Annotated in this window: 52 protein-coding genes, 1 tRNA gene and 2 pseudogenes (1 of these 55 running past the window's edge); 28 read left to right on the top strand and 27 right to left on the bottom strand. The window is 51.5% G+C overall.

Annotated features, from left to right (window positions below):
- The 4 genes from G5179_RS08360 to norV form a co-directional block, all read right to left on the bottom strand.
- On the bottom strand, positions 1-803 hold the 5' portion of the coding sequence (locus G5179_RS08360; protein ID WP_150389428.1) for a 4Fe-4S binding protein. The gene continues 415 nt to the left of window position 1, outside the view; the window shows 803 of its 1,218 coding nt (coding positions 1-803); the start codon lies at positions 801-803; the stop codon falls past the left edge of the window.
- A gap of 108 nt (positions 804-911) precedes the next feature.
- On the bottom strand, positions 912-1,253 hold the full coding sequence (locus tag G5179_RS08355; RefSeq protein ID WP_150389429.1) for a DUF1971 domain-containing protein: 342 nt from the start codon (positions 1,251-1,253) through the stop codon (positions 912-914).
- Positions 1,254-1,315: 62 nt separating this feature from the next.
- Positions 1,316-2,485 (bottom strand): NADH:flavorubredoxin reductase NorW, encoded by a 1,170-nt coding sequence (norW, locus tag G5179_RS08350; RefSeq protein WP_150389430.1) that lies wholly within the window; start codon positions 2,483-2,485, stop codon positions 1,316-1,318.
- On the bottom strand, positions 2,482-3,963 hold the full coding sequence (gene norV, locus G5179_RS08345) for an anaerobic nitric oxide reductase flavorubredoxin (protein WP_017408675.1): 1,482 nt from the start codon (positions 3,961-3,963) through the stop codon (positions 2,482-2,484). Before norV ends, norW begins: the two co-directional genes overlap by 4 nt.
- Positions 3,964-4,133: 170 nt before the next feature.
- Between norV and norR the strand changes: the two genes are divergently transcribed.
- Both norR and G5179_RS08335 read left to right on the top strand, forming a co-directional pair.
- A complete protein-coding gene (norR, locus tag G5179_RS08340) occupies positions 4,134-5,660 on the top strand; it encodes a nitric oxide reductase transcriptional regulator NorR (RefSeq protein ID WP_058053329.1) in 1,527 nt (508 codons plus the stop codon).
- A 126-nt stretch (positions 5,661-5,786) separates the two neighbouring features.
- Positions 5,787-6,449: a response regulator gene (locus G5179_RS08335; protein ID WP_150389431.1), complete on the top strand. Its 663-nt coding sequence runs from the start codon at positions 5,787-5,789 to the stop codon at positions 6,447-6,449.
- Between the two features lie 113 nt (positions 6,450-6,562).
- Here G5179_RS08335 and G5179_RS08330 read toward each other — a convergent pair whose 3' ends face one another.
- The 3 genes from G5179_RS08330 to G5179_RS08320 all read right to left on the bottom strand — a co-directional run bounded on the left by G5179_RS08330 (position 6,563) and on the right by G5179_RS08320 (position 9,680).
- Positions 6,563-7,522, bottom strand: coding sequence for a sensor domain-containing diguanylate cyclase (locus tag G5179_RS08330; protein WP_081043421.1), 960 nt, complete (start codon positions 7,520-7,522; stop codon positions 6,563-6,565).
- A gap of 257 nt (positions 7,523-7,779) precedes the next feature.
- Positions 7,780-8,532: a hypothetical protein gene (locus G5179_RS08325; RefSeq protein ID WP_107683372.1), complete on the bottom strand. Its 753-nt coding sequence runs from the start codon at positions 8,530-8,532 to the stop codon at positions 7,780-7,782.
- A gap of 188 nt (positions 8,533-8,720) precedes the next feature.
- Complete coding sequence (locus G5179_RS08320) at positions 8,721-9,680, bottom strand: sensor domain-containing diguanylate cyclase (RefSeq protein ID WP_150389432.1); 960 nt, start codon at positions 9,678-9,680, stop codon at positions 8,721-8,723.
- An 837-nt stretch (positions 9,681-10,517) separates the two neighbouring features.
- Here G5179_RS08320 and G5179_RS08315 point away from each other — a divergent pair.
- Positions 10,518-12,083, top strand: coding sequence for a sensor domain-containing diguanylate cyclase (locus G5179_RS08315; RefSeq protein ID WP_150389433.1), 1,566 nt, complete (start codon positions 10,518-10,520; stop codon positions 12,081-12,083).
- 372 nt (positions 12,084-12,455) lie between these two features.
- Here G5179_RS08315 and G5179_RS08310 read toward each other — a convergent pair whose 3' ends face one another.
- A complete protein-coding gene (locus tag G5179_RS08310) occupies positions 12,456-12,908 on the bottom strand; it encodes an antitoxin Xre/MbcA/ParS toxin-binding domain-containing protein (RefSeq protein WP_223849330.1) in 453 nt (150 codons plus the stop codon).
- Positions 12,909-13,019: 111 nt separating this feature from the next.
- On the opposite strand from G5179_RS08310, the gene G5179_RS08305 reads away from it, so the two are divergent.
- Positions 13,020-13,211 carry a hypothetical protein gene (locus tag G5179_RS08305; protein ID WP_058059819.1) on the top strand — a complete coding sequence of 64 codons (192 nt, stop codon included), beginning with the start codon at positions 13,020-13,022 and terminating at the stop codon, positions 13,209-13,211.
- Positions 13,212-13,806: 595 nt separating this feature from the next.
- Positions 13,807-14,214, top strand: coding sequence for an H-NS family nucleoid-associated regulatory protein (locus tag G5179_RS08300; RefSeq protein ID WP_150389434.1), 408 nt, complete (start codon positions 13,807-13,809; stop codon positions 14,212-14,214).
- 84 nt (positions 14,215-14,298) lie between these two features.
- Here the strand turns inward: G5179_RS08300 and G5179_RS08295 are convergent, their stop codons facing one another.
- Genes G5179_RS08295 through G5179_RS08285 form a run of 3 tightly spaced genes read right to left on the bottom strand, consistent with a single transcriptional unit; the run spans position 14,299 to position 18,013 of the window.
- Positions 14,299-16,281, bottom strand: coding sequence for an exonuclease SbcC (locus G5179_RS08295; RefSeq protein WP_150389435.1), 1,983 nt, complete (start codon positions 16,279-16,281; stop codon positions 14,299-14,301).
- Positions 16,281-16,790 (bottom strand): ABC-three component system middle component 4, encoded by a 510-nt coding sequence (locus G5179_RS08290; RefSeq protein ID WP_150389436.1) that lies wholly within the window; start codon positions 16,788-16,790, stop codon positions 16,281-16,283. The genes G5179_RS08295 and G5179_RS08290 overlap by 1 nt, the downstream gene beginning before the upstream one ends.
- Positions 16,790-18,013 (bottom strand): ABC-three component system protein, encoded by a 1,224-nt coding sequence (locus G5179_RS08285; RefSeq protein ID WP_190973262.1) that lies wholly within the window; start codon positions 18,011-18,013, stop codon positions 16,790-16,792. The genes G5179_RS08290 and G5179_RS08285 overlap by 1 nt, the downstream gene beginning before the upstream one ends.
- A 336-nt stretch (positions 18,014-18,349) precedes the next feature.
- On the opposite strand from G5179_RS08285, the gene G5179_RS08280 reads away from it, so the two are divergent.
- Positions 18,350-18,610 carry a hypothetical protein gene (locus G5179_RS08280; protein WP_150389438.1) on the top strand — a complete coding sequence of 87 codons (261 nt, stop codon included), beginning with the start codon at positions 18,350-18,352 and terminating at the stop codon, positions 18,608-18,610.
- A gap of 98 nt (positions 18,611-18,708) precedes the next feature.
- On the opposite strand, the gene G5179_RS08275 is transcribed toward G5179_RS08280, so the two are convergent.
- The 4 genes and pseudogenes from G5179_RS08275 to G5179_RS08260 form a co-directional block, all read right to left on the bottom strand.
- Entirely contained in the window at positions 18,709-19,548 is an 840-nt protein-coding gene (locus G5179_RS08275; protein WP_421258212.1) for a Fic family protein, read from the bottom strand.
- A 66-nt stretch (positions 19,549-19,614) separates the two neighbouring features.
- Positions 19,615-19,848 (bottom strand): annotated as a pseudogene (locus G5179_RS08270) (DUF4172 domain-containing protein); the annotation flags it as partial.
- A gap of 610 nt (positions 19,849-20,458) precedes the next feature.
- Positions 20,459-21,562 (bottom strand): DUF3289 family protein, encoded by a 1,104-nt coding sequence (locus tag G5179_RS08265; RefSeq protein WP_236319819.1) that lies wholly within the window; start codon positions 21,560-21,562, stop codon positions 20,459-20,461.
- A 240-nt stretch (positions 21,563-21,802) separates the two neighbouring features.
- Entirely contained in the window at positions 21,803-22,009 is a 207-nt protein-coding gene (locus G5179_RS08260; RefSeq protein WP_080631368.1) for a helix-turn-helix domain-containing protein, read from the bottom strand.
- A 118-nt stretch (positions 22,010-22,127) separates the two neighbouring features.
- On the opposite strand from G5179_RS08260, the gene G5179_RS08255 reads away from it, so the two are divergent.
- Positions 22,128-22,694 carry a hypothetical protein gene (locus tag G5179_RS08255; protein ID WP_017787130.1) on the top strand — a complete coding sequence of 189 codons (567 nt, stop codon included), beginning with the start codon at positions 22,128-22,130 and terminating at the stop codon, positions 22,692-22,694.
- 104 nt (positions 22,695-22,798) lie between these two features.
- Here G5179_RS08255 and G5179_RS08250 read toward each other — a convergent pair whose 3' ends face one another.
- Together G5179_RS08250 and G5179_RS08245 are read right to left on the bottom strand one after the other, a co-directional pair.
- Entirely contained in the window at positions 22,799-23,008 is a 210-nt protein-coding gene (locus G5179_RS08250; protein WP_164091211.1) for a hypothetical protein, read from the bottom strand.
- 744 nt (positions 23,009-23,752) lie between these two features.
- Positions 23,753-23,829: transfer RNA gene (locus tag G5179_RS08245), tRNA-Pro, on the bottom strand.
- Positions 23,830-24,042: 213 nt separating this feature from the next.
- Here G5179_RS08245 and folD point away from each other — a divergent pair.
- A complete protein-coding gene (gene folD / locus G5179_RS08240) occupies positions 24,043-24,897 on the top strand; it encodes a bifunctional methylenetetrahydrofolate dehydrogenase/methenyltetrahydrofolate cyclohydrolase FolD (protein WP_005346435.1) in 855 nt (284 codons plus the stop codon).
- Positions 24,898-25,014: 117 nt separating this feature from the next.
- Here the strand turns inward: folD and cspD are convergent, their stop codons facing one another.
- The gene (cspD, locus tag G5179_RS08235) at positions 25,015-25,233 is read right to left on the bottom strand and encodes a cold shock-like protein CspD (protein ID WP_005300025.1); all 219 of its coding nucleotides are present in this window, start codon (positions 25,231-25,233) and stop codon (positions 25,015-25,017) included.
- A 229-nt stretch (positions 25,234-25,462) separates the two neighbouring features.
- On the opposite strand from cspD, the gene clpS reads away from it, so the two are divergent.
- Together clpS and clpA are read left to right on the top strand one after the other, a co-directional pair.
- Entirely contained in the window at positions 25,463-25,780 is a 318-nt protein-coding gene (clpS, locus tag G5179_RS08230; protein ID WP_005337111.1) for an ATP-dependent Clp protease adapter ClpS, read from the top strand.
- A gap of 59 nt (positions 25,781-25,839) precedes the next feature.
- Positions 25,840-28,095, top strand: a complete 2,256-nt coding sequence (gene clpA / locus G5179_RS08225; RefSeq protein WP_100653551.1) for an ATP-dependent Clp protease ATP-binding subunit ClpA — start codon at positions 25,840-25,842, stop codon at positions 28,093-28,095.
- A 68-nt stretch (positions 28,096-28,163) separates the two neighbouring features.
- Here the strand turns inward: clpA and infA are convergent, their stop codons facing one another.
- From infA to aat, 3 genes are all read right to left on the bottom strand, one after another.
- On the bottom strand, positions 28,164-28,382 hold the full coding sequence (gene infA / locus G5179_RS08220) for a translation initiation factor IF-1 (RefSeq protein WP_005300033.1): 219 nt from the start codon (positions 28,380-28,382) through the stop codon (positions 28,164-28,166).
- Positions 28,383-28,450: 68 nt separating this feature from the next.
- Positions 28,451-29,167, bottom strand: a complete 717-nt coding sequence (locus tag G5179_RS08215) for an arginyltransferase (protein WP_216950965.1) — start codon at positions 29,165-29,167, stop codon at positions 28,451-28,453.
- Entirely contained in the window at positions 29,164-29,871 is a 708-nt protein-coding gene (aat, locus tag G5179_RS08210) for a leucyl/phenylalanyl-tRNA--protein transferase (RefSeq protein WP_257697061.1), read from the bottom strand. Before aat ends, G5179_RS08215 begins: the two co-directional genes overlap by 4 nt.
- Positions 29,872-29,890: 19 nt before the next feature.
- Here aat and G5179_RS08205 point away from each other — a divergent pair, with 19 nt between their 5' ends.
- Positions 29,891-30,361: a glycine zipper 2TM domain-containing protein gene (locus tag G5179_RS08205; protein WP_058059142.1), complete on the top strand. Its 471-nt coding sequence runs from the start codon at positions 29,891-29,893 to the stop codon at positions 30,359-30,361.
- Positions 30,362-30,469: 108 nt separating this feature from the next.
- Here the strand turns inward: G5179_RS08205 and G5179_RS08200 are convergent, their stop codons facing one another.
- From G5179_RS08200 to ald, 3 genes are all read right to left on the bottom strand, one after another.
- The gene (locus G5179_RS08200) at positions 30,470-31,717 is read right to left on the bottom strand and encodes a diguanylate cyclase (RefSeq protein WP_005351207.1); all 1,248 of its coding nucleotides are present in this window, start codon (positions 31,715-31,717) and stop codon (positions 30,470-30,472) included.
- A gap of 62 nt (positions 31,718-31,779) precedes the next feature.
- A complete protein-coding gene (gene trxB / locus G5179_RS08195) occupies positions 31,780-32,730 on the bottom strand; it encodes a thioredoxin-disulfide reductase (protein ID WP_040066398.1) in 951 nt (316 codons plus the stop codon).
- A 185-nt stretch (positions 32,731-32,915) separates the two neighbouring features.
- Positions 32,916-34,031, bottom strand: a complete 1,116-nt coding sequence (gene ald, locus G5179_RS08190) for an alanine dehydrogenase (protein ID WP_058059143.1) — start codon at positions 34,029-34,031, stop codon at positions 32,916-32,918.
- Positions 34,032-34,181: 150 nt separating this feature from the next.
- On the opposite strand from ald, the gene lrp reads away from it, so the two are divergent.
- From lrp to G5179_RS08120, 14 genes are all read left to right on the top strand, one after another.
- Positions 34,182-34,673 (top strand): leucine-responsive transcriptional regulator Lrp, encoded by a 492-nt coding sequence (gene lrp / locus G5179_RS08185; RefSeq protein WP_005300047.1) that lies wholly within the window; start codon positions 34,182-34,184, stop codon positions 34,671-34,673.
- Between the two features lie 202 nt (positions 34,674-34,875).
- A complete protein-coding gene (locus G5179_RS08180; protein WP_421258180.1) occupies positions 34,876-37,392 on the top strand; it encodes a DNA translocase FtsK 4TM domain-containing protein in 2,517 nt (838 codons plus the stop codon).
- Between the two features lie 80 nt (positions 37,393-37,472).
- On the top strand, positions 37,473-38,081 hold the full coding sequence (lolA, locus tag G5179_RS08175) for an outer membrane lipoprotein chaperone LolA (protein WP_421258211.1): 609 nt from the start codon (positions 37,473-37,475) through the stop codon (positions 38,079-38,081).
- The gene (locus G5179_RS08170) at positions 38,081-39,418 is read left to right on the top strand and encodes a replication-associated recombination protein A (protein WP_421258179.1); all 1,338 of its coding nucleotides are present in this window, start codon (positions 38,081-38,083) and stop codon (positions 39,416-39,418) included. Before lolA ends, G5179_RS08170 begins: the two co-directional genes overlap by 1 nt.
- Positions 39,419-39,705: 287 nt before the next feature.
- On the top strand, positions 39,706-41,001 hold the full coding sequence (gene serS / locus G5179_RS08165) for a serine--tRNA ligase (RefSeq protein WP_421209171.1): 1,296 nt from the start codon (positions 39,706-39,708) through the stop codon (positions 40,999-41,001).
- A 188-nt stretch (positions 41,002-41,189) separates the two neighbouring features.
- The gene (locus tag G5179_RS08160; protein WP_005337086.1) at positions 41,190-41,678 is read left to right on the top strand and encodes a CvpA family protein; all 489 of its coding nucleotides are present in this window, start codon (positions 41,190-41,192) and stop codon (positions 41,676-41,678) included.
- A 21-nt stretch (positions 41,679-41,699) separates the two neighbouring features.
- Positions 41,700-43,220, top strand: coding sequence for an amidophosphoribosyltransferase (purF, locus tag G5179_RS08155; RefSeq protein ID WP_158113146.1), 1,521 nt, complete (start codon positions 41,700-41,702; stop codon positions 43,218-43,220).
- Positions 43,221-43,425: 205 nt separating this feature from the next.
- Positions 43,426-44,184, top strand: a complete 759-nt coding sequence (miaE, locus tag G5179_RS08150) for a tRNA isopentenyl-2-thiomethyl-A-37 hydroxylase MiaE (RefSeq protein ID WP_005346385.1) — start codon at positions 43,426-43,428, stop codon at positions 44,182-44,184.
- A 303-nt stretch (positions 44,185-44,487) separates the two neighbouring features.
- Positions 44,488-45,132 carry an adenylate kinase gene (gene adk / locus G5179_RS08145; RefSeq protein ID WP_005337083.1) on the top strand — a complete coding sequence of 215 codons (645 nt, stop codon included), beginning with the start codon at positions 44,488-44,490 and terminating at the stop codon, positions 45,130-45,132.
- Between the two features lie 98 nt (positions 45,133-45,230).
- Positions 45,231-46,205, top strand: a complete 975-nt coding sequence (gene hemH, locus G5179_RS08140; protein WP_247822655.1) for a ferrochelatase — start codon at positions 45,231-45,233, stop codon at positions 46,203-46,205.
- A gap of 34 nt (positions 46,206-46,239) precedes the next feature.
- Positions 46,240-46,632: an MAPEG family protein gene (locus G5179_RS08135; protein WP_139463897.1), complete on the top strand. Its 393-nt coding sequence runs from the start codon at positions 46,240-46,242 to the stop codon at positions 46,630-46,632.
- 186 nt (positions 46,633-46,818) lie between these two features.
- On the top strand, positions 46,819-48,123 hold the full coding sequence (locus G5179_RS08130; protein ID WP_019445536.1) for an inosine/guanosine kinase: 1,305 nt from the start codon (positions 46,819-46,821) through the stop codon (positions 48,121-48,123).
- A 180-nt stretch (positions 48,124-48,303) separates the two neighbouring features.
- Positions 48,304-48,666 (top strand): DUF2750 domain-containing protein, encoded by a 363-nt coding sequence (locus G5179_RS08125; protein ID WP_005337077.1) that lies wholly within the window; start codon positions 48,304-48,306, stop codon positions 48,664-48,666.
- Between the two features lie 175 nt (positions 48,667-48,841).
- The gene (locus G5179_RS08120; RefSeq protein ID WP_042055706.1) at positions 48,842-49,336 is read left to right on the top strand and encodes a hypothetical protein; all 495 of its coding nucleotides are present in this window, start codon (positions 48,842-48,844) and stop codon (positions 49,334-49,336) included.
- Here the strand turns inward: G5179_RS08120 and G5179_RS08115 are convergent.
- Positions 49,299-50,939, bottom strand: a complete 1,641-nt coding sequence (locus G5179_RS08115) for an EAL domain-containing protein (RefSeq protein WP_421258178.1) — start codon at positions 50,937-50,939, stop codon at positions 49,299-49,301. The genes G5179_RS08120 and G5179_RS08115 overlap by 38 nt on opposite strands.
- Positions 50,940-51,128: 189 nt before the next feature.
- Between G5179_RS08115 and glgC the strand changes: the two genes are divergently transcribed.
- Positions 51,129-52,403 carry a glucose-1-phosphate adenylyltransferase gene (gene glgC, locus G5179_RS08110; RefSeq protein WP_227342601.1) on the top strand — a complete coding sequence of 425 codons (1,275 nt, stop codon included), beginning with the start codon at positions 51,129-51,131 and terminating at the stop codon, positions 52,401-52,403.
- Positions 52,404-52,487: 84 nt separating this feature from the next.
- Here glgC and G5179_RS08105 read toward each other — a convergent pair whose 3' ends face one another.
- Together G5179_RS08105 and G5179_RS08100 are read right to left on the bottom strand one after the other, a co-directional pair.
- Complete coding sequence (locus G5179_RS08105; RefSeq protein WP_421258177.1) at positions 52,488-54,485, bottom strand: hypothetical protein; 1,998 nt, start codon at positions 54,483-54,485, stop codon at positions 52,488-52,490.
- A gap of 199 nt (positions 54,486-54,684) precedes the next feature.
- Positions 54,685-55,236, bottom strand: a complete 552-nt coding sequence (locus G5179_RS08100; RefSeq protein ID WP_216953405.1) for a lipoprotein — start codon at positions 55,234-55,236, stop codon at positions 54,685-54,687.
- 314 nt (positions 55,237-55,550) lie between these two features.
- On the opposite strand from G5179_RS08100, the gene G5179_RS08095 reads away from it, so the two are divergent.
- On the top strand, positions 55,551-56,270 hold the full coding sequence (locus G5179_RS08095; RefSeq protein ID WP_421258210.1) for a hypothetical protein: 720 nt from the start codon (positions 55,551-55,553) through the stop codon (positions 56,268-56,270).
- A 72-nt stretch (positions 56,271-56,342) separates the two neighbouring features.
- Positions 56,343-57,394 (top strand): annotated as a pseudogene (locus G5179_RS08090) (IS3 family transposase).
- The last annotated feature ends 277 nt before the right edge of the window (positions 57,395-57,671 follow it).

The raw sequence follows: 57,671 nt of genomic DNA, 5'->3' as shown, positions 1-57,671 counted from the left end.
TGCTTGAAAATCATCGTGACACTTAATACCCAGACAACAAAAATACCTGATATGGAGTTCAAGTTGAAAAAGAAGGCTCCCATTTTCATGTCAGCAGCTTGGTGATACTGACTCATCAAGTACCCTGGCAGTGCAATATTTGGAACAGCAAGAATAACTATGAACATCAGAAATGATAGAACTAGAAATTTCTGAGACTTGAGCAGTAGGTCTAACCATTTTGGCGGAGTCCACTCACCAGGTAGCAGCAAATTTCGAAAATGATGCAGCCATTCACCGACAACCCCAAGAGGGCAAAACCATGAGCAGAAGGCACGACCTAAAATGAGTCCAGATAAGGAAATAACCAAGACTGTGATTGTTGCCGCTGGGTGGTGGTAATCAGTAATGCCCAAACTCAACAACGCTCGCAAGCCAAGACCGCCCGCTATAGGTAGAAAGCCATCTACGATATCAGGTCTAGACAGCCAAGGTAGCTCACCCTGGTGGAGTTGAAAAATATAAACGCCATACTGTATTGTTACAAATCCCCACGATATAACTAAGAAATATCTAACTAAACTACGAAGTTGTTGATCACTTGAATCATAAAATGCGGATATTAATTTATATCTATAAAGCATACCAATAGCGACAGCAAACACGATTAAACTACTTAGTGGTGGCTTGGCTGCTACCGTCAACCATACAGCAGCGGTTAGCATCATGAACAGCTGCCAAGACCAGCCTGAACGCTCATGCCACTGGAACAACAACAGATACACCAAGCCACTCAGCATGGTTATGGTTTCAATCCCACTCATCTAGCCAACCCCCATCGCAAAAACAGCCAATCATAAACAACATTACAGTTGTTCATTTTGATCTGGATGGGCAGTTGGCCTGGTTTGTGGCGATGACAAGATTGTAATTTATTCTCTTGTCTTAATGAGTGGGGTGTCTGAGCTTACGTTTTCAGCCCAAAAATGGATATTGAATCTAGCATCTTCAGACAGTTCAACCCTGTGCCAATACTGAGGTGGGCTGGTTGCAAACTCTCCGGCTCGGATTACAAGCGTAATTTCAGGTATCTCTGCTGTTTCATCAGCAAAACCGTAATATGTTACAGTCCCCTCCATTACACATAACTGACCGAATACTCCAGCAGCTGTATTGTGATGGGTTAGTAGAGCATGTGGTACGTTTTCATTTGTAAAAAATGGGGTAGAGCGGCGAACAACCCAATGAGTGGGTATAATATGCAGTAGCGACATGCTTTATCCTCAATAGCCTATAAAATTAAGTAAGGCTGAGCATATGCTCAGCCAGCAATTACTTATCTAGAAAGAAGGCGTAGAAGTGGGAATGCAGCTCCCATCTGGTCTCCACCTACGACAAAGCCGCACATTTCACCATCCTCGCTGCGAGCTTCTGCGACCATTCCATTTTTATTCCACTTAAACTGCCATGAAAGGTCTGCACCTTTGGTTCTACCAGCTAACTGCAAAGGATATTGAAGTGTTTTTACCTTCACTAGCATTGGAGGAAGCGTTAATGGTGTTGGCTTACCAATCAGAGTTTTAGATAATGCATTGGCACCGAGAACAATTGGCTGCAAAAAGGGTCGCAATTCACCTTTCCACTCAACGCAATCACCAAGAGCATAAATGTGCTCACTCGATGTTCTCAGGTAATCATCTACTACAATTCCGCGTTTAACAGCCAGTCCTGCATTCATCGCTAAGGATAGATTCGGTTGTAGACCTATAGCTGAAATGACAAGATCCTGTTCATTGAAACTGCTGTCAGTGAGCTCTATCGTAAAGGATTCGTTGGCATCTCTTCTTTGTATCGACTTGATACCTCGACCAAGTTTAAGGTCAACCCCCTGCTCCCGTAAGGCTTGCAGTAACGGTTGACTCAATGAGGCTGGCATTAATGTACTTAGTGGGCTGTCCGCCAGATCTACAAGCGTCACAATTCGGTCTTGACCCACCATATCCATAGCCAACTCACAGCCGATCAAACCTGCTCCGAGTACCATAATGCGTTTTGCATTCTTAATTAATTGTTCGGCATTGGCATAATCATTTTGGCTATTGAGGGTAACCATTTGATCTGAGTTTGGTATGGAAGGCCGTATAGAACTGGCCCCAGTTGCCAGCACTAGCTGGCCATAATAAAAATCGCCATGATCTGTGTGTACCATTTTGTTATTCGGACTAATGCTATGCACAATCGTATTAGGTGACAGAATGATACGTTGCTGTTCAGCAAATTGAGCCCCCGTCAACTTTGTCATTGCGCTGGCGGTGTAACCACGACTGACCACATGACTCAAGTCCGGTTTGTTATATTCATTGCCATTATCAGCGGTAATAAGACGGATCGGTCTTTCACCATCTAATTTACGCAAGCTTTTTACCAACTGCTGAGCGGCAAAGCCGCTACCGATGATGACTATATCCTGGCTGGAACCAGCATAATGCTCATTTAATGCGCTCATACACATGCCTCCACTGCGCATGGTTCGAATACCTCCTTGCCGATGCCGCAGCCAGGGCAAAGGAAACTCTCCGGTACAAGGCTCCAGGGAGTGCCAACCGCAACCAATTGATCCGGTTCACCTAAGGCGGGGTCATAAACCCACTGGCAGACTGTGCAAAGCATTGCTTGCTCATCGTCTACTCCGGCTACAACTGACTGGGTGGTCTCCTCTACAGGGGAGATATCAACAGTGAATGGCACTTGATGGGCTGCTTTTTCTGGGCGAGGCACCTCAATAGGATGTAACGCCCATTGACGAGCGAGCTGGCGTCCATGCTCTCGGCACTCTGCCAGTGCAGAACCATCTGGTCGCCATTTGGCTTTCAGAGAAATGCTGATATCAAAGCCTGCATCCATCAATCGGGTCTGGATACGATCTACTGCACCACCAGTCCAGCCGTAACTGCCGAATGCAGAAGCACGCTTGTTTCTAAAGCGCAGGCCAGTTATCTCCTCCAGCATGCCTGCCACCTTAGGCATCATGACGTTGTTCATTGTGGATGAGCCCACGAGTATTCCCTTGGAGCGGAACACTTGTGTCAGGATCTCGTTCTTATCGTGGCGGGCTACGTTGTAGATCTTGACTGCGACCCCAGGGTCAACTTCGTGAATACCCTGTGCGATGGCATCGGCCATCATACGGGTGTTGTTTGACATCGAGTCATAGAACAGGGTGATACGATCTTCTTGGTAGTGGTCTGCCCACTCCAGATACTTGAGAATAATTTGGGTCGGATCCTCACGCCAGACAATACCGTGGGAGGTTGCCACCATGCTTACTGGCAGGTTGAATCCAAGCACCTCTTTGATTTTAGCTGTCACAAGTGGGCTGAATGGGGTGAGGATATTTGCGTAGTACCGTTGGCACTGCTCCATCAATTCGGTTTGATCTACTTCGTCATTGAACAGATGCTCATCACAATAGTGTTGACCGAAGGCATCGTTAGAAAACAACACTGCGTCCTCAGTCATGTAGGTCATCATGCTATCGGGCCAGTGCAGCATAGGTGTTTCAATGAACACCAGCTGCTTGCCATTACCGATGTCGAGACTGTCGCCTGTTTTGACTGGGTGGAAGTTCCATTCAGGATGATGATGGTGTCCCGTGATTGAGTCGATAGCGTTGTGAGTGCAGTAAATCGGAGTGCCTGGGATACGAGCCATCAATTCGGTCAGTGCCCCTGCGTGATCTTCCTCAGCATGGTTGATCACCACATAATCGATAAGGTTAAGGTCGATCTCTGCTGCAAGGTTTTGAACGAACTCTCGGCTGAACTTATGATCGACTGTATCAATCAGCACGTTCTTCCCTTCACGGATGAGATAGCTGTTGTAGCTCGTCCCCTTGTTTGTCTTGTACTCAGTACCATGAAAATCTCGAACTTCCCAGTCCCGTTGGCCGACCCAGTGAATGTTGTTTTTGACATGAATGGTCATCTGGCAATTCCTCAGTATGTAATAGTTGGTATTTCTTGATATCAACTATTGCAGCTAACATGCCAACCCATAACTTATTGTTTTTATGAGATTTAATTTATTGATTTGTTAAAATGACATAGCATTGATATTGTTTAAATGACAGCATTAATGTCATTTGGACACTAACGATGATTTCGACAGACAGTTTGGCTCGTATTGCTATAGACATACAGCTGGGGATTTCACATCAAGACAGATTCCACCGCCTTATCCAGAGTATTCGCAGCCTACTGAACTCAGATGCGTCAGCCTTGCTACGGTACGAAGGAGGCCAGTTCATCCCGCTCGCCATCGATGGCTTAATGCAGGACGTATTAGGACGCCGTTTCGCCATCAAGGAGCACCCACGCATGGAGGCAATTGCTCGTGCTGGTGACGTAGTACGCTTTCCGGCAGATAGTAACTTGCCAGACCCCTATGATGGCTTGATCCCTGATCATGCAGAATTTAAGGTGCATGCTTGTGTTGGTTTACCTTTGTTCTCCGATCAAGTCTTGATTGGTGCATTGACCATAGATGGAATGAATCCTGCCCAGTTTGATGACATTAGCGATGAAGAGTTGCGTTTAGTTGGTGCACTAGCGGCAGCGGCGTTAAGTAACTCATTACTACTAGAGCGTTTAGCTCGCCAGAGCAGTGAGCCATTAATACCTTCAACACCAACAGGTGCAGATAGATTCGAGATAATCGGGCATTCTCGGGCGATGCAGCAGCTAAAGCATGAAGTAGATATAGTTGCTAATACTGATTTAAACGTCCTAATTTTGGGCGAAACGGGTGTAGGTAAGGAGTTAATAGCAAAAGCTGTACATCTTGGCTCGCCACGGGCAGATCGCAAATTGGTATATCTCAATTGCGCAGCTCTACCGGAATCCGTAGCAGAGAGTGAACTATTTGGACATGTGAAGGGAGCGTTTACAGGCGCTATTCATAACCGTGCGGGTAAATTTGAACTAGCGGATAAGGGCACATTGTTCCTGGATGAAATTGGTGAATTATCCTTATCATTGCAGGCAAAATTGCTACGTGTCATTCAATATGGAGACTTGCAGCGGATTGGTGATGACACTCCACTAAAAGTCAATGTACGTGTGCTTGCTGCAACGAATCGAGACTTGAAGAAAGCGGTCATCGATGGCGAGTTTCGAGCAGACCTCTATCATCGCCTGAGTGTTTTCCCTATACATGTACCAGCCTTGAGAGACAGAGAGGATGATATCTCCTTGCTGGCTGGTTACTTTTGCGAGTGCTGTCGAGTGAGTATGGGGTTAGAGCAACTGCGGATCCAACCTCAAGCACTGCATCTTTTGAAGGGCTATGACTGGCCTGGTAATGTGCGCGAACTGGAGCATGCCATTCATCGTGGTGCCGTATTGGCTAGAGCAGAGCAACGAAGTCCGGTTCTGACGCTTGCAACCCATCATTTCAGTATAGCTATACCACCAATGCCTCAATCTGGCATAAGTCCTACCGAAAATATGGATGACTTCGCTAGTAACCAAATGGGTTTGAGAGCATCAACTGATGCATTTCAGTCTGCGTTAATTAAAAAGGTACTAGCAGATCATAATGATAATTGGGCTGCAACAGCACGAGCCTTAGACATTGATTGTGGTAACTTACATCGTCTAGCCAAACGACTGGGGTTAAAATGATAAAGATACATAGCTATGGGCCATTATAGAGTTGCATCCTGAATATTGGTTAACGTGTTGATTTATAGTGTTTTTTTGTGCACGTATGGTGTAATGTGACGCTAGCATGGTATTGAGAATGTAGTTATGGATAACAAAGTTTCAATCGAAGAAATGCAAGCATTAAAAGTATTGCTTGTAGATGACCACGCTATATTGCGGGCAGGAGTCAAAGCTACACTCTCAACAGATCACCTTATGAAGGTGATTGCAGAGGCTGGCAATGGTAAAGAAGGATTAGATCTGGCAGTAGAATATGAACCAGATTTAATATTGCTTGACCTTCAAATGCCAGTGCTTAATGGATTAGAAACGCTGAAGAGAATCAGAGCAAAGAAAATAAAAAGCAAGGTCGTTATCTTCACCGAGTCAGATTTGGAAATTGATGTTGTAGAAGCGTTTAGGTTCGGAGCAAATGGATATCTTTTAAAAGATATTGAACCGCTTGATTTAATCGGCTGCATTAAGAGTATATGTGCAGATGCATCAGTTGAAAGCCCTCAGCCAAAAAATAAACTCATGTTAAGTTTATCATCAGAAATAAATGTTGGCATTATCGAATCATTAAGCCATAGGGAAATTGATGTAGTAAAGCTTCTTGCTGAGGGCCACTCGAATAAAGTTATATCCAAACTTTTATTCATATCACCAGGGACTGTAAAAATACATGTGAAAAATATTTTAAGAAAACTTAATCTAAAATCAAGAGTCGCCGTCACTATATGGGCGCACAACAGAACTATTAAGTAGATTTAATAATCTGAATGAGCACAGATAAAAAAGTTCATGTTGCTCTTATCATTGTAACTCATTAATCTCCTGCTGAGAACACATAATTAATTTACCCATGGCTAGCATCTAATTTATCCATCTTGCTTGCAACGATACATTTCGTCATCTGCTAATCGAAGTAACATGTTTAGATCTGGTGGAGTCGTGGGATTATAGCTCACTATACCTACTGAGCAAGATAGGGTGTAGGCTTTACCGCTGTGTAAGTTGAATTCATCAAATGAGATATTTATCCTACTACGCATATATTGTAAATACTCATAGTTTGTCTCAGGAACTAAAACTACATATTCATCACCACCTAATCTTGCACAAATATCAGAGTTTCTAAAAACCATATTTATTAGTCTGGCAGCTTGGCACAATGCATCATCTCCCACATCATGACCAAAGCGATCGTTTATCGATTTAAAATTATTCAAATCGATAAACAATAATGAAAGACTTCTCTTTGTTCTAAATGCATGCTGCAAATATTTCTCAGCTAAAAGAATAAACCCTCGTCTATTAGTGATCCCAGTAAGTTCATCTATTGTAGCCATTTGTACAGCACGTAACTCGCTCTCAACTGTAGATGCTAAGTCAGTAAATAAACGTCTCTCTTTGTCACCAAAAACCCTTGGCTTCCGATCTATAATGCACAAGGAACCAATGTGCAGTCCATTCGTTATGACTAATGAGTGTCCAGCATAGAAGCGAATATATGGCTCCCCAATAACCATCGGATTCTCAGCATATAGGGGATCTTGAGTTGTATCCTCTATAACAAGCATGCTCTTTGTGAGAAACCCTTTTTTACAAAAGGAGATATTCGGAAGTGGTTCATGCATGTTTAAACCATAACAAGGTTTAGCCCATCCATGCTCATTATCTTCAAAGGATATTAGGGCAATAGGCACGTCAAAAATATTACGAGCCATCCTTGTTATACGAATGAAACGTTCCTCTGTAGGGGAATCAAGTGCTTGAAGACGGCGTAACGCATCTAGGCGTAGAAAGTCGGGATCTGAGGTTTCATGAAGAGGTTGCATCCTTGCTTCCTTTTTTCATATCGGTTTTAAACGCAAATAGTATGGCATTCTTTGAGATGCAACAGAATGGAATGTAGCATTACATATGACGGATTTTAGTTGTAGTGTGATCGTTAACACATTAGCTTCTCGCATGGGATTCAACTCGACAGGAGACCAAGCCAGCATCACATCATGAGCGGCCTCAATGGAAGCCTTGCGGCTAAGGGGAGACCATGGAGGATGATATTACAATGCGCGGCAAAAAATATTTCTAGTTAATCATGGTAGCAATATTTATCTTTCAACTGTTCAATCTTATTTTCCACTTTCATCATGTTTAGCGTAGAGGCTAATCTTTGTGCTAGCGTAAAATGCCTATTATTAAGATAGGCATAGCCTTCTAATTTATCTACAACGCCAGCCGAATGTACTTTTTCGTATTCTGGTGAGCTTTCAAGTAGGTCTTTTTTGTTTTTATCAAATACAAGGGTTTGCTCAATAAATATATCTGTACGCCCTTTTATCAGTTTTTTCAATCCCTGTTCTGTCGTATTCACATCAGTAAGTAAAGATGGTTTAATCAACTTTGAGAGAACCTCTCCTGCGCGCTTAGAACCTCTTCTAAACTCAATCTTTAAACCATCTTTGTTTAAGTCATCCCAAGAATTAAATTCTAACTTTTTATCATATACATATGCCTCGATAGTCACATAAAAATGTGACTCGTTCACTCTAATCATATTTTTTGTTTGTTGCTGATATTCTAATGGTCGATGTATCTCTCCATCGACACTTCCATTCTCAGCCAGAATTGGGGCTCGTCCACCAGGAACGCCACGATAAATTAGTTTATATCCTAGTCTGGAGAATGCCTCGCTGTAAATATTATGAAGCCAACATCCATACCTTGATTTGAAGGTGTCATCTGAACTCACCAAAACTATAGTGTTTTCAACAGCACTTACACCTAGCGAGAATATAATGAAAAAAATATAAAATATGTTTTTTATAAGGTTTTGTGAAAACATATAGATCTCACATTGACATATCATACGCTCAATATAGCTCAAAATTAAACTTTCTTCATTTTTAAATGAAAAATATATGATGACTACTGGATTGCTTTGTAATATTTACATATTTAACTTTAAAGATTACTCGCACGCCCTGTATCTAGAGTTACAACGCCGAACGACATAGAATGAATCGATGCCTATTATGAACGCAGCCCTTTGCATACATACATCTCCTCATCTGCTTGCCGGAGTAGTTGATCTAAATCAGGTGGAATACTAGCATCGTAAATAACAATTCCTAAGGAGCATGACAACTGGTATGGCTTACCACTATGACTATTGAAGTCATCTATTGCATGATTCAGCCGCTCTTTAATTCTCTGACAATGTTCACTACCAGTGCCAGGTAAAAGGACAACGAATTCATCCCCACCAAGGCGAGCGAATATATCAGCATCGCGGAATACTCGGCATAACAACTCGGCCATATGTCGCAACGCGTCATCGCCAATGTCATGACCAAACTTATCGTTAATTAGTTTGAAGTGATTTAGATCTAAAAAAAGTAAGGCCGCTGGGTGTTTTACACGAAATGCATATTTCAAACTTTTTTCGGCGAGCAGCATGAATCCTCTACGGTTAGTTATCCCCGTCAATTCATCTATGGTTGCTCTCTGAACGGCTTGTAACTCACTCTCAACCATGGATGCCAAATCAGCTAACAGCGCTTGGTCTCGTGGGCTAAAACCCCTGGGTTTAGAGTCTATGATGCACAATGTACCCAGCTTCAAACCGTTCCCAACTTCTAGTGGATGGCCTGCATAGAAGCGAATGTGTGGTTCCCCCGTGACTAAGGGGTTGTCAGAAAATCGTGGATCTTGGGCCGCGTCTTCAACTACAAACAGTTCTTCACCGAGAATTGCATGACCACAAAAAGAAATGTCTCGCGGTGTCTCCAATACCGGCAACCCACAACATGACTTGAACCACTGTCTGTTTTCATCCACCAATGAAACCAATGCGATGGGCACATCAAACATGTTGCGAGCCATCCTGGTAATCCGGTCAAAACGCTCCTCTGCGGGGCTATCAAGTATCGCTAAACGGCGCAATGCGTCTAAGCGAAGCCGTTCGTTATCCGGTACTACAGGGCTTTGCATCAACATCTCCTTGTTGTGTGGGCACTGTACGCTGCCAACATATACTGTGCATCTGTAGATCTGATGTACTGACAGTATATTACAGTAGGTAGACCTATGATTTCGAGCCATCTCATCTTTGATGACAGGAGCAGTGTTTGCACTCTTGGTAGCGTGGTTGTCGCTCGCTCGACAAACAAGAGCTCGCCTAGAATCCCCCTAGTTTTATTCGACCATCCTAGCAAAAAGCCATTCCGCAGTTAACTTGTTTGTCATTAATGAACTAACCTCATATCATCAAGTCTCCCAGTTTTTGCATCTGGATGTTTCACGATGGTCAGAGTCATTTTTCAAGCCAAGGTACATACCTCCGTTGACTCAGGCGGGTGGGTCGAAGTCCCACATTTATGCTTGCAACACTGCGTTATAGAGGACTTTAAGGCTCACCCTCGCTGGAGAAGATCCATCTCATCTTTAGAGCTGGATGAGATTCTCGAACAGCACACCACTAGGTTGTTTGGGGAGGCCAGGCGATTAGATCTGAACACTGTGCCTGAAGGTGTCTCTGTAGATGTGTTCGGGGCTTTGGCTATTGTTACTATAAATTTGATGCAGTGTGACACATACCATTGAAAATATAATATATTCAGACACTTATGGCTTTAAAGCTCAGGCCATCGTCTTCATCGTAGACAAACCTTAACGTTCAGATTGTATGAACGGTAGTAAGTAGTTATCGAGCAAGTAGTCCTGAGGGGGCTCGTTCAGGTTCGAGGAGGGTGATCACAATGATGGGCTCATTTAAAGCTTTCTGGTATGGTTAGCCCAGCAGATTTTTTCAGACAGGATGTCTGTGTAATGAGTGATAAAACCCAGTGGAAAACATGGTCATTGATTTCCCGCATGCGTCTTGGGTTAGTTCTGCTTTTCGTCCCCATATTAATTCTCGGGGCCATTTATTACTATCATATGACCGTCACTCTGCAACGTGATTTACAGCAACAGTTAGTATCCAAGAATGATCAACTTCATAATGTTTTGATTAAGCCATATCTTGATATCCTCACAACACAGTTTGAGCTTATCTATCGCAAGGTTGATTATAAAGACTTTATAAATAATAAGATCACGCATCAATCTGAATACTTACACGACTGGCGGCGTTATCAGGAAACTGCTGGGCTACAATACATCTATGTTGGCACAGAGCATCGACAATTGCTTGTTCATCCTGAATGGCAACCAGACTCAAATTTTAACCCACGCATAAGGCCATGGTATCAACTTGCCGTTAAAAATAAAGGCAAGATGGTTTGGACTGAACCATATTACGACTACATTTACGGAACGCTATCCCTCTCATTAGCTAAAACAATTGAAGACCCGACAGGGAAGTTAGTTGGTGTCTTTTCAATTGATACATTACTTCAACCTATATCAAAGTGGCTTAATTATAAGCAAGATGCTGGGTATCAGATGTTGGTGAATGGGGCTGGTAAGATGCTAGTTCATCCTGATAAAGAACTAATGTTTACTCCCATGAAAGATATGACCTGGCTTTCAAAGTTCACAAAAGAAAAAGGCGTATTCCATGATAAAGAATCTGGGATGTTTGTGGCATATAACAAAGTCGATGGTCAAGACTGGATCTTGGTTAGTGTTGTTCCAGAATCTACATTACAAGGTGTCATTGAGAGTGTGTCGCTTAATGTTCAAGGTGTCATCGCGCTAACATGCATCCTTTATTTGTTACTCGCATTGTCATGGTCTCGTTATTTTCAACGCATGCTCAATGAGCTATACAATGTTATAAGGTCAAGTCGTAACAATTCATTAAAATCACCTAAGAATAGAATGGTTGAGTTATCACATGTGTATGACGAAGTGGCAAAATCGACACATGAATTATCAGAAGCTCGCTTACAGGCTAATGTTGACCAACTGACAGGTTTATACAACCGTAGATTTTTTGACATAAAGCTTTCTCAGCTATTAAAAAAGCAAGAGCCATTTTATTTAGCACTGTTAGATTTAGATGACTTTAAAAAAGTGAACGATACGTTCGGACACCAAACTGGTGACTCTGTATTAAAAAGAGTAGCGAAACTTGGAAATTCAATTTTTTATGAGCATGGCTGGTTCTGTCGATATGGTGGAGAAGAATTAGCTGTATTGTTTGAAGTGGGCTCTGGGAACTTGGCGATATCTTTACTGGAGGCATTAAGGCATGGTGTTGAGCATCTGGACTGGCGTGAAGATGCTCTTCGAGTAACACTCAGTGGTGGGGTTGCTGTTAGTAAAAAAGATATTAGTGCAAAAGAGCTTATAAATGCAGCTGACATTCAGGTTTACAACGCTAAACGCGATGGTAAGAATCGAATTTACGAGTGCATATCAATAACCACTGTTCATGACACCAAGTAGCGTGAATCCCGTATGATTGATATATGTGCAAGAATTAAATTGAAGTTTTACTATTCAGTGCCTTAGGCACTAATTTAACCAGTTATTGTAAGGGTATCTCCTTCGATAGAATTCGTTGTTAGATTGTTATGACATTCAATTATGAGTGTTTGTTGATGAAATAATAGCCGTGGGTGTACAAAACTGGTTTATCTTCGCTGCGTAGCAGCGGAATAATGGTGAGCTGCTTAAATTTCATTGAAGCTCTCATAATTAGTAAATGGACAGTTTTCCGAATTTTTCAAGTGGGGTAAATGAAATAAATTTCAAAAAATGATGGGGTTGATTGTTTTTTAAGCATTCCGTGGGGATTCGCCTATCAGAACCCTCGATTTAGTTGCACACCCCATGCTGAATCCGTCCCACCAAATTCACAACAGCCTGAACCCCCATCGGTGTATTCAGCAATGTGGCTGGAGCCACGCCACCGAGGCCCCAGGCTGGTCTGTTTAGCCATGATAACGCCTTGGCAGTATCGTTCTTGTTGAGGGATAGTGCCGCATTGAGGGCCTGTACAACGCCGTATACCCTGGCACCCTGAGAGATTGATAGGGGAGCCCCAATCCTCAGCTTGCGAGCAACAGTGTGGCGGCTAATGCCTGCTAAGCGGCATATCAAACCTATGTCTGCACTCATCAATTCAGCCAGTCGATGAATGATGCCAGGAGCAACGCCAGCCACGATCCATAGATGTGCTCCTAGTGGGTCACGAGGAATACCAAGACCTTCTAGGAGACGGTTCGGAGTAACTGCGTCACTACTAGGATGATAGGTTGCATAGGGCATCATGTAGCACTCCTCATTGTACAAACACGACCTCTCATGAGCTATCCTACCCCAAACTGTCGTTTTGAGTGGAAAATTAACAACCAAATGCCCCTGCATTGAGGAGGGCTGATGACCGAGTTGGTCTGTACTGAACCAGGTTTAGGCATTGAGCTGGGGACTACTTTTCAGGTTCTATCGGAGAACGGCTCTGAATGGGAAATCCTGTTGGGGAATGAATACCGCAGGATCAACAAACGCAGCGGGCGCGTTACAGGTTGGAAAACACCTCCAAAATTTGAGTGCAAAGGCATCCAAAAATAACATATCAAATAAGTGCTCAATGCTGGTTATGCCAGTAATAATGTTGACTAGCGGCTTCACCTTTCATAGAATCAAGGCACAGGGAGATTCGCTACCCTAAGTGCGAAGTTGAAACAAGGGAGAGTCGCTACCCTGAGTGCGAAGTTGAAAAAATGCTGAAACCCTGCCTCGTTGCGGGGTTTTTTGCTTTCTGGAGACATGGATGTGTAGTGGCCTAGTCATCCAAGACTTCCTCTTAAGTTAAGAGGGGCGAAGTGTCTGGATCCTCAAGGGGCAAATCTAAAATTTCTTATCATCGACTCATTCTGTGAGCCAATGATATTGTCCTATCGGCTCATTTCGTGAGCCGAACAAGATCCTTCATCGGCTCATCTGGTGAGGTGGTCTCAACGCTCACTACCACTTGGATTTAATTTTTAGCTACATATTTTCATAGCAGATTGGAGCTAGGCCAATAAGTAGATCCAAACGCAATTTAGCTCAGGATTTTTAAATGATGCTTTTTCGAATCATCTTGGTGCCAAAAACAGTGGAGCTGATGCTGGGATTGAGAGATAATTTTCCTGATATAAAAATGTGATACATGAGGATAAAAATGAACGATTTTTTGAAAATACTGATGAATATTCGTAGTCTGCGAGCTGCATTGCGCGAGCTCTCTTTCGAGCAGCTGGTCGAAATCAGAGAAAAATTCGAAGAGATTTTTGCTGAGCGTGAGCAGCAAGAGAGCAAATTGAGAGAAGAGTCCGCTGAACGCCTGCAAAAACTGGCTGAGTTTACCGAGCTGCTGAAACAAGCGGGCATAGATCCGAGTGAGCTTGTTGGCACTGCCGCTCCGGCGAAATCCGAGGGTTCAGTCAAAGCCAAACGCGCTCCCCGTCCTGCAAAATACAAGTACACCGAAGGCGGTCAGGAGAAGACATGGACTGGCCAGGGGCGCATGCCTAAGGCCATTGCGGAAGCTGTGGCGAGTGGTCGAGCATTGGAAGAGTTTTTGATCTAGTGCAGAGAGCCCATGCCTATGTGGCATGGGCTCAATGTAGAAGTGATTATGTTATCCTAATAGTGTGCTTTACAAGTAAGAAGGTTAATTCACTGCATCATCAATAAAGCCAACAGGCAGTCCATCTGCTCTTTCTGAGCTGAAATGTGCAACAACAAAATTCGATATTTTATCTAAGATATGATCAGGAACATCATTATCTACAAGTATGAATTGACATACTCGATCCTTCAGAAAATAATCATTCGATAGATTTATAATATACTCATAGATATTTTTATATTTTTCAGGATCTGATACAGCCTCTCTCACATCATCCTCTTCTGACGTGCCATCTATGTTTGATTTTCCTTTCTGAGTTTTTCCTAAATATTTACCAACGGTGTCGATCATTAAAAATGAAGGGTAACTCATATCTGAGTTAAGCGCTTCTTTCATCAGTGAACATAAATAACCAATACCAACTATAGTACGTAGGCCACCCGAGGTTATGTTCGAATACTCGATATTACGAACTTTCGGTAAATACTTTCCTTTGGTATAACCAATACCTGTCGGGTTTTTAATTTTCACATAGAGCAAATATTCTTTTAAGTGATCTGACAAGGTGGAAAAGACATCCTCCATTGATGGGGCTGAGGCCTTCAAAATATCTAGCTTATCATTTAGCTCCTTTAAACTTAACTCTAGTGATTCTATCGTGGTTGTCAGTAAATTATGTTGATTTCTAATTTTTAATCGGTTAACAAGCTCTTTCCTGTGCTGTTTGAGCTCTCCTAGCTTGGATACAAAAGTATCTCTCTCGGCTAGATATGGTGTTGATAGTTCTATTGTCTGCTTATCAAGTAGCACCCTAGCTTCGATTTCAGCCTCTGATAAATCTTTAAGCTTAGCTTGATCCATTTCCCATTGGCGTTTGGCTTCACCTATTATTAATTCAGAGTTTTTAACTCGGCGGTTAAGTGCATTTATTTCATAATTTATTTTATCTATAGAAACCATATCAAAGCGTTGTGCTGCAAAACCAACGTTAAGATTATTATCACATATCGGGCATAAGGTGATTCCTTCTGGTATATCACCAATCGATTTTCTTGCAGATACAGATGCCCTGAACTTTGCAATATCAATTAGATAGTCATTTTTAAGTCTAGTGAACCGCTCCACTTTAGTTTGGTTCTCTTGTTGCCTTTGTATGAGAGATCTTTTATCCAATGTGATCTGAGTTATAGTTGAATGAAGTGCTCGATAGAGATCATTGTCAGATGTTAATCTAGTATTGAGATTAAGGATCTGCCTCTCAATTTCTAGAATTTTTTGATCTACATTATCAACCAGAGAGTCCAGAGTTGACATGCTCCCAAAATCAGATTCTCGCAAGAACTCTGAGACCGATTTAAACTTCCTATCTAATTCATTTCTCCGTAGTGTTCGAGTCGAAATATTTTGCTGAACATCTGAAATCTGGCTATCCAGAGCATTAAATATATATTTGAACACCTCGGCATTTTTAGTTTGGAGTGCATAGTTTTCAGGTTGTAAAAATATTTTACTTCCTAAGTCATCTTGATCTACATAACAGAACTTGAATAAATCACGAAAGCTAAGGCGTGCTAACTTCGAATCATCTTTTGTTGGAGATTCCTTTATTTTTACATTGTTGTAGCCAAGAGCAGTGAAAAGAAACTCAGAATAGAATTCCATATCATTATACTGACTGCTTGAACTAAAACTTGGGTTATATTTTCTCGCAGCATATTGCTCAATCAGATCAACGGCGCATGGATAGACCTCTATTGGTATTAATGCATCAAAAAGATCTCTTTTTATAGTATATCTTTGCGAGTTTAAAGTTACATCGAGTAGGCAATAGCGACCTGATGATTCAATCTCAGGATATAAAGAGAAAGTCTTCGCTCCCAAAAGGTAGTCTATTAAGTTTAGTATGCTTGATTTACCCGTCGCTGAGTCACCATATATAATATTTACTCCTTCGTGAAAATTTACAGAGTAATTTTTTTGCACACCGATGACAACTAATTGATTTATGAGTATGCTGCTAGCCATTATAAATAGTCCCGTTTTAAAATGCTTTGTAGAGCAGAGTTGAATTCTGTATCACTGATGCTTATAACGCGAGTAAGTTTCTCACAGAATAGTTTAATTTCAATGAAATGCTCTTCTTTCAATTCATCGAAAACATTTATTCCTTTGGTCGTCAAAGTATAAAAAAATCCTTTGCTTTCTTTATATGTGACATCAATAAGTTTCTTGGAAATCAAGACGGCTAAAAGCGATTTTAGTAATGAGCGATCAAACAATGGTTCTAAGTTTGGTGATATAGATGAAATAGAAAAAGAGTCAATTTCTGACAATCTAATATTGCCTTTACCTGTTTTATTTAAAAATAAGTTCAATACAACGGGGTTTTTTACAAGAAAATAAAAAGCATGAAGCTTTTCATTATTAAGTTTGAGAGTGTTCCTGCTTGTCTTAGAGAGAGTACCAATGATTATTATCATAATGCCTATGTTAACATAGGCATCATCATCAGCGTTCATGAATAGAAGAGACATTATGCTGACTCCTTTTTATTTAGGTCTCGTTCTTGTGACCACCAAATATCAGAGTCTGGCCTATTTGCAAGTTGATGAAGCATACCTTTTTTATGATATGACTGTAGAGTTGGAATCATACTTTTAAGTAAAGCTGAATCTTGCTCTGTTATCTTTGTGTGAACTTGTGATAATAAAATACCTGGATTTATGGCAGGATCTGCTAGGTATCTATCATAACTATCTTTATATAACTGACGAATATTGTCATACAACTTTTCAAATTGTTTTCTATCGTGTGATGACTTAAACAATCTAGTGGCATACTCGGCATTGAAAAATAGTTCTATCGCATGATCTTTTGTTGCATTCGCGATATTGGCAATAATTAATTTAATGACAAACATTTCATCATTAAAGTCTTCAGTAAATAATGGTTTTTGATATCCAACTTCTTCTAGAGTCATATATCTATGTGCCTCTTCAATAAACTGCACAACAGCGAGATACACGATGGAAGAAGTTGTCTCGGGTTTTGAAATGGAGTTATGATCCTCAGTGACAGGTATTATGTCTTTTTCAATTTTATCTATTGCTACTGCACTGTATTTTGTCACGATAGAATCATAACTACCATAGAAGTACTTCGTCGCTGGCTTATATTCTAGATCAACCCATCTCTGATTGAGAGTGTTGATAAACGAATTCACTGGATTAAGATTGTCTATTTGTAAGTTACTACTAATTAAACCACCAAAAACAGACAGCTCTGCACCTTGATGTGGCACCGCTAAAGAAATAAATAACTTTATTTTAGTGTGACCTACTTCTCTTATCTCATTAGAAATAAGAGACTTTGTGATTAATCCTCCCATGCTATGAGCTATAACATATATGTTCTCATATTGAGATAACGTAATCCTTAAATGGCTGCTTAGCGTTTTAGCTAGTTCGTCTATATCTAAGTTTTTTTCTTTTCGGTGTGTTGTGTTGTTTAAAATTGATTTAAACCATCGAAATTTTTCAGTTGTTTTAGCAAATAAATCCAACAAAGTACTGAAATAGCTATATGAAGCCACATCAAAATGTTGCCCAACATACGGGTTTTCTAATAACATTTGTGGAAATAAAAAACCGTTTTTATTCTGCCATGTGTTATTTACATCGCCTGTAAAGCCATGGACAAATAGAATTAAATTTTTATTGTGAACATTGGTTTTATAAAAAATAAAATTGTTATCCATGTTAAATGCCTTTTCCATAAACTAAAGTTACTGCTGTTAAAATAAATTTGCTCCAGAGGTAATCACAGCGAGCTTATAGTCAGACTCTCATCATTAACATACATATGCAAGAGTTCACACAGACAACCATATGATTTGTATCAATAATGTGGTAAAACTTGTGTTGCATCGCATTTTTAGATGACCAATCCTACACTCTGTAGAGACCATACGGATGGTGTATAGAGATTTGTTGGATGCTGGAGCTTAGATGCCGTGGACGTTCATTTAGAAATGATACATTACTTTTTGAATGTTAAGCTTTATGCAGAGTAAATCGAAAGGGAACATTAAGAAATGAGTAGAACGTTAGAAGAAATTTTAAAGTCTGAGTCATCGACTGTTGTCCACAAAGCTCGAAAAATGGCAGATGAGCAATTAATTAAAATTCAGCTTTGTAGACTGCTTTCTCATCTGGACATGGATGCTGTTTTTGAAATAGACACCGATATAGTAAATGGTTTATTAGCTATTAAGCAGTTAGTTGAAAGCTGTGATGGTCGTTTGAATTTATTTGTCCATATGCCTGACGGCACTCATCATGGCGTAAAAATTTAATTTATGAACTTCATCAGTTCGTAAATCGAAGCTTTAATTCACCAGATGAAATCAACTCTTCCAGGGATAGTCCGAACAAGTTAACAGATAGAGTCTTTTCAGACTCCCACAGTGGAGCCAATATCGCCCCAACGGATCTGATAGCGTGTATTGCGTCCGCCACCAGGTAATTTCTCAATGCACCCCCTATCCACCAGTTGCGCAAGATGGCGTGTAGCGGTCGCTTTGCTGACTCTTGCCACTTTTTGATACTGGCTTGCATTGATGCCATTTTCAAAACCTTCTTTGCCGCCATCCAATAAACGGTTAACAACCTTAGTTTGCTCTGGACTCAGACCGTCATGACAGTGCCGAAACCAAAAATGAGCCTTGGCAAGAGAACGAGCAATAACCTGTAATGCCAGCTCTATGGAGTAATCCAGTGTGTCGAGGAACCAACAAATCCAGGAGGTAATATCCAGCGTGCCCTTCTGTGTTGACTCCAGTGCCCGATAGTAGTCAGCCCGCCATTCTAGAATAGCGACTGACATGGCATACAAACGGATGCCCTGGCTGTCAGCCTGTGACAGCGCGAGGTCGGTCAATGCCCGCGTGAGCCGCCCATTGCCATCATCAACGGGATGAAGGGTCACAAACCAAAAATGGCTAATTGCCGCACGAAGAAGCGGATCCATCGTTGGATCATGTCGAGTCTGGTTAAACCAGAGGGTGTACTCGGTCAGTTGATCGTCCAGAGTTGCTCTGGGCGGTGCCTCAAAATGCACGGTAGGGCGATCAACACTCCCAGAGACAACCAGCATCGGCTCATCTCCTCGCAACTGCCCTACGTTCACTGGCTGCACCGACCATTCGTTGGCGGGGAACAGCCAACGATGCCATTGGTAAAGTCGTTCAATTGTCAGTGGTTGTTCATGGTTGTCGATGGCATCCAGCATCATGGCCGCGAGCCCCTCTGAGCGATCTGACACGGGATAGGACGGAGTTTCTGATCCCCCTAACCGCCTAGCCAGGGCAGAACGCACGGATTGGGCATTGAGACGCTCACCCTCAATAGCGGATGAGGCGATGATGTTAGCAAGTAACATATCTAACGTTTGGTCGGGGTTCCCCAACCTGGAATGACTACCTAGTAAAATTCCCAGCCTGCGTTGAACACGCCGTAATCTGGGTAATATCTCACTATCCTGCCAACGAAAATGGGGCCAATCTGCTTGTTGCCAAATCCAAAATGGTTCCATTATTTCCTCATCCAACGTGCTAGGGTCTCAATAATGAGCCGACCCAGCCCATCATTCAGCTCAATGTTTGAGCCGAATATAACACATGCAGCAGACCAGCAGAGCTGGAAATGAGGATGGAGATCCAGGCTGAAAATCTCAGACCGGAGCTGACGAAAAACTGGATGTATTGCTGCTGGGTGGAGCTACAGCAACCAGTAGATAGACAAGGCGGGAAACTCATTTTCGTTTCGAATAGATCTTGTGAGCTTGCAGCTTGCGCTGCATGAAGCCACGCCCAAGAAAATGCCGTTCGGTCTACTCATTCATATGCCTGACGATACTCACTAATATTGGGATGCCAATCTAAGCCACCAAAAGAGAAGAATTGAACCACCGAGTAGATTACCTGCCAGGTATTTCCAAGAGCGATCTGACAAGAACAAAATCGCACCCAGTATTGTTATCAAACCCCAGAGATAGGGCATGAGCAGTACATATAGGCCAGTCAGTGAGTATTCATCGTTAAACCAGTCATAGACAGGCTGAATGAACAGGATCGATGCATTCAAGAGGTGATAGAGCATGAACAACACGAATACCCATGTTCTCTCTGTCTTCACGGCTGCGCTCACTTTAGTTCCCCTTGGAATGGATAGCTGAGTTCAATGACGGTCAAAAACGGCTTGTAGGCAAAGCGCTTGTAGTGTTGAAGAACAAACCAGCTTCTGAAACCGGACGCCAGGCCGTAGAACTTGACTCTTCCGGTCGTGGGGTCAGGGCCAATGTCAGGATAATCGAGACCGAAGTGGTCATATAGCGTTACTTTGATCGTCCCTTTGTAGAAGTCGCCAAATTTTTCATATGTCGCGATTTCCGCCTTGCCTGCCCAGACATCGTTCACCGCAATTGTGAGGCCCTGCACCTTATCCGCCGCAGAGTTGAAGATGGGTAACCGAAAGCCGGAGGTCTTGCTGTATTGCTGCATCAAGTCACTCAGAACAAGCTTGTTCACATCACCATCAAGTTCGGCCAGCTTTGCCTTTACTTCCTTGATAAGGGTATCTGAGAACTTGATCGTGGTCGGGTGAGCTCGCGCTGCTCTCGTCAATGCTTGGTTCCGGTATTCACCCCCATCAGATTTCTCGAACTTGGCGATCATGGCCAGAATGTTCATCTTCAAGTCACCAGTTGCAAACAATGTGGCCATGTTGCGGAAGCTACTAAAGAACACCTTGGGGTCAGTCTTTTCGAGATCACCAATAAAGCCGTCATCTCCCATCTTCCCTACGAACATGGGGATAGCCTTAATCTGCTCTGCCGTCATTTTGCCGTAGGTCATATCTTCGGCGGGGCTGCCATCAACGTTCTTACCTGGCTCACGCTTCGACTTGTAAATGAGCACAGGCACACGATAGGTTGTGGCTGACGTTGTATCGGTTTTTGGCTTGAGAGCAGGAGGTATGGTTTCTGTTTTCGGACGCTCTTTCTCTGCCGAACCAAACCACATTGTCGGCTTGGCTTGAGCATATGCCGACTTGATGGCCTGCTCAAACCTGGGCGTCCCCCTCACCGAGATTTGGTCTCCTTGGATACTACAGCAAGCAAACACATCAGATTGCATCCCCAATACCACCTTCGATCCGTCATCAAGGCTTCCAGCCACAGGGCCTAGAATGCGCTTGAACTCGTCCTTGGTGAGTTGGCTGATGTCTCTGAGGTCTGGTTTCTGCATGTATAGAGGGCTCGATGAAAAGTAGTGAGAGGATCACTTTATCATCAATGCGCCAATCGAGACCATGTAGGCATTTTCTGAAAACGGCAGTTTGTGACGCTTTCTATCGATGGACGCGGGGGATTAATAGCTAATAGACAAATGCTAAGGATGGCAATGATGCTAATTGCCATCACTGTGAATAATTATAGGGAAATTTGGTTTTATCTGGGTAAAGAGATAATTACTTGGCAAATATATCTATGGCAGCAACTCGCGAATGTCACACCCCATTACTCTGGCAAGACGATAAGCCTTTTCCAGGGTGATATTAACCTCACCACGCTCAATTCGTCCTACGTAGCTTCTATCAATTTCGGCCGCATATGCGAGTGCATCTTGCGATACGCCCAATTGAAGCCGTCTATCACGCACAGCATCACCAAATTTTTTTGCTAGATCTTGCATGTCTCGCCTCTCACTGGCGAGCACTATCTCTGGTTGTCTGGCTAACGACCACGGATTATAATCCGCAATCGAGTTTAGATTTCCACTAAATGTTTTCGTTCGAGGCTGAGTATTGCTTATGAGCTCCCAGACTGTGTGGTTACCAACCGCGCTCTACACCGCACTCATTCGATTGCAGATGGATGACTTCACTGCGATAGGATTTGTAAATGCCATTTTTGGTGACAAAGCAGAATCGCAGATACGTAAGCGGCGTTATACCTTCATTTATCGGCATCTGATTAAGCTCGTAAATCAGGGACTTCTAAAAAGGAAGAACGTTGATGATGGGAGGCGCTTTTCTCATTTCATCAGGACTCCCAAGTTCGATGAAGTGCATTTCAAAGAGGAATTTATTGGGCCGGATGCGCTTGTAACGGAATCGGGTAAGGAGCGAGAATCGGAAACGTATGAGTCTGTCTTGGAGGGGCTGAGTGCGAGAGCACAGCACTACCGTCAAGCGTTGCAGGAATGTGATTCAATGCTCACTGAGTACCAGGAGTTAAGATCCGACTTCTCCATATTGGATCTAGCGATTGAAAGGGCCATCAACCATACCGTTGCAGAAAGTCGCGATTTGCGGGGCAGGCTGGAGGCCGTGGAGAGGCTTTTGAGGGGGCTGATGGCGTTTAGAAGCGCCTCTTGATGTAACCGTTCAGCGTCAGGGGATTGATGCACACAGTTCGGAGTGAATGGGGTAATCCGTTTCTCGATGCGGGCTCGGATAATTGTATGCAGTCACTCTTGGGGTCAATGTCCCAAGTGTTTGGTCGTCTCAACCAACGAAAGTAAGCGTTGACGAAACAGCTCCCCACTCAGGGCGATAATAGCCACGTTGCGCAGTACATGGGCCCAGCAAAGCAGGCGCAGACTCGTGCAGAACTCCAGCAGGCGCTTGGCGACATCAATGCCACGCCCGTTGGCTGTCACAAAACAGACCGCTATCTTGCTCAGAGCCATACACACATAGATCCGATCGATAAGGTTGTCATGAGCCAACACTTTGCCGTGGAGGAGGTGATGAGGGCGTACTCATCCAAAGACCAATAAGGTCGTCATTGGTTGTCCAATGGGGGAGGGGGGGATTTAATTGAGAGGTTATAGAAGTAAAAAAGCCAGCTAATGCTGGCTTTTTTACTTCTGAAAATGGCGTCCCGTGCAGGATTCGAACCTGCGACCATCCGCTTAGCTTACCACTACAGCTTTCACTGCCACCCGAGGGTGTTTGTGGTCTGGACTATATCTTCACCCACAGCATTATCTGTTTGGGTGGAGGGCGCTAATGATGTATTCCGCAATGAGATCGCATTGCACCATCTAGTCTCTGCACCTTCTCTACACGCTTGTAGAGCTTGGCTCAAGATTACCACCGCCATTACGCGCTGAGGCTTCCTTGAATTCACCCTCTCCACTGTATAGGTTTCCCTGTACAGGCTCCTAATAACTTAAAGGCGGATGCTCTATCCGACTGAGCTAACGGGACAAATTTTACAAATCAACAACATCTTAAGAGCTATGCAAAATGGTAACTCTTTTTTGTAAGGAGTAACAGCAAGGCTTTACTAGGTAACCTTACCATCTCTCCAGCCCTTGCCTACTCTAGTCACCTCAAAAAGTGGTAACACTTTGGGGGTTAGTTTTGCTCTATCCAACTGAGCTAAGGGCGCTTTGTATCAACTCGTCTTGATGACGAGTTGATGAACATGGTCGGTGATAAAGGATTCGAACCTTTGACCCTCTGGTCCCAAACCAGATGCGCTACCGGGCTGCGCTAATCACCGAAAATCCCTGACCAGCATATCGACAAGAGTCGTGCTGGGCAACGGGCGGGCATCATAGCCAAGCGTAAGGGCCAGCGTCAACGACTTTTTCCCCCAGTAAATTCAAGTGCCTACTTATTGCCCGCTGCAGGTCTGGCGTGCGTCTGCCGCTAACATCCCGGCTAAAAAAATGCGACAATGCGCGGCAGTTGAACACATGGTGAGTGGAGAACGATGTCTGCCAAAATCATAGATGGAAAACAGGTTGCGCAAACGATTCGCAGCCAGGTCGCGGCGCAAGTCCAACAGCGGTTGGCGGCAGGGAAACGGGCTCCAGGGCTGGCAGTCATTCTGGTGGGGGCGGATCCCGCCTCTCAGGTCTATGTCGGCAGCAAACGTCGGGCGTGCGAGGAGGTGGGTTTTCTCTCCCGCTCCTATGATCTGAGTGCAACCGCCAGTCAGGAAGAGCTGCTGGCGCTGATTGACCAGCTGAATGCGGATAGCCACGTAGATGGCATTCTGGTTCAGCTGCCGTTGCCGGATCACTTTGATACCACTCAGGTGCTGGAGCGGATCCAGCCTGACAAGGATGTAGATGGATTTCACCCGTATAACGTCGGTCGTCTGGCCCAACGTATTCCGGCGCTGCGCCCCTGCACTCCGAAAGGGATCATGACGCTGATCGAGACCACCGGCGTGAAGACGCACGGTCTGCATGCTGTCGTGGTGGGAGCGTCCAACATAGTGGGGCGTCCCATGACTCTCGAATTGCTGCTGGCGGGCTGCACAACCACGACCTGTCACCGCTTTACCCGGGATCTGGAAGATCAGGTACGCCGTGCCGATCTGCTGGTTGTCGCAGTCGGCAAGCCCAACTTCATACCTGGCGAGTGGATCAAACCGGGGGCACTGGTAATCGATGTGGGCATCAATCGCTTGGCTGATGGCTCGCTGGTCGGGGATGTGGAGTTTGAGACGGCGCGCAGCCATGCCTCATTCATTACTCCGGTACCCGGTGGCGTGGGCCCGATGACGGTCGCCAGCCTGATGGAAAATACCCTGATCGCCTGCAGCGAATATCACGACTGATCATGGCTGGTGATAACCCTGTGATCCCGTGAGGAGGCAGGATTCGCCAGAAATCTGACAATAAAAAACCGGTTGCTCAGAGAGGAACCGGTTTTTTATTTATCCAACGGGTGTTATTTACATATTTTGTGCTTCGTTTGGCACAATCACAGAGGCGTGATTTCCTTTCGGCCCCTGTTGCAGTTCAAAATTGACAGCCTGACCCGCTTTCAGGGTCTTGTAGCCCTCCATTTGAATCGTGGAGTAGTGAGCGAAGATATCCTCACCGCCCCCTTCCGGACAGATAAACCCAAATCCTTTTGCGTTGTTAAACCACTTAACTGTGCCGGTTGCCATACTTCTACATCCTTTTATTGATTACCCAGAAGTCGTTGAGTAACCTGCGCCAGCCCTTTATAACTAGGGACATGGGCCCATAGCAGACGGGCACAGATTAGCAAGTAACCAATCTAGTCTAACTTTTGAGCGAGTCAAGAAGTTGTTAACAGCTGATGTGATCTGGTTAACAAGTCTATTGACAACCTTGTGTTAGACGGTAGTAATCTAGAGGTACCAAAGCGCGATTATGAGCAAGCAGAAAGAACTCTTTGCTAATGAAGAGATTGCAGAAGCAGAGAAAACAAAGCTGCAGCCGCCACCCATGTATAAGGTTGTGTTGAACAACGATGACTACACGCCCATGGAGTTTGTGGTGGAGGTGCTGCAAAAGTTCTTTGGTATGGATTTGGACAAGGCGACTCAGGTCATGCTGAGTGTGCATTATAGTGGTAAGGGTGTCTGCGGCATGTTTACCGCAGAGATCGCCGAAACCAAGGTTGTCCAGGTCAACACCTATGCACGTAACAACGAACATCCACTGCTCTGTACTATGGAAAAGGCTTGAATCTGATGACTTGATGGCGAGTGTGACACCACATTGTAGCTGTACTAGGGGAGGTGCCTATGTTGAATAAAGATCTAGAAAAGACGCTGAACGAGGCTTTCAAACTGGCCCGTGACGAGCGCCACGAATTCATGACCGTCGAGCACCTGTTGTTAGCCCTTCTGGATAACAGTTCAGCCCATGAGGCGCTGAGCTCCTGTGGTGCCGATGTCGAGCAGATGCGCAAGGAGATCCGCGCATTCATCACCCAAACTACTCCGCTCATACCGCGCGACGATGAAGATCGTGAAACCCAGCCGACACTGGGCTTCCAGCGCGTGTTGCAGCGTGCCGTCTTCCATGTGCAATCCTCCGGCAATACCGAAGTCAGCGGCGCCAACGTGCTGGTCGCTATCTTCAGTGAGCAGGAGTCACAAGCTGCCTATTTCCTGAAAAAGGCCGAAATCAGCCGCCTCGACGTCGTCAATTTCCTCTCCCACGGGGTGCGCAAGGATAACAAGCCGGATCTCGGCAGCAATAACAATCCCGAGTCTGATGATGATGTTTCGGCCGCACAGATCGAGAGTTTTGCCACCAACCTGAACCAGCTGGTGCTGGAAGGGCGCATCGATCCGCTGATTGGCCGTGATCAGGAGCTCAATCGTACCATTCAGGTGCTCTGCCGCCGTCGCAAGAACAACCCGCTGCTGGTGGGTGAAGCCGGCGTGGGCAAAACAGCCATTGCCGAAGGGTTGGCCTATCGCATCGTCAAGGGGGATGTCCCCGAGGTGATTGCGGGCAGTACCATCTATTCGCTGGATATGGGTTCTCTGCTGGCGGGCACTAAATACCGTGGTGATTTCGAGAAGCGCCTCAAGGTACTGCTCAAGCAGATTGAGCGTCAGGAAGGGGCCATCCTCTTTATCGACGAGATCCATACCATCATTGGTGCCGGTGCGGCATCCGGTGGTCAGCTGGATGCGGCCAACCTGATCAAGCCGCTGCTCTCCAATGGTTTGCTCCGTTGTGTGGGATCCACCACTTATCAGGAGTATGCCCAGATCTTCGAGAAAGACCGTGCGCTGGCCCGCCGCTTCCAGAAGATCGATATTGTCGAGCCGACTATCGATGACACCACTCGCATCCTGATGGGGCTCAAGAGTCGCTATGAAGCTCACCACGGCGTACGCTATACCGCCAAGGCGATCCGTGCAGCTGCCGAGCTCTCTGCCAAGTACATCAATGATCGTCACCTACCCGACAAGGCGATCGATGTGATCGACGAGGCGGGCGCCGGTCAACGGTTGTTGCCGGCGAGCAAGCGCAAGAAAGTGATCAATGTGCAGGAAATTGAGTCCATTGTGGCCAAGATCGCTCGCATTCCGGAAAAATCAGTCTCCTCTTCAGATAAAGAAGTACTGAAGAACTTGGAACGCAATCTGAAGATGGTGGTCTTTGGTCAGGATAAAGCCATCGAGGTGCTGACCGATGCGATTCGCCTCTCTCGTTCAGGTTTGGGTAACGAGCGTCGCCCGGTTGGTTGCTTCCTGTTTGCCGGTCCTACCGGTGTTGGTAAAACAGAGGTGACCCAGCAGTTGGGCAAGGCATTGGGTGTCGAGATGCTGCGCTTTGATATGTCCGAGTACATGGAACGCCACACCGTCTCACGCCTGATTGGTGCGCCTCCCGGCTATGTCGGTTTTGAGCAGGGGGGTCTGCTGACTGATGCGGTGATCAAGCATCCTCATTCCGTTGTGTTGCTTGACGAAATTGAGAAAGCTCACCCGGACGTATTCAATCTGCTGTTGCAGGTGATGGACAACGGCACCCTGACCGACAACAACGGGCGCAAGGCGGATTTCCGTAACGTGATTTTGGTCATGACTACCAACGCCGGTGTGCAGGAGACCCAGCGTAAATCGATTGGCTTCCAGCAACAGGATTTGAGCCACGATGCCATGGCGGTGATCAACAAGACCTTCAGTCCGGAGTTTCGCAACCGGCTTGATCACACCATCTGGTTCAACCATCTGGATATGACGGTGATCCATCAGGTGGTCGACAAGTTCATTGTCGAATTGCAGGTTCAACTGGATGCGAAGGGAGTTTCTCTCGAGGTGTCCGAGCGTGCCCGCCACTGGTTGGCGGAGAAGGGGTATGACAGAGCCATGGGTGCCAGACCGATGGGTCGGGTAATCCAGGAGCACCTCAAGAAACCCCTGGCCAACGAGATCCTGTTCGGTTCACTGGTTGACGGGGGAATTGTGAAGGTTGAGTTGGTAAATGACAGCCTCAGCTTTGATTTTCAGGTCAATGTTGAAGCTGTTTCCCACTAAGCGTCAGTGATCAGAAAACGACAAAAAACCCCAACCGAAAGGTTGGGGTTTTTTGCTGAATTCCTGGCTTAGCGAGAGCGGAAAACAATACGTCCCTTGGAGAGATCGTAGGGAGTCAGTGCTACCGTTACTTTGTCTCCAGTCAGGATACGAATGTAGTTTTTGCGCATCTTGCCTGAAATATGAGCGATAACCACGTGACCATTCTCCAGTTCCACACGGAACATGGTATTGGGCAGGGTTTCGAGAATAGTGCCCTGCATCTCAATACTGTCTTCTTTAGCCATTGAATCCTCTTGATAAGCCACAACAAAAAACCGCTGGATCATGCCGGATTTAAGGCTATGTGTAAAGTTTACTCGGGCTTGGTGTCGATATTTTTCCATTCCCCCTGAATTAACAGCTCGTGAGGGAGGTAATTGCGTTTGTAATTCATCTTGCGACACGCCTCTACCAGATAGCCAAGATAGAGCCAGCTTCGCCCGGTTCTCCTGGCCAGATCGAGCTGGCAGAGGATGGCAAAGGTGCCCAGGGAGCGATCGGCATAATCCGGATCGAAGAAGGTGTACATGGCGCTCAAGGAGTGGGGCAGCAGGTCTGTGGTGGCGACACCGATCAGGCGGCCCTCTTTGCGCATCTCCAGGTAGAGCGGCGGCATCCAGTCACAATGGAGAAACCCGCGATACTGGCTGCGGTTGGGGGGATACATGCTGCCATCCTGATGGCGTTCGCGGATATAACGTTCGTAGAGCAGGTAATACTCGGGTTTGTCATCATAGCTCAGGACGATCTCGATATCCCTGTTGAGCTGGCGGATCCGCTTCTGGCCACGGCTGGGACGAAAGCGTTCGCTGTGAATACGAAGGGACTGGCAGGCATGGCACGCCGGGCAGTGGGGGCGATAGATGTCGTTGCCACTGCGGCGAAAACCGGCAGTCAACAATCGCTCGTAACCGTTGGCGTTGAGCAGATTGTGATCCATCAGCACCAGCAATTGCTCCTGTTCATGGTCCAGATAACTGCAGGGATGCTTGGGAGTCAGCCCTACTTTGAGGATCACTTCTTCAGTCATAAGCTGATCTCCCCCTCTCGCCAGCAGGAAGCCAATAGTGGTTGATGGCCAAGGCGCGCCAGCTCAGCCAGAAAACGGGCCCTTGGCCACTCCTCGATACCCAGGGTCGCCAGAAACGGGTTTTGCATCTGGCAATCGATAAGTGCTCCACCATGGCGTGAAAAGTGGCGACAGAGTGCCACCATGGCAAGTTTGGCGCCGTTATCAATCCGGCTGAACATGGATTCACCGCAAAACAGTCGGCCGATAGAGAGGCCATACAGTCCCGCTTGCAGCTCTCCCTCCTGCCAGATCTCGATAGAGTGGGCATGACCCAGCCGGTGCAACTGCTGGTAGGCCTCGATCATGGGCTGGCTGATCCAGGTGCCATCGGCAGTGCGACGAGGGGCGGCGCAGGCGGTAATGACTTCATTAAAGGCGCGATTGACAGAAATATCGAATGGGGTTCGACGGATAATCTTCTGCAGTGTCCGTCCCACATGGAGTTGGTCTGGGCGGATCACTCCGCGGGGATCCGGTGACCACCACAGGGTCGGCTGGTGGGGTTCATTCCACGGGAAGATCCCCTTGTGATAAGCTGCCAGCAATCTGGCAGGGGAGAGATCCCCGCCGATCGCCAGCAAGCCGTTGGGCTCTTCCAGCGCATGGCTGGGGTCGGGAAACCAGCAAAGCTCATCATCCAGTTGGGTAAGATAGCGAGACATAAGGCAACGAGGTTCATAGATGAAGGCCATTATCCTGATAGTATCCAGCTTGCTCTGCTTTGTCACTGCGCCCGCCGGGGCGGAGGTCTACCAGCGCAATACCGCGCGGCCAGTCAATCAGGTGGTGTTTGGTCAGGTCGAAACGGTGCGCAATATTACCCAGCGCCAGATCCTGGAGTCAGAGCACTCTGGCTGGAAGACGCTGGGGGGGGCTGTGTTGGGCGGCCTGCTGGGGAACCAGTTTGGCGGCGGTCATGGCCGTGAAATCGCCACCGCCGTCGGGGCGCTCGCGGGTGCTGCGGCTGCGCAGCAATACCAGTCCGGGGGAACCGTGGTGGAAAACAAGTTGGTGGAGCTGCTGATCCGCAACGAGCAAAATGCCCTTATCAACGTGATCCAGGATTATGATCCCGCCATGGTCTTTACCAACGGGGACAAGGTGCGCATTCTCTACTTCGATGATGGGGTGCGGGTCGACAAGACTTACTGACTTTCGATAGTCATGGTGATGGGGAGACTGTGGCAGGAAAGGAACCCGCAGACTCTCCTGCTGGAAAGTCTGTCGGGCGGTAATACACGGGACTGATGCCCTGAGGATTCAGATAGCTGTCTCTTGAGAGACTATCTTGTCGCGACCGGTGTTCTTTGCCTGATAGAGCAGCCGATCCGCTACGCTCAGCGCCTCGTCCATGGATATCCGCCCGACGCTGATCACGCCGTAACTGGCGCGAACAAAGAGTGGGGTTTCCGGTGACAAGGGTTGCTGGCGCAGCTGCTGACGCAGCCCTTCAAGACGCTTGATCAACACGGGGACGGTACAGTGAGGCACCATCATGGCAAACTCCTCTCCACCAAACCGGGCGATCATGGCATCGGGGAAGAACTGGGTCAGTAGCCGGGTCAGATGGCAGAGCAGTTGATCGCCGATGGCATGGCCCCAGTGATCGTTGACCTGCTTGAAGTGATCCACATCGAGCACACAGAGTGCGAGAGGCGTCTGCTGGCGCTGATGTTCTTCAAACCATTTTTGCCCTTCGTTGAACCAGTAGCGCCGGTTGTAGAGACCGGTCAGGTAGTCACGATTGGCTGACTCCTGAATGCTGTTGAACTGCTCGAGCGCCTCCAGATTGTGGCTGACCCGACACTGCAGCTCTTCCGGCTCGAACGGCTGGTTGAGAAAGTCGTTGGCGCCTTGCTTGAGGTAGCGAGCAGAAAGACCGCGCTTGTCCGAGACCGAAATCCCGATAATCGCGAGCTGCTGCTTGCTGTAACGCTCTCTCAGCATCCGCACCAGACTGATGCCATCGATATCCGGCATATAGTAGTCGACCAGTGCCAGCCGGATGTCCGGGTGTTGCTCCAGCATCGCCATCGCTTCACGGGCATGACTGGCCTCATGCACCTGCAACAATTGCTTGCGCAACTGGGCCATGGTGCGGTGACGGGAGGTGCGTGAGTCGTCGACCACCAGCACTTCGATCGACTGGTTGAGATAGAGGCGGTGCACCAGACTAACGGCATATTGCAGCGAGTGGCGCGAATCCTTCATCACATAGTCCAGCACGCCGGTTTCCAGCCAGGCGGCACGTTTATCCTCGCTGATGTCGGCAGTGAGGATCACCACCGGCAAACCTCGAGCCAGCAGCTCGTTGACAGCTTCGCCACGGGGCGCATCCGGCAAGGTCAGGTCCACCAGCGCGACCACATACTCCTCGCCCCGGCAGTGACGGGCACCTTCGAGGGTATCGAAGGCGTCAATCTCGAGGCCTGTCTGCTGGGCAATGGCCTGAGTCAGCATACGGCGGATGGTCAGGCTATCTTCGACAATCAATATCTTCTGTTTCATTAGACTCCTTTAAATAAAAAAGGCATACCGACTGGTATGCCTTATATCACAACTACGCTTGTTTATTGCGCGTCGAGGTAGCGTTCGGCATCGAGGGCTGCCATGCAGCCGGTACCGGCAGAGGTGATCGCCTGACGGTAGTTGTGGTCGGCCACATCGCCGGCAGCGAAGACTCCTTCAATGCTGGTCTGGGTGGCAAAACCGTCGAGGCCGCCACGTACCTTCAGATAGCCGTTTTGCATCTCCAGCTGGCCATCAAAGATCTGGGTATTGGGCTGGTGGCCGATGGCGATGAAGACGCCCATCAGCGGCAGCTCGCTGGTGCCGTTGTCCTGAGTGTTGCGCAGGCGCACACCGGTGACTCCCATCTGGTCACCCAGCACTTCGTCCAGGGTCTGGTGGGTGTGCAGCACGATGTTACCGCTCGCGACCTTGTCGTGCAGACGCTTGATCAGGATCTTCTCGGCACGGAACTCGTCGCGGCGGTGGATCAGGTGCACCTTCTTGGCGATGTTGGCCAGATACAAGGCTTCTTCAACTGCGGTGTTGCCGCCGCCGATCACCGCCACTTCCTGATTGCGGTAGAAGAAACCGTCACAGGTGGCACAGGCGGAGACGCCGCGACCCTTGAAGGCCTCTTCGGAGGGCAGACCCAGATACTTGGCGGAAGCGCCGGTCGCGATGATCAGGGCATCGCAGGTGTATTCGCCGTTGTCCCCTTTGAGGCGGAACGGGCGTTGAGTCAGTTCGACACTGTTGATGTGATCAAACAGGATGCGGGTATCGAACTTCTCTGCATGCTCTTTCATGCGCTCCATCAGGGCCGGGCCGGTCAGGCCTTCCGGATCACCTGGCCAGTTCTCCACTTCGGTGGTGGTGGTCAGCTGACCCCCTTGCTGCATGCCGGTGATGAGCAGGGGATTGAGGTTGGCGCGGGCGGCGTAGACGGCCGCGGTGTAACCGGCTGGGCCTGACCCTAAGATCAGCAATTTGCTGTGAGTGACTTGGCTCATGATGTCATTTCCGGGATGTGATGAGTTTGCGCGATTGTAGGTAATTCGTGATCCGGGGTCAAAGGCTGGTGAGTCGATTGCACTAATCGTGTTCACAAGGGGTGACATGCAAAATAAAGGAATAAAAAAACCGCCCATCGCGGGCGGATTTTCACTCATCTCCAACTGGCGCGGGCCAGCGCAGATCAGTTCAGCAGGGTCAGGGGATCCGTGTAGGCAAGGCCATGTGCCACGGCCACTTCCTTGCAGGTGAGTTTGCCCTCCATCACGTTGAGCCCGTGCAGCAGGTTGGGATCGCTCAGCAGTGCCTGACGATACCCTTGCTGGGCCAGCTTGATAATAAAGGGGAGGGTGGCATTGTTGAGCGCCACGGTCGAGGTGCGGGCCACCGCCCCCGGCATGTTGGCGACACAGTAGTGCACCACCTCATCGACAATATAGGTCGGATCCTGGTGGGTGGTGGCGTGGGAGGTTTCCACACAGCCGCCCTGATCGATGGCCACATCGACGATGGCCGAACCCGGCTTCATGCGCGCAATGTGGTCACGGCTGACAAGTTTTGGCGCAGTGGCGCCCGGAACCAGCACGCCGCCGATGACCAGATCGGCCGCCAGCAGATGGCGTTCCAGCGTCTCGCTGTTGGAGTAGACCACCTTGGCCGCTCCCTGGAACTCGTTATCGAGACGACGCAAGGTATCGACGTTGTTGTCGAGGATGGTCACATCTGCGCGCAGGCCAATGGCCATACGAGCCGCATTGGAGCCGACCACGCCGCCGCCGATGATCACCACCTTGGCCGGTTCGACACCGGGTACGCCGCCGAGCAGCACACCGCTCCCACCGCGCGATTTTTCCAGCGCCTGGGCACCCGCCTGAATAGACATGCGTCCGGCCACTTCCGACATGGGGGCCAGCAGGGGCAGGCCGCCACGGCCGTCGGTGACGGTTTCATAGGCGATACAGATGGCGCCGCTTTTCAGCAGGGCTTCGGTCTGGGGCAAGTCTGGCGCCAGATGCAGATAGGTGAACAGGGTTTGACCCGGACGCAGCATGGCACATTCGACAGGCTGAGGTTCCTTGACCTTGACGATCATCTCGGCTTTGGCGAAAACCTCTGCTGCAGAGGCCAAAATTTCGGCTCCAACAGCGATATAATCTGCATCGCTGAAGCCAATGCCGTTTCCGGCACCGCTTTGGACGAAAACAGTATGGTTTCGTGCTGTCAGTTCACGTACACTGGCCGGAACCATGCCTACGCGGTATTCATGGTTTTTTATCTCTTTAGGTACACCGATAATCATGCTATCCCTCGTCTATAGATTGGTGTTTCATGTTGCCAAAATGTTAACCAACATTTGCGCCTAGTATATTCAGGTATTGACAGGATTTGTGACCATAATTATAAAATGACTGGTGATTCTTACCAAAAAATAGCCAAAGGATGGAATAAAATGATGGAAGCTAAGAGTCGGCTAAAGGATTTGGACAGGATTGACCGCAACATTCTTAATGAACTGCAAAAGGATGGCAGGATTTCGAATGTTGAGTTGTCCAAGCGAGTTGGCCTGAGTCCTACACCGTGTCTGGAACGGGTTCGTCGCCTCGAGCGACAAGGTTATATCGAAGGATATGCCGCTATTCTGAACCCTCATTATCTGGACGCATCTCTGCTGGTGTTTGTAGAGATAACCCTCAATCGCGGGGCGCCTGATGTGTTTGAACAGTTCAACAAGGCTGTTCAGGTGCTCGAAGAGATCCAGGAGTGTCATCTGGTTTCCGGTGACTTCGACTATCTGCTCAAGACCCGAGTCAGCGATATGTCGGCTTACCGCCGACTGTTGGGGGAAACCCTGCTGCGTCTGCCCGGTGTCAATGACACCCGTACCTACGTGGTGATGGAAGAGGTCAAGCAGAGCAGTCGTCTGGTGATCAGCACCCGATAAAGCAGGTTATGCCGTGGTATCTTTTCCATATGAGACACCATGACAGTCAGAAACGAGCGGCCGGTCCGCTCGTTTCTTCTTGTAAAGATAATTGCAAATATGGCCCCGTCCCATCAGGCTCTGGCTGACAATCGATGGGCTTTTCGGGGATACTAGGCCCCCTTATTTCCTGCATTACATGTTTTCAGAAAGGAGCCGGAGTTTGGCCGATAAAAAGCTGTTTACTCCTTTATCAGGTACACAACGGATCTTCGAAGCCGTCTTGATCGCCATCACCCTGATGGCTGCTTATCTTCTGCTCGCCCTGTTGTCCTATCATCCCGCCGATCCCGGCTGGTCACAGACCTCCTGGCAAGGGGAGGTCAAGAACCTCGCCGGCAGCGCAGGCGCCTGGCTTGCCGACATCACCATGTTTACCTTTGGTGTCTTCTCCTATCTGGTGCCCCCGCTGGTGGTACTGCTGGGCTGGAGCCTCTTCTGGCGCCCGAGCCGTCTGCTCGATGTGGATTACCTCACCCTGGGGGTGCGGATCATCGGCTTTATCCTGACCGTGCTCGGCATGTCGGCCATTGCCAGCATGAACTTCAACGATCTGCAAAACTTCTCTGCCGGTGGTCTGGTGGGGGATGTGATCGCCTCCGCGGTGGTGCCGCTGTTTGGCGGCGTCGGAGCCAACCTGATGCTGCTCTGCTTCGTGGCAACCGGCATCACCCTGTTTACCGGCTGGTCCTGGCTCACCATCGTCGAGCAGATCGGCGCGGCCTGTACCGGTTCGGTCAGCGCTGTTTACCACTTCCCGACCACCCTTGGCCGCTGGTTGGCCGGTGGCTGGCGTCAACCCCGCAACGAGGGGCCGGATCCCTTGCTGGAAGGCGGGGTAGGGGCCATCGCGTTTGATGACGAGGAAGATGAGCCGCATACCAGCTGGACTCGCAAGCCCAAGGCCAAGAATCAGAAGGCTGCCGCCGAAGAGTGGCTGCCGGAACTCGACGACGATACCTTCGAGTTCGATCCCCAGTTTGATGATGAAGATGACGAGCCGGCTCCGGCTGCCAAGCCGAAACGTGCGGTGGCGGCTGCCAATGGGCGCCGTCAGCCGGTACTGGCTGTGGCCGACGACGATGATGAGGAGGATCTGGATCTGCCGTGGGCCGAAGGGGACGATAAGATCGCCGCACCGGTAGCCGTCGCACCGACCAAGCCCAAGCGTCGTCCGCAGTCAACAATGCCGCCGTTGCCGAGTATCGAGCTGCTGGACAGACCGCCAGCCAAGACCCAGATGATGAGCAAGGATGAGCTGGATCGCATGGGCCGTCTGGTGGAGGCCAAGCTTGCCGACTACAACGTGCAGGCCAAGGTGGTCGGTGTCTATCCGGGCCCGGTTATTACCCGTTTCGAGCTGGATCTGGCGCCGGGCATGAAGGCGAGCAAGATCACCAACCTGTCCCGCGATCTGGCCCGCTCTTTGTCTGCCAGCAGCGTGCGGGTGGTTGAGGTGATCCCGGGCAAGACCTATGTGGGGATCGAGCTGCCCAACCGGGTGCGTCAGACCGTTTACCTGCGCGAAACCCTCGACTGCGATGCTTTCCGCGATAGCCGCAACCCGCTCACCATGGGCCTGGGTCAGGACATCGCCGGCGAGCCGGTGGTGGTGAACCTGGCCAAGATGCCGCACCTGCTGGTGGCCGGTACCACAGGTTCCGGTAAGTCGGTGGGGGTCAACACCATGATCATCTCGATGCTCTACAAGTCATCCCCCGATGACCTGCGCTTTATCATGATCGACCCCAAGATGCTGGAACTCTCGGTCTACGAAGGGATCCCGCACCTGCTGACCGAGGTGGTGACCGACATGAAGGACGCCGCCAACGCCCTGCGCTGGTGCGTGGGGGAGATGGAACGCCGTTACAAGCTGATGTCGGCGGTCGGGGTGCGTAACCTCAAGGGCTACAACGACAAGGTACTGGCTGCCATCGAGGAGGGGGAACCCCTGCTGGATCCGTTGTGGCGTCCGGGCGATTCCATGGATCAGATGCCGCCGGAGCTGGAGAAGCTGCCCCACATTGTGGTGGTAGTGGACGAGTTTGCCGACATGATGATGATCGTCGGCAAGAAGGTGGAAGAGCTGATTGCCCGTATCGCCCAGAAGGCGCGGGCGGCCGGTATTCACCTTATCCTTGCGACCCAGCGTCCGTCGGTGGATGTCATTACCGGTCTTATCAAGGCCAACATCCCGACCCGGATTTCGTTCCAGGTGTCGAGCAAGATTGACTCCCGGACCATCATCGATCAGGGCGGCGCCGAATCTCTGCTCGGCATGGGTGACATGCTCTACATGCCGGCTGGTACTTCCAACCCGACCCGGGTGCACGGCGCCTTTGTCGATGACCACGAGGTACACAAGGTGGTGGCGGACTGGAAACTGCGCGGCGAGCCGAACTACATCGATGAGATTCTTTCGGGCGAATCTGGTGGTGAAGGTGGCAGCGGCGAATATGGCGGTAGTGACGACGAAGAGCTCGACCCCCTGTTTGACGAAGCGGTTGCCTTCGTGGTGGAGTCCCGCCGTGGCTCGACCTCCAGCGTGCAGCGCAAGTTCAAGATTGGTTACAACCGGGCTGCTCGTCTCATCGAGCAGATGGAAAATCAGGGCATTGTGAGCGCCCCGGGTGGCAACGGTCAGCGCGATGTGCTGGCTCCGCCGCCGGTGCGGGACTAAGGCCCACCCTTTTACTGTTATCCTGGCCATGCCCCTTACGGGCGTGGCCTTTTATCGAGATGGTCGTTATGAAAAGCATGATGAAAAAACAGCTGTTGATCGGATCCATGCTGCTGGTTGCCAGCAGCCAGGTGTGGGCCGACGCGGCCAGCGATCTCAAGCAGAAGCTGGCCAGTGTCAGCCTCTTCTCCGCCAAGTTCTCCCAGACTGTCTACGACAGCAAGGGCAAGGAGCTGCAGCGCGCCAGCGGCTATCTGCTGGTGCAGCGCCCAAACCATTTCAATTGGCATACCACTGCGCCTGACGAGAGCCTGATCGTGGCTGATGGCAAGGATGTCTGGGTGTATGATCCCTTCGTCGAGCAGGTCACCGCCCTTAAAATGAAGGATGCGGTGCTCAATACCCCCTTCGTGCTTATCACCGGCAATGACGAAAAACTGTGGAAGCAGTACGACGTGACTCAGCAGGGTGATGTCTACACAGTCACCAGCCGTGATCCGAGCGAGCTTATCGCCTCCTTCAGTGTAACCTTCGATCGCGACAACAACATCAGCCGCTTCGATGTGAAAGAGGCGCAGGGGCAGTGGACCGAATTTACCCTCAATAACTTCAACCGCAAGCCGGTGCTCAAGGGTAACGAATTTGTCTTCAAGATCCCGAAGGGGGTCGAGCTGGATGATCAGCGCTGATGAGCAATCTTTCGCTGGATTTCTCCTCGGACTTTCGTCCGCTGGCGGCCCGGATGCGGCCGCAAAACCTCGACCAGTATATCGGTCAGCAGCATATCCTGGGGGCTGACAAGCCCCTGCGCAAAGCGATCCTGGCGGGTCACTGCCACTCCATGATCCTGTGGGGGCCACCCGGTACCGGTAAAACCACGCTGGCGGAGCTGGTGGCTCACTACTGTCAGGCGGAAGTGGAGCGACTCTCGGCAGTGACCTCAGGCATCAAGGAGATCCGCGCCGCCATCGACAAGGCCAAAGAGAACAGCTGGCGCGGGGTGCGCACCATCCTCTTCGTGGATGAAGTGCACCGCTTCAACAAGAGTCAGCAGGATGTGTTCCTGCCTCATATCGAAGATGGCACCATCACCTTTATCGGTGCCACCACCGAAAACCCCTCGTTCGAACTCAACAACGCGCTGCTCTCCCGTGCTCGGGTCTATCTACTCAAGCGACTTGAGGAGAGCGACATCCTCGCCATGCTCGATCAGGCGATGACCGATCCCCGTGGTCTCAATGATCCGGTGCTCACCTTTGCCCCCGGGGTGAAGGAGGCGCTGGCCAAGGCGGTGGATGGGGACGGGCGTAAATCCCTCAACTATTTGGAGCTGTTGGCCGACATGGCCGAAACCGACAGCACAGGGGCGAGGGTGATCGACAGCGCGCTGCTTGCCGCCGTAGCGGGGGAACATGTGGCCCGCTTCGACAAGGGGGGGGATCACTTCTACGACCTCATCTCGGCGGTGCATAAATCTATCCGCGGCTCGGCACCGGATGCGGCACTCTACTGGTATGCCCGCATGGTGAGTGCCGGCTGCGATCCGCTCTACATTGCCCGCCGCTTGCTGGCCATCGCCTCGGAAGATGTGGGCAATGCCGATCCCCGTGCCATGCAGGTGGCTCTATCTGCCTGGGATTGTTTCCACCGCATCGGGCCGGCGGAAGGGGAGCGGGCTATCGCCCAGGCGATCGTCTATCTCGCCTGTGCCCCCAAGAGCAATGCGGTCTACACCGCCTGGAAGGCAGCGCTCAATGATGCCAAAAACCTCCCTGACTTCGAGGTGCCGGTGCGCCTGCGCAATGCGCCGACCCGGCTGATGAGCGATCTGGGCTATGGCGCCGAGTATCGCTATGCCCATGACGAGCCGGGCGCCTATGCTGCGGGGGAGGAGTATTTCCCCCCCGAGCTTGCCGGCAAGCAGTACTATCAGCCTACCGATCGTGGCCTTGAAAAGCAGATCGGCCAGAAGCTCGATTATCTCCACGAGCTGGATCGACAGAGCTCGCAAAAACGGGGCCGATAGCCCCGCTTGTTTGTCAGCAGAATGAAAATTGGTCAAGTACCGGAATAATTGGGGTGTTTGACCGCACAAGTCGGCAAAAACGACCCAAATAGTCCCTGTTCGGGCAGGGGGGCGGTCTGCTACACTGCCCCTCTGACCCCGTTGGTTTCGGCCTGATACCATCTTCTTGATTTCGAAGGCCTGACTCTCAAGGCGACGGGGGCCAACCGATGTTAACTTCCGGATCTGTTTTTTAGCCCGTCATGATGACTCAGGCCCAGATCCCTTATTAAAAAAGTAGGTAACCCATGCTGGATCCCAAATATCTGCGCAGCGACATCGATGAAGCTGCCGCTCGTCTGGCGACACGTGGCTACGTTCTGGACGTAGCGGCTGTCAATGCTCTGGAAGAGAAGCGCAAGGATCTGCAGTCCCGTACCCAGGAGCTGCAGGCCGAGCGCAATGCCCGCTCCAAGTCCATCGGTGAGGCTGCCCGTCGCGGTGAAGATGTTGGCCCGCTCAAGGCCGAGGTGACCAAGATCAATGACGAGCTGGAAACCAGCAAAGTCGAGCTGGATGCGCTGCTGACCGAGCTGAAAACCATTGCCGACGCCATCCCCAACCTGCCGAGCGAAACCACCCCTGTGGGTCGTGACGAGAACGACAACGTGGAAGTGCGCCGTTGGGGTACCCCGCGTCACTTCGACTTCCCGGTACGGGATCACATCGATCTGGGCGAAGCGGCCAAGGGCGTTGATTTCAAGAACGGCGTCAAGCTCTCCGGTTCCCGTTTCGTGGTGATGAAGGGCCAGATTGCCCGTCTGCACCGCGCCCTGGCCCAGTTCATGCTGGATCTGCACACTCTGCAGCACGGTTACACCGAGTGCTACGTGCCCTATCTGGTCAACCCGGACAGCCTGTACGGTACCGGCCAGCTGCCGAAGTTCTCCCAGGATCTGTTCAATACCGGTATTGACGGCGAAGGGGAAGAAGAGGGCAAGGTGCGCAAGTTCTCCCTGATCCCGACTTCCGAAGTGCCGCTTACCAACATGGCGCGCGACGAGATCTTCGATGAGCAGGAGCTGCCGATCAAGATGACCGCTCACAGCCCCTGCTTCCGCTCTGAAGCGGGCTCCTACGGTCGTGATACCCGTGGCCTCATTCGTATGCACCAGTTCGACAAGGTCGAAATGGTTCAGCTGGTTCACCCGGAGAAATCCTGGGAAGCGCTGGAAGAGATGGTGGGTCACGCCGAGAAGGTGCTGCAACTGCTGGAGCTGCCGTATCGCGTGATGGCGCTCTCTACCGGTGACATGGGCTTCTGCGCGGCCAAGACCTACGATCTGGAAGTGTGGCTGCCGGCCCAGAACACCTACCGCGAGATCTCCTCTGTCTCCAACTGCACCGACTTCCAGGCGCGCCGCATGCAGGCTCGCGTGCGTGTCGATGGCAAGCCGCAGCTCATTCACACCTTGAATGGCTCAGGTCTGGCTGTGGGTCGTACCTTGGTCGCTGTGCTTGAGAACTACCAGCAGGCAGATGGTCGTATCGCCATTCCGGCCGCGCTGCAATCCTACATGGGTGGCCTGACCCACATCGGGTAAGCTCACGCAGCTGACCACAACGCCATGGCATTGCCATGGCGTTGTGCATTCTGGCGCCGAACAATCGTTTTAGTGCTGAAAAAAATGCAGCTTTTCGGCGCCGCTTTGAACAGTTAACACATTTTTATCAAGCAATGCGCAATCGTTTTTGTTAGACTGCGCCGCAATTTCGCAGGACATCTTTTTCTATGGTCTGGATTGATTACGCCATCATCGGCATCGTCGGTTTCTCTGCTCTCATCAGTCTGGTGCGCGGCTTCGTCAAGGAGGCCATGTCTCTCGTCACCTGGTTCGTCGCCTTCTTTATTGCCAGCCATTTCTATCCTGATCTCGCCGTCTATTTCACCTCCTTCTCCGATGCGCTGGTTCGCAACGGTCTGGCCATCGCAGCCCTGTTTGTGGCGACCTTGATCCTCGGCAGCGTTGTCAACTATGTGGTGGGCCTGTTGGTGGACAAGACGGGTCTCTCCGGTACCGATCGGGTGCTGGGGGTCTGCTTCGGTGCAATTCGCGGGGTGCTGATCGTCAGTGCCCTGCTTTTTTTCATGGATACCTTCACCAGCCTCTCCCAGAGCGACTGGTGGGTGGCGTCCAAGCTGGTGCCGGAGTTCAAGCCGGTGATCCAGTGGTTTTTCGGGTTCATGCTGAACTCATCCAGTTTTCTTAAACAGGTATAGTGACTTCGAGGTAGCAAAGACATGTGTGGTATTGTCGGTATAGTTGGCACCACCCCCGTCAATCAGGCCCTCTACGACGCCTTGACGGTGTTGCAGCACAGGGGACAGGATGCCGCCGGGATCGTGACCATTGATAGTGGAAACTTCCGGCAACGCAAGGCCAATGGCCTGGTGAAGGACGTGTTTGAAGTGCGCCACATGCAGCGTTTGCAAGGGAACATCGGCATAGGTCATGTCAGATATCCCACAGCAGGTAGCTCAAGTGCCGCTGAAGCCCAACCTTTTTATGTGAACTCGCCCTACGGCATGGTGCTGGCCCATAACGGCAACCTCACCAACGCCAAGGAGCTCAAGGAGCAGCAGTTCAAGGTCGCCCGTCGCCACATCAACACCACTTCCGATTCGGAAGTGTTGCTGAACGTGCTGGCTCACGAGCTGGATCGCTGTGACAAGATGGCCCTGCGCCCCGAAGATATCTTCGCCGCGGTGCGCAGAACCCATCAGCAGATCCGCGGCGCTTATGCGGTGGTCTCGCTGGTAATTGGTCATGGTCTCATCGGTTTTCGCGATCCCAACGGCATTCGCCCGCTGATCCTCGGTCGTCGTCAGGACGAGCAGGGTCAGGTGGAGTACATGCTCGCCTCAGAGAGCGTGGCGCTCGACGCCATCGGTTTCGAGACGGTGAGGGATATTGCGCCGGGTGAAGCCATCTACATCACCGAGCAGGGCCAGCTCTTCTCCGAGCAGTGTGCGGAGAACCCGCAGATGAGCTCCTGCATCTTCGAATATGTCTATTTCGCCCGTCCCGATTCGTGCATCGACAAGGTTTCGGTCTACGCCGCCCGCCTCAACATGGGCCGCAAGCTGGGTCAGAAGATTGCCCGCGAGTGGGAAGATCTCGACGTCGATGTGGTTATCCCCATTCCCGAGACTTCCTGTGACGTGGCGCTGGAGATCGCTCACACCCTGGATCTGCCATACCGTCAGGGCTTCGTGAAGAACCGCTACATCGGCCGTACCTTCATCATGCCGGGTCAGACCCAGCGCAAGAAGTCGGTGCGTCGCAAGCTCAACGCCATCAGCTCTGAATTCAAGGGCAAGAAGGTGTTGCTGGTGGATGATTCCATCGTGCGTGGTACCACGTCCGAGCAGATCATCCAGATGGCCCGTGAAGCGGGGGCAGCCAAGGTCTACTTCGCCTCGGCGGCGCCGGAAATTCGCTTCCCCAACGTCTACGGCATCGATATGCCCACCGCCAACGAGCTGATCGCTCACGGCCGTGAAGTGGAAGAGGTGTGCAAGCTGATTGGTGCTGACGGCCTGATTTTCCAGGATCTGGAAGATTTGGAATCGGCAGTGCGGGAGATCAACCCGGATCTGCGTCACTTCGAGACCTCGGTCTTCAATGGCCACTACGTCACCTCCGACGTGGACCAGTCCTATCTGGATCACCTCAACGCCCTGCGCAACGATGACACCAAAGCGGTGCGTGAGTGGCAGGAAGGCACCAGCAATCTGGAAATTTTTAACGAAGGCAGTTAAACGTTTGCGGTTTTGCCGGATGGGATAGCGAGATGGGGGCCAGTGGCCCCCATTGTCGTTTTTGCCTTGCACCGGCAGAAGGGGTAGGGGGTATCTGTTTGAAAAACATCCGTTTATCTTGCCGGATATGGGCATGGCCAGCAGGATCCGCTAGCATAGGCGGCAACATATATGACCGATACGCTTTTAAGAGACGAGAGTTCAGATGGATGATCTGCTAGCCCCAGTGCGCCAGTTTTTGCAGTGCGAGACCCCGGATGAGTGGGTGGAGATGGCGCGAGATCCGGCCCGTTTGCCGACCCTGCTCATCGATCACGCCAACTGCGAGACCAAGGCCGCACTCACTGCCCACAGTCTGGTGCGCCGCTACTGCCTGCCCAAGGGCAAGCGCCATCTGCTGCCCAAGCTGGAGTTCTATCGCGAGCTGGATGCCATTCCGGAGAAGGCCGAGATCCTGGGCAAACGCAGCATGGGGGAGTCTGATCGCACCGTCTTTGCCGAGCTGGAGCGCAATCCACTGCTGTTTCCCATGGTGCGACTCATTCAGGAGGAGCTGCACCACTTCGAGCAGGTGCTGGAGATCATGCAGGCCCGCGGCATCGAATACGGGCCGGTGACGGCCTCCCGCTATGCCCGTCAGTTGATGCAGCATGTGCGCACCCATGAACCGGCCACCATAGTCGACAAGATGATCATCGGTGCCTATATCGAGGCCCGCTCCTGCGAGCGGTTTGCCAAGCTGGCGCCCCATCTGGACGAAGAGCTGAGCCGCTTCTATGTCTCTTTGCTGCGCTCCGAAGCGCGTCACTATCAGGATTACCTGAGCCTGGCCGAACAGTACGCAGGGGAGGATATCAGCGAGCGGGTGGCCTTCTTTGGCAAGCTGGAAGCCGAGCTAATCTGCTCGCCGGATCCCCAGTTCCGGTTTCATAGCGGCCTGCCTGTCACATCTGACAGTTGTTGACGCACAGGGGGCAAACTACTATTGCCCTGTTCCTACTACGAGCGACAAGTAGTTACTTTTGAGCGCAATTCCCGGCCCTGAGCCGGGATCTTTTTTTCTGTCGTACCTCCTTCCTGCTTTTGGCGCTCTATGCTGAATCCCTGGCTATTTTTGCGTCTTCCCCTTGCGATGAAATCCTGTTCGAACAGCCGGTTATTGTGGTGATAAAGTGCTCATTCAGGTGGCTCACCCTTGTAGAAACGGGCGAAACCGTGTACTTTTTTGCCTTCGCAAGATTTGAATAACCAATCAATAGGAGCGTGTATGCGCATTGTTCTGTTGGGGGCTCCGGGCGCCGGCAAAGGTACCCAGGCTCAGTTCATCATGGAAAAACACGGTATTCCCCAGATCTCCACCGGCGACATGCTGCGTGCGGCGATCAAAGCGGGCACCGAGCTCGGTCTGAAAGCCAAAGCTGTGATGGACGCAGGTCAGCTGGTCTCTGACGACATCATCATCGGTCTGGTCAAAGAGCGCATCGCTCAGCCGGACTGCGCCAAAGGCTTCCTGTTGGACGGTTTCCCGCGCACCATTCCCCAGGCGCAAGCCATGAAGGACGCCGGTGTCGTGGTTGATTTCGTGCTGGAGTTCGATGTGCCGGACGAAGAGATCGTCAAGCGCATGAGCGGCCGTCGCGTTCACTCCGGCTCCGGCCGTACCTACCACGTGGTGTTCAATCCGCCGAAAGTGGAAGGCAAGGATGACGTGACCGGTGAAGATCTGGTGATCCGCGCCGACGACGAAGAGACCACAGTACGCAAGCGTCTGGATGTATATCATCAGCAGACCGCGCCGCTGATCGGTTTCTACGGCAAAGAGGCGGAAGCGGGCCACACCCGTTACGTCAAGATCGACGGCACCCAGCCGGTTGATCTGGTCAGCAAGCAGCTTGCCACCATTCTGGGCTGATCTTTGCTGCCGGCACTGTTTCCCGTGCCATCAGATAAATAAAGAGAAGGGCCCTGTCGGGCCCTTTTTGCATAATGACAGATAGACAGGAAGCCAACGTGACCACGAAAACCGGAATATTGCTGGTCAATCTGGGTACCCCAGCCGCACCGACCACCGCTGCCGTCAAAGCGTTCCTCAGCCAGTTCCTGCACGATCCCCGTGTGGTGGACCTGCCCCGTTACCTCTGGTGTCCGCTGCTCCACTTCATCATCTTGCCGACGCGCTCGCCCAAAGTGGCCAAGCTCTATCAGCAGGTCTGGACCGAGCAGGGCTCGCCGCTGATGGTGATAAGCAAGCAGCAGCGCGCTGCGCTGGAGCAGGAGCTCAAGCGGGAGGGGGTCGATGTGCCGGTGGAGCTGGCGATGACCTATGGTTCCCCGTCAGTGAATGATGGCTGGCAGGCGCTCAAGGCCAAAGGGGTCAACCGGGTGATCCTGTTGCCGCTCTATCCGCAATATTCGGTCAGTACCACCGCCTCGGTCTTCGATGCCTGGAGCAAGGCGATGAAGAGAGAACGCAATCTGCCGGTGGTACGGCTCATTCGTGATTATCACGCCCACCCCGAATACATTCAGGCGCTGGCCATGAGCGTGCGCCGTCACTGGGAGCTGCACGGTCAGGGTGATCACCTGCTGATGTCGTTCCACGGTATTCCCGAGCGCTACGAGAACGAAGGGGACCCCTATGGTCACCAGTGTCGCCACACCGCCACTCTGCTGGCCGAGGCGCTCGGGCTGGATGCCGGGCAGTGGACGGCAAGCTTCCAGTCCCGCTTTGGCAAGGAGGAGTGGCTCAAGCCCTACACCGACGTGACCATCGCCGGTATGCCTGCAGCGGGCATCAAGCGGCTTGATGTAATTTGTCCTGCCTTTGCCGCCGACTGCCTCGAAACCCTCGAGGAAATTCAGGTACAGAATCGGGAGGTCTTCATGGAGGCCGGTGGCGAGCGGTTTGAATATATTCCGGCCCTCAACAGTGATCAGGCCCACATCAGGATGATGGTCTCGCTCATTTGCCGCGAATTGGCATGAGTGACCGGCAGTCAGTCAAACAAGGAGTCGAGTCATGATACATATCACGCTGATCTACGCAGGCCTGCTGGGGCTGCTGTTTCTGGGGCTCTCCTTCTGGGTGGTCAAACGCCGCGCCCAGTTCGGGGTGATGATAGGGCAGGGGGAGGCCCCCGAGCTGCTGGCGGCGATCCGGGCCCACGGCAATTTTGCCGAGTATGTGCCGCTGACCCTGCTGCTGATGGCGCTGTGCGAGCTCTCCGGTGCCGGTGCGCTCTGGCTGCATGCCGGTGGCGCCATGCTGCTGGTCGGCCGCATCCTGCATGCCATCGGCATCCAGATCCCCAAAGCCCCCAATGTGCCCCGTTTTCTGGGTACCTTGCTGTTCTGGCTCGCCCTCGGCCTCTTTTCGGTACTGGCCCTTTTGCAGGGCATGGCGGCCGCCTGAAAACAGGCGCTTTTGCATGCTAGGGAACCACCTCGGACGGGGTGGTTTTTTTATGGTGAAAAGGCAAACGTTTTTCCTTGCAAGCCTTGTCTATACTGACTCCATTATTTAAACAGGGCGACTTTTCGGGGCGGCGGATTGTGTTAAAATCCCGCCCCTCTTTCCCCCAGAGCACAGAACATTGCCATGAAATTTCCCGGTCAGCGCAAGTCCAAACACTACTTCCCTGTCGACAGACGCGATCCCCTGGTTCCGCAAAATCCCCTGTTAACCGAGCTGGGCAAAGCCTACGTCGTCGGGATTGACCAGACCCTGGTTGATATCGAAGCCCATGTGGATGAAGACTTTCTGACCCGTTATGGTCTGAGCAAGGGGCACTCCGTCGTCATCAGTGATGATGTAGCCGAACGGATTTATGACGAGCTCAAGGCCAACAACATGGTGGTGAGCGAGTTTGCCGGTGGCACCATCGGCAACACGGTACACAACTACTCGGTACTGGCCGACTCCCACTCCATCCTGCTGGGTGTGATGAGTCAGGACATTCGCATCGGTTGCTACGCCTACCGTTATCTGTGCAACACCTCTTCCCGCGTCAATCTGGACTATCTGCAGCCGGTTGATGGCCCCATCGGCCGTTGCTTCACCTTCATTACCGAGTGCGGCGAGCGCAGCTTCGGCATCAACGCCGGCAAGATGAACCAGCTGGATGTGCAGCACATTCCGGAGGATGTGATCAAAGGGGCGTCTGCTCTGGTTATCACCGCCTATCTGGTGCGTGGTGACGATGGTGATCCGATGAAAGAGGCGGCCATGACCGCGGTGCGTTATGCCCGAGAGGCCGGTATTCCCGTGGTGCTGACCCTGGGCACCCGTTTCGTCATCGACGAAAACCCCCAGTGGTGGCGCGACTTCATTGCCGAGAACGTGACTGTGCTGGCGATGAACGAAGACGAAGGTGAAGCCCTGACCGGTATTGCTGATCCGCTCGGTGCTGCCGACAAGGCGCTCGACTGGGCCGACATGGTGCTCTGTACTGCTGGCCCCATCGGCCTCTACATGGCGAGCTACACCGATGAGGACTACAAGCGCGAGACCACTCATACCCTGCTGCCCGGTGTTATCCCCGAGTTCAACATGTATGAGTTCAGCCGCCCGATGGCCCGTGCCAAGTGCCGCAAACCGGCCCGTATCTACTCCCACATCTCCCCGTACATGGGTGGCCCGGAGAAGATCAAGAACACCAACGGGGCAGGGGATGGCGCGCTTTCCGCCGTGCTGCACGACATGGTGGCCAACTCTTATCACCGGATGAATGTGCCCAACTCCGCCAAGCACATCTCCGAGTTCCTGACCTACTCCTCACTGGCCCAGGTGTGCAAATACGCCAACCGCGTCAGCTACGAGGTGTTGGCCCAGAGCAGCCCCCGTCTCTCCCGCGGTTTGCCGGAGAAAGAGGACAGCCTGGAAGAGGTTTACTGGGAGCGTTGATCTCCTGAATCTGCAAGACGCCTCCATCGGGAGGCGTTTTTGCAGGCAAATGGGGGTTATCCCGGCTTTTTTCCCGGAATAACCCCAATATGCTTGAGTCCATGTCACTTTTACGACACCATTTGACCATCGTATTGTCGCCCGACAATGCCGCAGCACCCGAAAGAAAGAGAGAATCCCATGAGCATGCTTAACGACAACCTTGACGCCAATTTCCAACTGTTTATCGAACAAGTCCGCGAGTCGGGTCAGGTGTGGGGTCTGCGCTATGGGGAAGACTGGGTCGTCTGCCGCTCCGCCGAATTTGAAGATGCCGACGTGATGCCGCTCTGGTCTGCCGAAGAGGACGCCCGTCTGCACTGTGTTGACGAGTGGGCCGATTACGAGCCGGAAGTGATCGATCTGGAAGAGTTTCTCGATATCTGGATCAACGATCTGGATGAAGATGATGTACTGGTCGGCCCGAACTGGAACGCCGATCTGGAAGGTCAGGAGCTCGAACCCATCGAGCTGGCCAAGGCTCTGGTTGAACTGGACGCCTGAAAGCGCCTCCATTGATGGCCTGAACGCACAGGCCATCGGGACAAAGACCGGCATCCGCGAAGGTGCCGGTCTTTTTTATGGTCGAATGGCCCGATTGATGAGTTAAAAGCCGATTTGCCTTTGCACCTGTCAGGGGGATGGTCCATCATCAACCTTTTGCCAAGGGAGGAGCGCCATGTTTGTATTCGACGTAACGGGAGCTGCGGGTGAGAAGGCCAGCATTCGGGTGCAGGCGCTGGATTGGGCGCAAGCCGGACCAGTGACCTTCCAGTGCGATGATGATCAGCTGGCGGTCGTGCTCCTGAGCGGTTGTCGTTGCGATGCGGTGGGCTTTTTCAACCTGTTGGCGGGGTGCAAACCGCTCTATATCGAGCAGTGGCTCAGCTATCTGCAAGAGAGCGGTCGCATTGGCAAGTGGAGCCACCAGACCGAGAGTCCCGCCGATGGGGACTATCTGGCCAGAGCCGGTCTGGAGCACGATGAGCTCAATACCCTGCTTGGCCAGGTCTATCAGGTGGCGGGGTTCAATCGCCTGCAAATCAACCGTTACCTCAAAAACCGCCACAATCCTACTACACTGGCGACCCGTTACGATCAGAAGGAGTTGGAGCGTTACCGCCAGCTCAATGACATCATTCTGACCCTGTTGAAGCTGAAGCATCCTCAGTAAAGAGCCCCAGCTGGCTGATATCCGGTCGCAGCGGTTGCGGCCGGGCGATCAGATAGCCCTGCAAGCCATCCACGTACATCCCCTGCAGCAGCTGTTTCTGGCCAAGCTGTTCTACCCCCTCAGCAATCACCTGACATCCCATCCGATGTGATACATCGACGATCATCCGCACAAACTGCTGGTTGGTCTGATCCTGCTCCAGCCCGGTAATAAGGGCAGGGTCCAGCTTGATGTAGTCGGGCTTGAGCTCGCGAAACAGGGTAAAGGAGCCGATCCCCTTGCCAAAATTGGCGATCGCCGAGCGACTGCCGTTGCGGCGCAGCAGTTCAAATACCCGTTTGGCGCCGGTCAGGTTGCGTTCCAGATGCTCTTCATCCAGCTCGAACACCAGATTGGCGCTGGTATTGGGATCTTTGAGCAACTGGCGGTCAAGCCAGATCAGGAAGGCGCTGTTTTGCAGCAGGTTGGGGGAGAGATTGACTCCCCAGCGACTCTGATTGGCACCAAAAGCCCGGTATTGACGCATTATATGAACAATCACCAGTTGCTCCAGCCGCATCACCATATCGAGCCGCTGGGCCATGGCAAACAGGGTGTCGGTGGGCAGGGCTGTACCATCGCCGCCGCTGAAACGGGTGTAGATTTCGTTGTAGGCCAGCATGCTGCGGTGCAGGGGCTGGATTGGCTGATAGGTGAAGCTGAGCCGCTCCTGTGCCAGCACTTCAGTCAGCACCTCGCGCCAGTGATGCTGTCCCTGCAGATCGGAGACGTTGTCATCCTGCTGGATGGCCCAGCCATTGATGGTTTCGGTCTGGGCGCGTGCCAGCGCCAAATCCGCCCTGGCCAGCACGGCCTCGATTTTCTGGCCGCTGCTGAGCTTGGTCAACCCCGAGTAACCGGTGCTCTCCAGCTCGTGTTGAGCCTGATAGTGATCGAAAGCCACTTTCAAATCCTGTCCCAGCAGATGGGGGGGAATATTGGCCACCGGTTGCACCAGTACGGCGAAATCAGCCCCCGAAATGCGATAGACCTGATTGCCCGGGAAGCGGCTCACCACCCGCTTAATAAGGGCCGCCATGTCCTTGATGTAGGCATCACCAGACTGGAAGCCGCGCTGGGCGTTGATCTTGCCAAGCTCGGTGGCGCGGATCAGCACCAGACTTGCTGTCTGGGTGTCCTGATCCCGCTGCAGCAACTCGGTCATGTCGCGGCGAAAGGCGTGGCGGTTGAGTAGTTGAGTCAGCTCGTCGGTGGTGGCCAGATTGCTCAGTTCGGTCAGCTGACGATGGGCACTCTGTTCGGCACTCTCGAACTGCTCCAGCAGCTGTTGCAGCACTTCCCGGGAGGCGGGCTCATCAAGCAGTGAGGGATCCCGGCTCCTGATGGCCTTGACCCAGGTGAGCTCCTGATGCTGGACCATGCCGTCCATGGTGCGCATGGCCAGCATTAACAACAGGATCATGCCGAGCAGTGTGGTGGCCAGAATAACTGTCAGAGTGAGCGGTGTGCTCTGAAGGGCCAACCAAACTGCTTGCAGGAGCAGCAGGGGTATGGTCACTATGGTGGCGATCATGAAGAGGGGGCGTCCAAGCTTGTGAACCATCTTTTTATCCTTGAAGTGGCTGCTTTATGAGGGAATTTTAACCAAGCTTGCGGTGCAAAGCATGCTATTCCTCGCAACTCGGTGAAAAGGGTCAATTGAAATCGGTTAAATGTGAGTGAAACCACTTTCACAGGTACCGAAACAGGCGAAGATGAGTTGAAAACAGATCAAACAAGGCAGAGGTAAATCATGTTGTTAGAGCCAGAAAATAGTGCCAAAGCACGACAATTGTTGAACCAGAGTATGGCACTGGTGCTGGCAGGTGGACGTGGCAGTCGCCTAAAGCAGTTGACTGACAACCGAGCCAAGCCTGCCGTCCATTTCGGTGGCAAATTCCGGATCATCGACTTTGTGCTCTCCAACTGTATCAACTCGGGGATCCGCCGGGTTGGTGTAGTCACCCAATACAAATCTCACAGCCTGCTGCGTCACCTGCAATCGGGCTGGTCCTTCCTGCGTTACCAGATGAACGAATTCATCGACCTGCTCCCTGCCCAGCAACGGGTGGACGAGGTGCACTGGTATCGCGGTACCGCCGATGCCATCTATCAGAACGTCGATATCATCCGTGACTATGGCCCCAAATACCTGGTGGTGCTGGCAGGGGATCACATCTACAAGATGGATTACGCCGCCATGCTGCTCGACCATGTGCGCCTTGGCGCCAAGGTGACGGTAGCCTGCATCGAAGTGCCGCGGGCCGAGGCCTCTGCTTTCGGCATCATGGATATTGACGAGCAGCGCAAGATCCGCGCCTTCGTCGAAAAACCGGCCAATCCGCCCGCCATGCCGGGTTGCGAAGATCGCTCGCTGGCCTCCATGGGGATCTATATCTTCGAGGCGGAGTACCTCTACCAACTGCTGGAGGAGGACATTCACAATCAGGACTCCAAACACGACTTCGGGATGGATGTGATTCCCCGCATCGTGGAGGAGGGGCTGGCATTTGCTCACCCCTTCAACATGTCCTGTGTCGGCGCGCGCGAGGGGCAAAAGCCCTACTGGCGTGACGTGGGTACGCTGGACTCGTTCTGGGAAGCGAACATGGATCTCGCCTCCGTGCTGCCCGAGCTCGATATCTACGATCAGAACTGGCCTATCTGGACCAGCCAGACCCTGACGCCTCCGGCCAAGTTTGTGCAGGACCGCAATGGCCAGCACGGCATGACCATTAACTCCATGTTTGCGGGCGGGACCATTGTCAGCGGGTCGTTCGTGCTCAACTCGGTGCTCTTTACCAATGTGCGGGTGCACTCTTTCTGTACCCTGGATCAGGCCATCATCTTCCCCGGGGTCGAGATCGGCGCCGGTTGCCGTCTGCGCCGGGTGGTGGTGGACAAGGGATGTGTGCTGCCAGATGGGTTGGTGGTGGGTGAAAACGCCGATGAGGATAGCCGCCGCTTCTACCGCTCCGAACAGGGAATTGTGCTGGTGACCAAAGAGATGCTGGACAAGCTGGTTTGAGGAAAACCCTTGAAATTGTGTCAGACGCTGTAATGCAAAGGGAGCCAATTTGGCTCCCTTTTTCATGCTGGTGAATGGCGAAGATTATTCGCTAACCACCGCTTTGGCGGCCATCACCATGGCGGTGCCGTGCTTGCCACCGGCGGCGGTCACTTGCGGTACGCCATCTTCATCGGTATCGCTGCCGGCACCTTCGATGATGTTCTCGCCGGAGTCGCCGATCCACTCGGCCATCTGCATGCCACCATTGACGGTGCCACGGAACCAGCTGACGTACTGACCGGTCAGTTTGGCCAGCTCCAGCTCGGGCGCCTTCTCGGCACCTTCGTTGCGCAGGTTCAGCATGGCAGAGCGCAGGGCGCCAGAGATGGCCGCCTGGGTCCAGGGAGTGTATTCACCCTGTTTACCCGCCAGCCAGGTGCCCGCCTTGGCATTGAAGTAGGCCTTGTCGGCAGCGACAAACAGCTCGCGGGCGGCGGTGCGGTACTTGGCATCGGAGGTAGCGAGGAAGGCGGCCGTCAGACCGCGGATAGCGGCGAACTGCGCATCGATGGAGTAGCCGGCATCGAGCTTGCCACCCAGGGTTATGCCGTCATGCACCAGACCATTTTTGCCCTTGAGGTTGGCAAGGATGAAATCGGCCTGCTTGCGGATCAAGTCGAGCGCCTCTTGACCCTGCTTGGTCTTGAGGTTCAGCTCGCCATTGTCACCGGCGGCGTAACCGACCGGCAGCGCGTCCTGAGCGCGCTGGAAGATCTGCAGGGCGACCAGTGCGTAAGCGGCGTCAAAGGTGGTGACGTGCTTGCCCTGTTTGCCTGCCTGCCAGCTGTCGACCAGGGTGCCAGCCTTGGCATCAAAGTGCAGGGCCGCCAGGTTCTTGAAGGTGAGGTTTGAGAGATTGATCGCCAGCGAGAAGGCATCGCTGCCCGCAACGGCTTTGCCCAGGTCATTGGCCTTGTTGGCAGCCGGTGCGGCGGCAAACGGTGCGCCGTCAAACACGGCGTGGAAGGCTGGGTTCTGGTTGGTGTTGGCGCTGCGCTGATCGCTGAAAGCATAGAACTCGGAGAGCGGCCACAGCATCATCCAGGCATCGCGCAGCTGGGCAGAGCCATCCACCACCTCCAGCTTGCCGATGGCCCCGGCATCGTTGTTGCTGGTTTCGGTCACTTTCACCTGATGGGGGAAGTAGACAACGCCCTTGGCCGGATCGTACTGCGGGGTGATCCTGGCGCCCAGTTGCTTGCCATCGAAGCCAAGCTGGTTCTGCATGATGGCCAGCTTGTCGATGGACTGCTCGGTCAGCATCATGCCATTGAAGCCATCGGCGGCAGAGACGCCCAGCTTGTGCTTGCCATCCTGATCCATGGTGGCGGAGGCGGCTTCTACCTCTTCATCGGTTTCGGCTACGTGCATGCCGCCGAGGAAGTCCTGGGACCACATCACCTCTTTGAGCAGGATACCGCCCACCGCTGCGGGCACCAGCAGGTTGTCGCTGCCGCTCCAGCGCAGGGTGCTGTAGTCGCGGAAGTAGGCGGGCACCTGGGTCTTGACGGTTTTCTCGGTCCCTTTGGCGGTCTTGATGGTGATCTGATCGCCATTGACCGGAGTGGCGTTGACGGCCTGGGCAAACTCTGGATTGGCGGAGGCGTAGGGCAGGGAGAGGGGATACATGCCTTGCGGCACTTCATCGGCCGGGAAGCCGACCGCATCGGCCATGGCCAGCACCCGTTGCCCCAGAGAGGCCATGGTGCCACCACGGGCCAGGTTTTGCGGCCCGTTCACCAGATGTGGGCCCATGCCGGATTGGTAGTTGAGGGCGTACATCGCCTCTTCGGAGTATTCGTAGGATTCGATGCCGGCAGCGAAGTCGAACGGAGTTGGTTCATCGGCACGGTTGGCATCCAGCACATCCAGATCCAGCCCCAGTGCTTCGGCTAGCGGCTCGCCAGAGAGCTCGAATTCGGTATAGGCCAGCATGTTGGCGGCGGTATTGAATGTCTTGTCTTCGACCTTGACGGCAGCGTGTGCGGCGCCGCTGATCAGTGCGCAGGCGATCGCCTGAACCAGTACGGTTTTTCTCATGTCCCTTCTCACCATTGGTTGGTTTTATTATTGACGCTTCTCATGACGAATCTAAATGAGAATGGTCTGCATTATGCTGTGTTGGAGGGGACTTGAGAAGTAAAAAACCGCCCCATTCGGCTGCACGTTAAACCGGATGTGCGTTGTCGAAGAGGGCGGTTATCTGTTTATTGCGATGAAAGTGCCAGTGCGGCGGTGATCAGAGCAGCTTGAACGGGATGACCAGACGGCCCGGCTCTACCTTGAGGGCTTCAACCTTGTCCTTGATCCTGGCTTCGTTCTTGCGGCTGCTGTCGAGGCGGTAGACCGGGGTCTGCGACAGGAACAGGGAGAGCGACTGATTGAAGGTGGGCAGCAGTGGGGTGAGGGCGGCCCCGATATCGGCCGGCTCGGTCTTGACCGAGATCAGTTCAAGGTCGCGCAGATAGATGGCGCCCTGATCGGCCACATAGTCGGGGCGGGCACTCAGGGCAAAGCGGATCTTCATCTGCTGGCTGCCAAGGGGGCTGCTCACCTGCAGGTCGCCAGCGGCATCCAGCTCGATGCGATCCGCTTGTTTGCGGCCGATACGGCTCTGCATCTCATCCAGACGGATCTTGCTCGACATGATGCCGGGGATCCCCAGCTGTTTTTCAAAAGAGACCTGATCTTTGAGGTACTGGTTGATTTCGGCCTCGCTGACATTGTACTGGGTCAGGGAGCAGGCCCCCAGCAGCAGGGCGAGGGGGAGTAACAACAACTGTTTCAACATGATGGATTCCGCTTGGGCAACTATGATGGCGCTATCTTACGCGATAACGGGCGTGGAATGAGAGCCTCATACCGTGGGAAATCACGGAGTTGCTGCATTCCCGATTGTTTTTTGGCAACCGCCGGGTTCATCATCGACGAGTGAGCGGAATAGGGCTGAGCTGTTGGCTGCGGGCGTAGGTCTACGCCTTAAGCAGAGAGAAGAGCACAGAGAGCGAGAAGAGCAAAGAGAGCGAGAAGAGCAAAGAGAACGAGGAGAGCGTAATGGTTCGGATGGGCAAGGTTGGCTGCAGGGCGCTGCTGTGGCTTGGCTGCATGATGGGACTCTGGAGCCCATCGCTCTGGGCCGAGGTGAAAGTGATCCCGGTCTTCGAGGCGCAGGCGGCGGTGCAGACCCTCAAGGAGATCTATCCCCAGCTTGGGGTGAGTGCCATGGGTAATCAGCTGGTGCTGAGCGGGACGCCAGCCCAGCTGCAGGAGGCCGAAGCCACGCTGGCGCAGATCAACCAGCCACCGCAAAGCCTGCTTATCGAGTGGCGGGTGGAGGGGGCCGCCAGTGGCCAGCAACTGGGGGGCTCAATCAGTCGCGACGAGGCCAAGCGGCAGTGGTTGCTCGATGGCAACGCCCGAAAGTACCAGCGCAGCCAGAACGACAGCTGGCAGGTGCGCGGGCTGTCGGGCCGTCCCGTGCTGCTGCAGATGGGCTCCTATCAGCCGGTCACCTTCTATCAGTGGAACGGGGGCGCCGTGGTGGGGATGATGCCGCTGGTGAACGGCCTCTATGCCACGGCCACCTTGATTGGCGATCGGGTGCAGATTGCGCTGAGCAGCGAACAGGCGAGGCTGGATCAGGGCACCATCAATCGTGGGCAGAGTGCCACCGAGGTGAGCGGGGCCCCAGGCCAGTGGCTGACGGTGGGGGAGCTCTCGACCAGCTCGGCAGATCAGGGGAGTAGCCTCGGCACCCAGCTACAGGGCGGACGAGGCAGCCAGAGCGAGCGCCAGACCCTGCAGATCCGGGTCACCCGCCAATAAGCAATGTAGTGGTCTAATCATCCCGGACACCATTTTAGGTGGTACAGTCGCCACCATGACCTGAGGTGTTCAATGACAAGATTACGTCGCTCATTTACTGCCGAATTCAAACTCGAAGCCGCATCCCTGGTGCTCGACCAGGGATATTCTGTCCCTGAAGCCAGCCGTTCACTGGATGTCGGTGAAACCGTACTGCGTCGTTGGGTTCAGCAGCTTCAATCCTAACGAATTGGCACTACCCCAATCAGCAAAGCGCTGACTCCGGAGCAGCAGAAAATCCAGGAGCTGGAAGCCCCATCACTCTGGTCTGCCGCGCTTTCGATGTTCCCACCTCCTGCTTTTACGACTATCTGACTCGCAGGCGGACGATTAACCGTGAGCGCATGCAGCATCGCTGTGAGTTGCGCAGGTTGTTCAAAGAAAGCCGGAACTCAGCGGGCAGCCGCGCCTTGATGTCGATGATGCGAGAGTTGGGGTATCAGATTGGCCGATTCAAAGTACGCAACCTGATGAAGGAAGCCGGGCTGGTATCCAAACAGCCGGGCGCACACCGTTATCAAGTGGCACAGTCTGAACGACCGGACATTCCCAATCTGCTGGCCCGGGAATTTGATGTCCAGCAACCCAATCAGGTGTGGTGTAGCGATATCACCTACGTCTGGGCAGGTGGTCGTTGGCATTACCTGGCAGCGGTGCTTGACCTGTACACCCGGCGGGTCGTGGGCTGGGCGATGTCTGATAAACCTGATGCAGAATTGGCAATCAAAGCACTGGAAATGGCCTATCAGCAGCGGGGTTGCCCATCCGGTGTGCTATTTCACTCTGACCAAGGCAGCCAATATGGTAGCCGGGCATTTCGGCAACGAGTGTGGCGCTATCGCATAACCCAGAGCATGAGTCGGCGTGGAAACTGCTGGGATAACGCCCCGATGGAGCGACTGTTCAGAAGCCTGAAGTCAGAGTGGCTCCCGGCTATGGGATACATGAGCATACGGGAGGCAAAGCGGGATATCAGTTATTACCTGATGGATGACTACAACTGGCGGCGTCCACATTGCCACAATAACGGGATACCGCCAGCAAAAGCCGAAAAACGGCCTAACCAAGTGTCCGGATTTAGTTGACCACTACATTATGACCTGAATTGAGGCTATTGGCAGCGACGTGTCGTCAAGTCACCAAGCTTTCAGTATCACCTATTGCAGTACCGGCACAGCTGGTGCTGCAAGTCGTGAAGGTCTATCCCGGTAGCATGGGGGGCTACCAGTTTGGTTCATAACTCCAGCTCGATTATGGGGATCTCCCAACGTTCGCTGCGCATCTTGGGTTGATACTCTTCTTTCTCCTGTTCTTTACGTCGTTCCACCAGAGCAATCACTCGGGCTTCACGGATGCTATTCA

This window comes from Aeromonas sp. 600886 (genome assembly GCF_049174935.1).
Classification (GTDB): Bacteria; Pseudomonadota; Gammaproteobacteria; order Enterobacterales; family Aeromonadaceae; genus Aeromonas; species Aeromonas veronii_A.
Note: the sequence above shows the minus strand (reverse complement) of the source record. Positions and strands in the feature narration are given on the sequence as shown.

Bases quoted from the DNA above. Each gene is read 5' to 3' on its own strand.
- G5179_RS08355 (WP_150389429.1), bottom strand. From the start codon at position 1,253: ATGTCGCTACTGCATATTATACCCACTCATTGGGTTGTTCGCCGCTCT.
- norW (WP_150389430.1), bottom strand. From the start codon at position 2,485: ATGAGCGCATTAAATGAGCATTATGCTGGTTCCAGCCAGGATATAGTC.
- norV (WP_017408675.1), bottom strand. From the start codon at position 3,963: ATGACCATTCATGTCAAAAACAACATTCACTGGGTCGGCCAACGGGAC.
- norR (WP_058053329.1), top strand. From the start codon at position 4,134: ATGATTTCGACAGACAGTTTGGCTCGTATTGCTATAGACATACAGCTG.
- G5179_RS08335 (WP_150389431.1), top strand. From the start codon at position 5,787: ATGGATAACAAAGTTTCAATCGAAGAAATGCAAGCATTAAAAGTATTG.
- G5179_RS08330 (WP_081043421.1), bottom strand. From the start codon at position 7,522: ATGCAACCTCTTCATGAAACCTCAGATCCCGACTTTCTACGCCTAGAT.
- G5179_RS08325 (WP_107683372.1), bottom strand. From the start codon at position 8,532: ATGTTTTCACAAAACCTTATAAAAAACATATTTTATATTTTTTTCATT.
- G5179_RS08320 (WP_150389432.1), bottom strand. From the start codon at position 9,680: ATGCAAAGCCCTGTAGTACCGGATAACGAACGGCTTCGCTTAGACGCA.
- G5179_RS08315 (WP_150389433.1), top strand. From the start codon at position 10,518: ATGAGTGATAAAACCCAGTGGAAAACATGGTCATTGATTTCCCGCATG.
- G5179_RS08310 (WP_223849330.1), bottom strand. From the start codon at position 12,908: ATGCCCTATGCAACCTATCATCCTAGTAGTGACGCAGTTACTCCGAAC.
- G5179_RS08305 (WP_058059819.1), top strand. From the start codon at position 13,020: ATGACCGAGTTGGTCTGTACTGAACCAGGTTTAGGCATTGAGCTGGGG.
- G5179_RS08300 (WP_150389434.1), top strand. From the start codon at position 13,807: ATGAACGATTTTTTGAAAATACTGATGAATATTCGTAGTCTGCGAGCT.
- G5179_RS08295 (WP_150389435.1), bottom strand. From the start codon at position 16,281: ATGGCTAGCAGCATACTCATAAATCAATTAGTTGTCATCGGTGTGCAA.
- G5179_RS08290 (WP_150389436.1), bottom strand. From the start codon at position 16,790: ATGTCTCTTCTATTCATGAACGCTGATGATGATGCCTATGTTAACATA.
- G5179_RS08285 (WP_190973262.1), bottom strand. From the start codon at position 18,013: ATGGATAACAATTTTATTTTTTATAAAACCAATGTTCACAATAAAAAT.
- G5179_RS08280 (WP_150389438.1), top strand. From the start codon at position 18,350: ATGAGTAGAACGTTAGAAGAAATTTTAAAGTCTGAGTCATCGACTGTT.
- G5179_RS08275 (WP_421258212.1), bottom strand. From the start codon at position 19,548: ATGATGCTGGATGCCATCGACAACCATGAACAACCACTGACAATTGAA.
- G5179_RS08265 (WP_236319819.1), bottom strand. From the start codon at position 21,562: ATGCAGAAACCAGACCTCAGAGACATCAGCCAACTCACCAAGGACGAG.
- G5179_RS08260 (WP_080631368.1), bottom strand. From the start codon at position 22,009: ATGCAAGATCTAGCAAAAAAATTTGGTGATGCTGTGCGTGATAGACGG.
- G5179_RS08255 (WP_017787130.1), top strand. From the start codon at position 22,128: ATGAGCTCCCAGACTGTGTGGTTACCAACCGCGCTCTACACCGCACTC.
- G5179_RS08250 (WP_164091211.1), bottom strand. From the start codon at position 23,008: ATGGCTCTGAGCAAGATAGCGGTCTGTTTTGTGACAGCCAACGGGCGT.
- folD (WP_005346435.1), top strand. From the start codon at position 24,043: ATGTCTGCCAAAATCATAGATGGAAAACAGGTTGCGCAAACGATTCGC.
- cspD (WP_005300025.1), bottom strand. From the start codon at position 25,233: ATGGCAACCGGCACAGTTAAGTGGTTTAACAACGCAAAAGGATTTGGG.
- clpS (WP_005337111.1), top strand. From the start codon at position 25,463: ATGAGCAAGCAGAAAGAACTCTTTGCTAATGAAGAGATTGCAGAAGCA.
- clpA (WP_100653551.1), top strand. From the start codon at position 25,840: ATGTTGAATAAAGATCTAGAAAAGACGCTGAACGAGGCTTTCAAACTG.
- infA (WP_005300033.1), bottom strand. From the start codon at position 28,382: ATGGCTAAAGAAGACAGTATTGAGATGCAGGGCACTATTCTCGAAACC.
- G5179_RS08215 (WP_216950965.1), bottom strand. From the start codon at position 29,167: ATGACTGAAGAAGTGATCCTCAAAGTAGGGCTGACTCCCAAGCATCCC.
- aat (WP_257697061.1), bottom strand. From the start codon at position 29,871: ATGTCTCGCTATCTTACCCAACTGGATGATGAGCTTTGCTGGTTTCCC.
- G5179_RS08205 (WP_058059142.1), top strand. From the start codon at position 29,891: ATGAAGGCCATTATCCTGATAGTATCCAGCTTGCTCTGCTTTGTCACT.
- G5179_RS08200 (WP_005351207.1), bottom strand. From the start codon at position 31,717: ATGAAACAGAAGATATTGATTGTCGAAGATAGCCTGACCATCCGCCGT.
- trxB (WP_040066398.1), bottom strand. From the start codon at position 32,730: ATGAGCCAAGTCACTCACAGCAAATTGCTGATCTTAGGGTCAGGCCCA.
- ald (WP_058059143.1), bottom strand. From the start codon at position 34,031: ATGATTATCGGTGTACCTAAAGAGATAAAAAACCATGAATACCGCGTA.
- lrp (WP_005300047.1), top strand. From the start codon at position 34,182: ATGATGGAAGCTAAGAGTCGGCTAAAGGATTTGGACAGGATTGACCGC.
- lolA (WP_421258211.1), top strand. From the start codon at position 37,473: ATGAAAAAACAGCTGTTGATCGGATCCATGCTGCTGGTTGCCAGCAGC.
- G5179_RS08170 (WP_421258179.1), top strand. From the start codon at position 38,081: ATGAGCAATCTTTCGCTGGATTTCTCCTCGGACTTTCGTCCGCTGGCG.
- serS (WP_421209171.1), top strand. From the start codon at position 39,706: ATGCTGGATCCCAAATATCTGCGCAGCGACATCGATGAAGCTGCCGCT.
- G5179_RS08160 (WP_005337086.1), top strand. From the start codon at position 41,190: ATGGTCTGGATTGATTACGCCATCATCGGCATCGTCGGTTTCTCTGCT.
- purF (WP_158113146.1), top strand. From the start codon at position 41,700: ATGTGTGGTATTGTCGGTATAGTTGGCACCACCCCCGTCAATCAGGCC.
- miaE (WP_005346385.1), top strand. From the start codon at position 43,426: ATGGATGATCTGCTAGCCCCAGTGCGCCAGTTTTTGCAGTGCGAGACC.
- adk (WP_005337083.1), top strand. From the start codon at position 44,488: ATGCGCATTGTTCTGTTGGGGGCTCCGGGCGCCGGCAAAGGTACCCAG.
- G5179_RS08135 (WP_139463897.1), top strand. From the start codon at position 46,240: ATGATACATATCACGCTGATCTACGCAGGCCTGCTGGGGCTGCTGTTT.
- G5179_RS08130 (WP_019445536.1), top strand. From the start codon at position 46,819: ATGAAATTTCCCGGTCAGCGCAAGTCCAAACACTACTTCCCTGTCGAC.
- G5179_RS08125 (WP_005337077.1), top strand. From the start codon at position 48,304: ATGAGCATGCTTAACGACAACCTTGACGCCAATTTCCAACTGTTTATC.
- G5179_RS08120 (WP_042055706.1), top strand. From the start codon at position 48,842: ATGTTTGTATTCGACGTAACGGGAGCTGCGGGTGAGAAGGCCAGCATT.
- G5179_RS08115 (WP_421258178.1), bottom strand. From the start codon at position 50,939: ATGGTTCACAAGCTTGGACGCCCCCTCTTCATGATCGCCACCATAGTG.
- glgC (WP_227342601.1), top strand. From the start codon at position 51,129: ATGTTGTTAGAGCCAGAAAATAGTGCCAAAGCACGACAATTGTTGAAC.
- G5179_RS08105 (WP_421258177.1), bottom strand. From the start codon at position 54,485: ATGAGAAAAACCGTACTGGTTCAGGCGATCGCCTGCGCACTGATCAGC.
- G5179_RS08100 (WP_216953405.1), bottom strand. From the start codon at position 55,236: ATGTTGAAACAGTTGTTGTTACTCCCCCTCGCCCTGCTGCTGGGGGCC.
- G5179_RS08095 (WP_421258210.1), top strand. From the start codon at position 55,551: ATGATGGGACTCTGGAGCCCATCGCTCTGGGCCGAGGTGAAAGTGATC.